The following is a 57671-nucleotide window of genomic DNA, read 5'->3' on the forward strand; positions in this document are numbered from 1 at the left end:
GCCGATGGATTGGTCGGCCTCAAGTTTTACATCCTGTTGGTTTGCTTAGCCTTCGATTTCGGTAACGACACCGGCACCAACGGTATGGCCGCCTTCGCGGATAGCGAAACGCAGACCTTGTTCGATGGCGATCGGGGTGATCAGTTCAACATCCATCACCACGTTGTCCCCAGGCATAACCATTTCAGTGCCTTCAGGCAGGTGAGCTACACCAGTAACGTCGGTGGTACGGAAGTAGAACTGCGGACGGTAGCCGTTGAAGAACGGAGTATGACGGCCGCCTTCTTCTTTGGTCAGTACATAAACCTGGCCTTTGAATTTCGTATGAGGATGGATGGTGCCCGGTTTTGCCAGCACCTGGCCTCTTTCGATTTCAGTACGGTCGATCCCACGCAGCAGGCAGCCGATGTTGTCGCCGGCTTCAGCCTGATCCAGGGTCTTCCGGAACATTTCCAGACCGGTAGCTACGGACTGTTTCTTTTCGTCGGACAGGCCAACGATTTCCACAGTGTCGCCGACTTTGATCACGCCACGTTCCACACGGCCGGTAGCAACGGTACCACGGCCAGTGATGGTGAACACGTCTTCGATAGGCATCAGGAACGGTTTAGCCAAGTCATGGACAGGAGTCGGGATGTATTCGTCAACAGCCTTCATCAGTTTCCGGATGTTGTCCTGCTGTTCCTTGTCCCCTTCCAGGGCTTTCAGAGCGGAGCCTACGACGATGGGTACATCGTCTCCAGGATAGCCGTACTGGCTCAGCAGTTCACGGACTTCCATTTCAACCAGTTCGATCAGTTCAGGATCGTCCACTTGGTCGGATTTGTTCAGGAACACGACGATGGCAGGTACGCCAACCTGGCGGGCCAGCAGGATGTGTTCACGGGTCTGAGGCATAGGGCCGTCAGCAGCAGAAACGACCAGGATGGCGCCGTCCATCTGAGCAGCACCGGTAATCATGTTCTTTACATAGTCAGCATGCCCCGGGCAGTCGACGTGTGCATAGTGTCTCTTTTCGGTTTCATATTCAACGTGGGCGGTATTAATGGTAATACCACGTTCTCTTTCTTCCGGAGCCTTATCGATGTCGGCATAAGCTTCGAAAGTGGCTTTGCAGCCCGGAGTTTCGGACAGGACCTTGGTGATTGCCGCGGTCAAGGTGGTCTTGCCGTGGTCAACGTGACCAATGGTACCAATGTTCACATGGGGTTTTGTTCTTTCAAATTTCTCTTTAGCCATTAGAATACCTCCCAACGCTTCCTGATATTTTTTTGGATTTTAAAATAGCCCCTTTACGGGGCTGTGTTGGTAATGGTAGCGGCGCACGGATTTGAACCGCGGACAGGCCGGGTATGAACCGACTGCTCTAGCCAACTGAGCTACGCCGCCATAAAATGGAGCTGATGACCAGAATCGGACTGGTGACCTTATCCTTACCAAGGATACGCTCTACCAACTGAGCTACATCAGCATGTGGTTGCGGGGGCTGGACTTGAACCAACGACCTTCGGGTTATGAGCCCGACGAGCTACCAACTGCTCCACCCCGCGATGTTTGGTGGAGAGAGAAGGATTCGAACCTTCGAAGCCAGAGGCGGCAGATTTACAGTCTGCTCCCTTTAACCACTCGGGAATCTCTCCACATTTGTCTGTTGCGAATATTTGGAGCTGGCAAAAGGAATTGAACCCTCAACCTACTGATTACAAGTCAGTTGCTCTACCATTTGAGCTATGCCAGCGCTTTTCGTTCGTAACAAGGATAAGTATAATGGAACTTAGGGAAATTGTCAACAGCTTTTTTAGAAAAACTGTAAGAAATTTTATAAACCCTCATCCTCACAGATAAAAGTATCCGATGGTGACCAGGGCCAGGAGGATCCGGTAGATCCCGAAAGCGGTCAGAGTGGAACGCTGGAGGAATTTCATGAACCAAACGATGGACAGATAACCCACCACAAAGGCGGTGACAAAACCGATGGCCAGGACCATCAGATCCCCGCTGCTGAGGGCGGAAAGATTCTTCAGCAGTTCGAACAGACAGGCCGCCACCATGATGGGCAGGGCCATGATGAAAGTAAAATCCGCTCCGGCCTTCCGGTTCACCCCCACCAGTAGGGCGCCCCCCATGGTGGACCCGCTCCGGGAAAATCCGGGCCACAGGGACAGGAACTGGAAGAAACCAATATAAAGCGCCTGGCGCAGGCTGATGTGGTCCACATCCTGGACCAATTCTTTTTCATGGCCTTTGATCCGGTGTTCTGCATAGATCATCAGGAAAGCCCCCAGTACCAAGCCTACCGCCACTGTAGCCGGAGAAAACAGATACTTCTTGATGAAGGAGTGGACCAGAAAGGCAAAAGCCATGGTGGGAACGCAGCCTGCGGCAATATGCCAGCCGGTAAGGCCGCTGCCCAGCTGCCAGCCCTCCTTGGTCAGGAACCGGGCGAAACGTTCCTTGTAGAGCACCAGGACCGCCAGGATAGCCCCCAGCTGGATCACCACGTCAAAGATTTTGGCCAGATTCCCCTCGAAACCGATCATATGGCCTACGATGATCATATGGCCGGTAGAAGATACGGGGATGAATTCTGTCAGGCCTTCCACGATGCCCAACAAGACGGCAATCAGATTTTCACTCACGATACACACTCCTTCTCCTGCTTGCTATACTGTTTCGTTATGAGAACTTGTACATTATATGGCATCTGTCCCGAAAAAAAAAAGAGAAGTCACGGATTTTTCCCACCAGTTTAAGAAAAATTGTGCTTCTCTTTTTAGATTTTTCAAGATGTTCAGGACTCCGGCTTTTCATCTCCGAAGGAAATCCCCACTTCCCGGCCGGTCCGGATGATATCCGAATCCACCGGTACCTGATGGGGCTGGGAGGCAGCCCGGGCAATAGGCACCCGGACGATGGCATTGGCCTGGAGGGCCACCATCACATTGTATTCCCCATCCAGGCAGGCTTCCACAGCCGCCGCGCCATACCGGGTGGAAAGCACCCGGTCGTAAGCAGTAGGGGAACCGCCCCGCTGGAGGTAGCCCAGTACGGTGCACCGGGATTCGATGCCGGTCCTGGCTTCGATTTCTCTGGCCAATTTCTCTCCCACACCCCCCAGCCGGATGGGTTCGAAGCTGTCCTTCACCATCCGGGCGATGGTCATCTCGCCGCCAATGGGCTTGGCTCCTTCTGCCACAGTGATGATGCTGAACTTCTTGCCGCTCTGCTGACGCTGGCGGATCTTTCGGATCACCGCATCCAAATCATAAGGGATCTCCGGAATCAGGATCACATCGGCTCCCCCGGCAATCCCGGAATGGAGCGCAATCCATCCGGCATACCGGCCCATGACTTCCAGTACCATCACCCGGTGATGGGATTCCGCCGTGGTATGGAGACGGTCCAGGGCTTCCGTGGCCATGGCCATGGCCGTATCGAAGCCGAAAGTCCTTTCCGTGCAGGGCAGATCATTGTCGATGGTCTTAGGGACCCCCACCACATCCACTCCGCAGAACCGGTGGAGATCATAAGCAATCTTCAGGCTCCCGTCTCCGCCGATGACGATGAGACAGCCGATACCGTGATCCTTCAGGTTCCGGACCACCACATCCCGCTTGTCCTCATAGATCACATTGCCCTTATCATCTTCTCCGGCAGCATAATGGAAGGGATTGTTCCGATTGGTGGTCCCCAGGATGGTCCCGCCCCGGGGCAGGATCCCGGAAACATCGGCCAGGCTCATCAGCTTCATATCGTTGCAGATCAGCCCGTGGAACCCATTGGAAATGCCATAGATCTGGAAACCGTGATGGATGGCGGTCTTGACCACAGCCCGGATCACGGCATTCAGTCCTGGGCAGTCCCCTCCGCCGGTGAGCACCGCCAGAGTGCCCCTGTTTTTCTCCTGCATTGGGCTCACCCTTTCCTGTCCTTATTCCACTTCCCAGACCGTATAATCCGCTGCAGAAATCCGGATGGATTCCGTGCCGTCGAATTTATCATAGCAAAGCAGTCCGTCATTCACGTATCCTGGCCAGGCCAGGACTACGGTATAGGCCTTCCCCAGGGCATCGATGACACTCTTGGGATCGATATGGAACACCGGGACGAACAAGGTCTGCACCCGGTCCAGCAGGATTACGTCTCCCCGATGTCCGGACAGTTCTTCCGTGAGCATAGCAGGTGCCTGGGCTTTCCGTTCGCTGGGCAGCAGTTTCAGGAATTCTTCGGTGATCAGCAGCCGGGTGTCTACGTAATCCCAGCCCTTGGCTTCCGCCGCCTCCCGCAGCAGTTTGCTCTTGCCGCTGCCGGGTTTTCCAGTGACGATCAGGACTTTTTCTTCCTTGCCCTGTACAGCTTCCACCTGTTTCAGAAATTCTTCCATTTGACTCATGTGTATCGCCCTCCCTTTATCTGTTTCGATTTTCCGCTGTTGATATCATGTTATTCGCCGCCGTGAAAGGAAATTCCTGCAAAGGCTTTCTTTTTCTTCTTTCCGGCAGTAAATAAATTGTCAGATTGTTTCAATTCTATCATTCTTTTCATCACTGCCCCGGAGATGCTCCTTGGCCGCCATGATCAGCAGCCCTTTGTTCAAGGTTACCAGGTCCAGTTCATGGTTCCGGCTGGCCAGGTATTTCTCCAATTTCCGTTTCACCCGCTGGAGGGCATTATCGATGGATTTGGTACTGCGCCGGAGTTCCTGGGCAATCTGCTGATAGCTCTTGCTTTCTAAGTATTTGCAGAGAGCCTGCCATTCCAGAGGGCTCAGCATGGACGTTACATTTTTTTCGATGTCCATGAAAGCTTCCTGGTCCACCAGGAGATTTTCCGGATCTACGCCATGGCCGCCTCCCAGCATGTCCAGCAGGGTCCGCTCCTTGCCTTCTTCGAATACCGGCTTATCCAGGGACACATAGCAGTTCAGAGGCCGGTGCTTCTGCCGGGTGGCACTTTTGATGGCAGAGATGATCTGCCGGTTCACGCAGATTTCCGCGAACACTTTGAAAGAGGCCTGTTTGCCGGGTCGGTAATCCCGGATGGCTTTGAAGAGGCCGATCATCCCTTCCTGGATGATGTCCTCCTTCTCTGCTCCCACCAGGAAATACCGGGCAGCCTTGATTTTGACGAATTCTTTGTATTTGTCCAAGAGATAGTCCTGGGCCTGCTGGTCGTCCCGGTCCTGGATCAGCCGGATCAGTTCTTCATCGGTCAGAGTATCATAGACTTTCCGGATTTCTTCCTGCAATGGATCCCGCCTCCTCTGGTGAATGCAGCTTCTTTGGGGGCTCGAGGTTGGGATGCTGCAGGTCACTGCAGCATCCTCTTCACTCTTTACGCTTTACTCTGCACTGCTTTTTTCCGTTCTTCCAAGATCCGCTGCCGGACGATGTCGTAGAGCAGGATACCTCCGGCCACCGAGGCATTCAAGCTGGAAACTTGTCCCAGCATGGGAATGCGGACAATGAAATCGCAGTTTTCCTTCACCAGGCGCCCCAGGCCCTTGCCTTCGGCACCCACCACCAGGACCATAGGGCCCGTCAAGTTGGCATCGAAATACTGGGATTCCCCGTCCATATCCGCTCCAGCGATCCAGAAGCCCCGCTTTTTCAGCTGCTTCATGGTCCGGGCAATGTTCCCGATCTGGATCACCGGCACATATTCAACGGCTCCGGCGGAAATCTTGGCCACTACAGCATTGAGAGGGCAGCTCCGGCGTTGGGGCAGCAGCACCCCATGGACTCCCGCAGCATTGGCGGTCCGGATCAGGGCCCCCACATTCTGGGGGTCCTGGAGTTCATCCAGGAGCAGCAGGAGGGGCACTTCCCCCTTTTTTTCCACCTGTGCCAGCACCGTATCCAGATCCTGGAAGGCCACAGGAGCCCCCTGGGCCGCCACTCCCTGGTGCCGGATCCCTCCGGACAGACGGTCCAGTACTTCCCGGGAGACTTTTTCCACCGGGATCTGCCGTTCCTCTGCCAGGGCCAAGAGCTCGCTGAGACTGCCTCCATGGGACCCTTCCTGGACCAACACTTTGTTGAAGGGACGCTGGCTGCGCAGCGCTTCCCGCACTGCATTCCGTCCCACGATGATATCTTCCATGGTTCCTCCTGATATGCGGGTGGGGTTGCCGCTGCCGCAGCAACCCCAGACCCTGTTGTCCCGTTCAGCATCCCTGCCCTTGGGGCTTCCGGAATACTGACTCCGGCCGATGTTATTCTCCCTTGCTGACTTTTTCAGCAAAATCAAAGCCGTACTGTTCAGCGGCTTCCAGCTCTTTAGGCAGCGGACGCCATTTCACATTGTATCCTGGCAGCAGTTCCATGCCGGAATCTTTGATCAGGGCTTCCATATCCTTTTCGGCGCCGCCGGCCCAGCCGTAAGTTCCGAAAGCAGCCGCCTTCTTCCCGGTAGGTTTCAGGCCTTTCAGATAGGTGAGGAACCCGCCGATGGTGGGCATCATCCCGGAATTCTGGGTAGGAGAACCGATGAGGATTCCTTTGGCAGTGAGCAGGTCGCTGACGATATCGGCCTTCAGGCTGCTTTCATACCGGTACAGCTTTACCCGCATCCCCTGTTTTTCAATGCCTTTGATCATGGCCCGGGCCATAGCTGCAGTGCCGCCCCACATGGTATCGAATACCACCAGGACCCGGTCTACGGTTTCTCCTCTGCCCCATGCTTCGTAGCGGCTCAGGATCCCTTCGATATTGGACCGCCAGATACAGCCGTGGCAGCTGCAGATCATCTTGAGAGGCAGGCTCCGGACCAGTTTTACCGTATTGGGCACCAGTTTCCGGTAGGGCATCAGGATATTGGCAAAATACTTCTGGGCTTCAAAGAACATGTTCTCCACTTCGGTTTCATCATCGAACAGCTTGCTGCAGCAGTAATGCTGGCCGAAAGCATCGCTGGAGAACAAGATTTGTTCTTCCGGGCAGTAGGTGACCATGGAATCCGGCCAATGGAGCATGGGGATGGGCTGGAAAGCCAGGGTCCGTTTCCCCAGGCTGACCGTATCGCCCTTTTTCACGATCTGGGTCTTGAAGATGTCCCCGTAATGTTCCTTCAGTTCATTGGCGCCCTGGACGGTGATCAGGAAGGTCGCATGGGGGCAGGCCTGGGCCAGAGCCGGCAGACTGCCGGAATGGTCCGGTTCCACATGGTTCACTACGATATAGTCGATTTTTTCCGGGTCCACAATGGTCCGGATGTTGCTCAGCTGTTCCCCGGCAAAAGGAGCCTTCACCCCGTCGATCAGGCAGATCTTTTCATCCATGATCAGGAAGGAGTTGTAAGTAACCCCCCTGGGAGTGGCAAAGCCGTGGAAGTCGTGGAGGGTCCAGTCCCGGATCCCCACTTCGTATATATCGTTGACGATGGTACGAGCTTTCATGTTGAATCTCCTTTCAAAAGACAGTTCCATTTTCGCCCTATCATTATACTATTTTCTACAATTAAAGACAATTTAAAAAAGGGAGTGTTGCACGTCTGTGCAACACCCCAGGTCTCATGAGCCGCATAGCGGCTCCGTCTCGAGTCTCGAGTCAAAGGAAGAATTTGCAGGCAAATTTTTGAACGTATAAAACCTGATCCGCTTTCGATAAGATATCCGTTTCTATATCCAGCACGACTCTGGTTCTGTACCTTAAAAAGAACCTGGCTGAAGGACAGGTTCTATCCAGTGGCCCGAGACTCACGACTCGAGACCCGAGACCTCAAAAGGGGCTGTTGCGCATGCAACAGCCCCTTTTGTCAATGCTCCCGCTGCTCAGGCAGCAGAACCCTTCTTCTTTTCCTCTTTCATATGCTCCATATACTTCCGTGTCTCAGCCACCACGACCCCGGACAGGCCCAAGAGGGCAATCAGATTGGGGATGGCCATCAGGCCATTGACGATATCTGCCAGGATCCAGATGGATTCCAGCTTCAGGAAGGCCCCGCAGCCCACAAGGACAATGAATCCCACCCGGTAAGGCATGATGCCTTTGACCCCGACCAAGTATTCCATGCACCGTTCCCCATAGTAGTTCCAGCCCAGGATGGTGGTAAAAGCAAAGAGTACCAGTCCCACCATGAGCATGTAGCCGCCAAAAGCAGGATAAGCTTGGAGGAACGCTGCATTGGTGAGGGCCGCTCCGTTCAGATCCGTCTTCCACAAGCCGCTGATCACCACCACCAGGCCGGTCATGGTGCAGATGATGATGGTGTCGATGAAGGTGCCGGTCATGGAAACCAACCCCTGTTCGGCCGGCCATTTGGTCTTGGCAGCAGCGGCCACGATGGGGGCGCTCCCCAGGCCGGATTCGTTGGAGAATACTCCCCGGGCCACCCCGTTCCGCATGGCGAACAGCACGCTGGCTCCCAGGAACCCACCGACGGCAGCGGTGGGATGGAAAGCATCATAGAAGATTTCTGCAATGGCTCCCGGCAGCTTGTCCGCAAAGATCACCAAAAAGCCCAAGGTAGAAACCATATAGATCACCGCCATGGCAGGGACAATCTTGGAAGCCGTCTTAGCAATGCTCTGGAGCCCTCCCAGAGTAATGGCCGCCACCAAGATGGTGAGCACCACAGCCGTGTATTCCACAGGGATCCCGGCATTCAGCTGGGTGATCTGGACAATGGAATTCACCTGGGCAAAGGTCCCGATGCCGAAATAAGCCACCAGCACACCGAAGAAAGCAAAGGCGATGGCCAAGGGCCGATAGGCTCTGCCCAGCCCGTTTTCAATATAGTACATGGGGCCGCCGGAAATCTGGCCCTTGTCATCCACGGTCCGGTATTTTACCGCCAGGCAGCCTTCCGCATATTTGGTGGCCATGCCGAAGAAGGCAGCGATCCACATCCACAGGATAGCGCCCGGTCCCCCAGCTTTAATGGCTGTAGCCACTCCCACGATGTTCCCGGTGCCCACAGTAGCCGCCAGGGCCGTGCACAGGGCCTTGAAGGAATCGATATCCCCTTCTCCCTGGTTCTCCGCAGAAAAGATCAGCTTCAGCGAACGGGGCAGACGGAAAATCTGCAGGAATCCCAGCCGGAAGCTCAGGAAAATCCCCGTCCCCACCAAAAGGACCAAAAGCGGCGGTCCCCAGACAAAACTGTCAATCTGATTCAGCAGTGCAATACTCATAAACAAACTTCCCCCTTTTTCATTGAGCCCGCAGGCGCTCTTCCCACTTCTCTGCACTTTCCAGAGAAGCCGTATGTGTTTCTTTATCCAAAGCCAGCACCCGCTGGTGATAGCGGAGCAGCGTGCTTCTGTGTCCCACACTGACCAGGGTAGTCCCTGGCAGCTTTTCTCCCAAGATCCGATACAAAGCCCCTTCCGTTTCTTCATCCAGGGCAGAAGTAGATTCGTCCAGGAACAGCCACTGGGGCTCATAGAGCAGGGCCCGGGCAAAAGCCAGCCGCTGCTGTTCTCCGATGGAGAACACATGGGACCAGTCCCCTTCTTCCTGGAGATGGACTGCCAGATATCCGATCCGGCACAATTTTAGGGTTTCCTTCAGGGTTTCGTCGGAAAACTCCCGGGTGCCGGGATATAGGACCGCATCCCGGAGGGTCCCCAGAGGCAGATAAGGGCGCTGCGGAATGAACATGAGCCGGTCCTGGGGCGGCAGTGCCACCTTTCCCCGGGCGAACGGCCAGATCCCTGCCAGGGCCCGGAGCAAGGTACTTTTCCCGCTGCCGCTGACCCCTTTGATCAGCACATTGGTGCCCGGTTCCAGGGTCAGTTCCAAAGGCTCCAGAATGGGACTGCCGTTGGGCAGGTCCACTTCCAGCGGGTCCAAGCGGACAGTCCCATCAGGACTTTCCACCCGTTCCACATGGCTCTGGCTGCCGGCAGCCTGGACCCTGGCCATGTCTTCTTCAAAGCCAGTGAGCCGGTCCACCACAGCCTGCCATTCCGCCAGGGAAGCGTACATATCCACAAAATAGGAAAGAGAATCCTGGACTCGGCCAAAAGCCGCAGCTACCTGCATCAGTCCCCCCAGGGTCAGTTCCCGACGCAGGAACCGGGGAATGGCCACCACAAAGGGAAAGATGATGGCGATCTGGGAATAGCCGGAATTCAGCCACACCAGCTGTTTCTGTTTCAGGACGATCTTCCAGAAGTTCTCCAGCAGCAGGGCAAAGCGTTTCTTGAATACCTTTCCCTCCAGCTGTTCTCCCTGGTAAAAGGCAACACTTTCCGCATTTTCCCGCATCCGCATCATACTGAACCGGAAATCCGCTTCCCGGCGCTGCTGGAAAAAATTCAGGGCCACCAGCTTATGGCCTACCCGGTGAGTCAGCCAAGTGCCCACCGAAGCATAAGCCACGGCCACCCAGACCATATATCCAGGGAGGTGCCAGGTGCGTCCCAGAAAGGCAAAGGAAAAAGGCCCGGAGAGCTGCCAAAGGATCACCACAAAAGATACCAAGGTGCATAGGGCCTTGACGATGCCTACAAAGAATCCCAGGGTCTTGGTGACGAACAGATTCACGTCTTCACTGATCCGCTGGTCCGGGTTGTCCATCTCTTTCCCGAACATTTCCAGCCGGTAATAGGTCCGGTGCTGGAGCCACCGGTCGATGTACCGATTGGTGAGCCAGCGCCGCCAGTTCAGCACCAGCACCTGCTGGAGGTAGTAGGCATAGACAGCAAGGATGATATAAATGAACGCCAGCACCGTGAACCGCTTCAGCTGGTAAAAGATTTCTTCTGTCTGGTAGTTCTGGAGTGCCGTGTAGAAGGCGTTGTTCCACTGGTTCAGCAGCACCAGCATAGCCACCACGGCCAAGGTCAGTACCAGGATGGCCAGCAGTAAGGCGTAGGCTTTTTTCTTTTCTTCACTTTTCCAGTAGCTGCGGGTCAGGCGCCAGACCTGACTGAGCAATTTTTTCGTACCATTTGTTTGTTTCACGCGACCTTCACCTTACATAATTTAGAATAAAAACTATTATATCCGTTCCAATGAAAAAAAGCAAAGATTTTTGGCAAAAAAGGCTGCTGCGTTCGCAGCGTCCTTGTCAACGGTCAGCTGTCAACGGTCAACAGCCGATGGAAGCCAGCTTTTGCTGGCTCCATTCTATGAAACAGAGGATTTTTTCAAAAAAAGAACCCGTTCCCATAGGGAAAACGGGTTCTTTCCTGCGGCCGCTGACCGTGTCTGCTGCTTTGCAGCAGCACCTTATTTCTTTTCTTCCGGAATCGGATCATCCACGGAGCCTACAGGCACCTTGGGATGGAAGACCTTTTCGATGGTGAGGAACAGGACCGGCACCAAAAACAGGCTCAGGAAGGTGGAAGCCATCATGCCGCCGATGATGGCAGTACCGATGGAGGTACGGCTGCCGGCACCGGCGCCGCTGGCCCAGGCCAGAGGCACGGCCCCGATGACCGTAGAGAAGGCGGTCATCAGGATAGGACGGAGACGGACCGTGACCGTATCCACCAGAGCGGGCATGACGGCCCAGCCGTCGTCCACTCTCATCTTGGCATATTCCACAATCAGGATGGCGTTCTTTGCAGACAGCCCGATCAGCACGATCAGACCGATCTGCATGTAGATATCACTGGTGAGACCCCGGAGATACTGGAAGCCTACAGCACCCATAACGGCAGAAGGCACCGCGAAGATGATGCCCAAAGGCAGGGTCCAGCTTTCATACAGGGCGGACAGACACAAGTACACGAACACCAGGGAAATCCCGAACATCATGAAGGAAGAGTTCCCGGCGGCTTTTTCGTCCCGGCTCTGGTCCGTCCATTGGTAGGTATACCCACTGGGCAGTTCGCTGTTCAGCACGCTTTCGATGGCGGCGATGGCCTGACCGGTGGATACGTTGGCCGCTGGAGAACCAGCGATCTTAGCCCCACGGACCCCGTTGAACCGAGTGATTACAGGTGCGGCCGGGATTTCCTTACTGGTTACCAGCGCACTCAGAGGAACCAGGGCCCCGGTATTGCTGGCCACATACAGGTTGGCGAAGCTCTTGGTATCCCCTCTGTATTTGGGGTCAGCCTGGATGACAACCTTCCAGGTCTTGCCCAGCAGGTTGAAGTCGTTGACTTCGCTGCCGCCCAGGTTGGCCTGGAGGGCGGTGAATACGCTGGATACCGGCACGTTCAGGCTTTCTGCCTTGGCCCGGTCCACATCGAACTGGAGGGCCGGAGTATCATCGGTAAAGGTGGTGTAGATGGTGGCCAGTTCCGGTCGCTGCCGCAGCTTGCCCAGGATGGTCTGCACGTCTTTAGCCATTACATCCGTTTCATGACCGGTAGTATCCATGATGTACAGGCTCAGGCTCCCGGTGTTGGACAAGCCGGGGAGTACGGCCTGGTTGAAGGCCATGGAGGTAGCTTCCGGAGTCTTGGCCCCCAGGGCGTTCAGTTTCTTGATGACGGTGTATACACTCAGTTCATCGGTGGTCCGGTTCTGGATGTCATCCAGCTTCACCGGCAGGATGGCAGAGTTAGGTTTCCGTCCGCCGGACAGCACGTCGATGCCCACGATCTGCAGTACATGCTTCACACCGGGGATCTGCTGGATCTCCTGCACCATTTCATTGGTGACCTTAGTCGTCCGGTTGGTGGAGGCAGATTCCGGCAGGGAAGCCGTCATCATGGCAAAGCTCTGGTCTTCATCAGGCAGGTAGGAGGAAGGGATCAGCTTGAAGAACATGCCGATCAGCAGAAAGACGATGGCCAGTCCCACCAGCCCCAATTTGAAGTGACGGAGCAGGCTCTTTACGTTCTTTACATATTTGCCGGTGGTCCGTTCCAGCCACCGGTTGAAGTAGCCGAACATCTTGCCCAGGAACCCTTTGCTGCCGTTGGGATCCTTGGGCTTGATCACCATGGCGCACACGGCCGGACTCAAAGACATGGCCACTACGGCGGAGATACTCAGGGCAACCACGATACTCAGGGCGAACTGTTTGTACAGCACCCCGGTGATCCCGCTCAGGAAGGCTACAGGCAGGAATACGGCCAGCAGCACGAAGGCCGTGGCCACAATGGCCCCGGATACTTCCCGCATGGCGGTATAGGTGGCTTCCTTGGGGTCCATCCCCAAGGCATCCACGTTGTGTTCCACGGCTTCCACCACCACGATGGCGTCGTCCACCACGATCCCGATGGCCAATACCAACGCGAACAGGGTCAGTGTATTGATGGTAAAGTCAAAGATGATGAAGGATCCAAAGGTCCCCAATAGGGATACCGGGATGGCCAAGGTAGGTACCAGGGTGGCCCGCCAGCTTTGCAGGAACACCCAGGTGATCAGCACTACCAGCACCAGGGTTTCCACCAGAGTAACCACCACTTCCTTCAGGGATTCACGCACATAGTCCGTGTTGTCCTGTACGATGGTCAGTTTCAAGTCCGGTGGGAAGGTCTTTTCCGCTTCCGCCAGCACCTTCTTCACTTCTGCCACGGATTCCAAAGCGTTGGCATCGGTGTTCAGGCTGATGGCGTAGTTCATGGCATTCTTCCCGTCCAGTTTGGAGGTAACGCTGTCATCACGGGGTCCAAATTCAACCCGGGCCACATCCTTCACCCGGAGCAGGTTCCCGCTGCTGTTCTTGATGATGATGTTGCCGAATTCTTCGGCGGTGGTGAGACGGCCCTTTACACGGGCGGAATACTGGAATTCCTGATCCGCCTCGTTGGGCCGGGCCCCGATGTTCCCGGCAGGCGCCTGGACGTTCTGGCTGGCAATGGCGTTCTTGACATCCGCCGCCGTTACCCCCAGGGAAGCCATCTTCATGGGATCCAGCCAGATACGCATGGCCAGTTCCGGCCCGTATTCGCTGACTTCAGAAACCCCTTTCACCCGCTTCAGGGCATCCACGAACTGGGTGGAACCGTAGGTCTTCATGAACAGGGTGTCATAGGTGCCGTTGGGGGAAGTCAGGGCGAAATACATGATGGTTTCGGCCGACTGTTTCTTGGTGGTGACCCCGTAGGTACTTACTTCACTGGGCAGGGAAGCGGAAGCCTGGGATACCCGGTTCTGCACCTTGACGGAGTCCATATCCGGATCCGTCCCCAGTTCGAACTTTACGTTCAATGTGTAGTTCCCCTGGTTGTCGCTGGTGGAGTTCATATCCACCATGTTGTCGACCCCGTTGACCTGCTTTTCAATGGCCTGGGCCACGGACTGTTCCACGACTTCCGCACTGGCGCCTACGTAGTTGGTGGAAACGCTGATCCGGGGGTTGGAAATCTGGGGATACTGGGCAATGGGCAGGTTGTAGGCCGAAATGATCCCCACCAGGGTGATGATGATGGCTATGACGCAGGCAAATACAGGGTGATCAATAAAATACTTTGCCACTTACTGTACCTCCTTAGTTACCGCTGGTAGTTGTTGTATCCGTAGTATCCAGATCGGCTTCCGTCATGGACGTGGCACTGACTTTGGCGCCTTCCTTCAGTTTCTGCACGCCTTCCACCACTACGGTTTCCGTGCCGTCCAGACCGCTCTTCACCAGCCACAGTTTCCCGATCCGGGCTCCCAGCTGGACTTCCTTCATGCTGACGGTGTTGTCATCGTTGATCACATAGACGAAATGTTTGTACATCACGTCGGTGACGGCCCGCTGAGGGATCAGGATGGCATTGGGCACCGTGGAACCGACCACGGAAATGTTGGCGAACATGCCGGGCAGCAGCACCCCATTGGGGTTCTGGAATTCGGCCTTCAAGGTCAGGGTACCCGTGGTATCGCTGACGCCCCGGTCCACCTGGGTCACGGACCCTTTTTCCGGATAGGTGGTGCCGTCGCTGAGCTTCATGGTCACGTTCTGGAGCTTGGTGCCATTGTTGGTGTTCCCCTGCATCATATCCAGATAGTCAGCCTGGGATACGGAGAACCGGACCCGCATGGGATCGCTGCCGGAAATAGAAGTCAGTACGGTAGAATTGGCCGTTACGAAAGAACCTTCCGCCAGAGGATTGGTATCGATCTTCCCGGAGAAAGGCGCTACGATCTGGGTATCGCTCACATCCACCTGGGAAGATGCCAGGATGGCCTGCTGTGCCGCCACGGAAGCCTGGGCCTGGGCCAGCTGGGTGTTGTACTGGTCCGCCGTCTGCTTGCTCACGGCTCCCTGTTCATACAAGGTCTGGTACCGGGAAGCATCCTTCTGTGCGTTGGCCAAAGTCGCTTGGGCGTTGGCCAAGTTGGCCTGGGCATTGAGCACGGAATTCTGGTAGTTCCGAGGATCGATCACATAGAGCAGCTGTCCTGCTTCCACATAATCCCCGCCGTTCACCAGTTTCTGGACAATGGTCCCCGTTACCTTACTCTTGATCTGCACATCGTTGGCCGCTTCCACGAACCCGGTGTAGTCATAGGTAATGGGAGTATCCCGCTTGATGACCTTCATGGACTTTACAGCCACATCTCCCGCCGCCGGTGTGTTCTTGCTGCCGCAGCCGGCAACGCCTACCAGCAGAAGGAGAGCCATCCCGATGGATATCGCTTTTTTCTTTCCTAACATGGACAATCCTCCTAAAATCCTGCCCTTCCGGGCATGTTCTGCAATCATGGAATACTTATAGAAAACCTTGTATATTATATCGTATGCAAATTCCAGATTCAAACTTGTTATTTAGATGTTTTTCCCTTGCTTTCTGCCGTTTTAGCTTCTTTTTTCACGTTTCCTTCATTTGACTGGCTAGTCAAAAATTCTTCCCCGGCACGGTTTTTCTGCAGATAGGGCAGGACTTTTTCCGCTTCCAGGTCGTACTCCTTTTGCTCTCCGTACAAGAGCCCTAGGGCTTCCCCATCGAAATAATATCCCGTGACATCCTCCGGTTTCAGCATCTGTCCATCGGCGGCAGTCTCTTTTCCCACCATCTTCCAGAATTTCCTCCAAGGATGGACCATATCCTTCAAGGGCACTTCCTCCCCGGTAGCCATATTGAAATTGTAGCAGCGGGTGATGGCTTCGCTCTTATCCCGGTCCGTCAGGAGTCCCAGGATCATGAGGCTGGCATATTTCTTGCCGCTGTACTTCACATCGTAATCCAAGTTCAGACGGGTCCCGATGGCAACATCCTTCAGCTGGCTGCGCACAAAGGATTCGATGACCCGGTTCACTTTCCAAGCCAGCCTGCCATCCAGTTTTTGGAAATGGGGATAGGTGACAGCTCCGGTATCCGTGGCCACTTTCAGGGAAACGATCTCGTAGCCGCTCTCCCCGGTGACTTTGCTGGCGTTGGCATAGGTAGGCCGGCTGTACAGTTCCGCCTGGAAGCCCACATTCCGAGGTTCCCAGCCGCCTGCTCGGTATTCCCAGACGGTCCGCACATAACCCAAAGGATCCGCATTGAGCACGCCCAGCACCTTCTGGACGGTGACCACTTCATCCACTCCGTCCCCGTTCACATCCAAGGGACTGAGTTGGCTCAGGTTCTGGATATAGGGACGCAGGCCGGAGGCCTTCAGGCTGCCGTCGCCGTTGTACACATTCAAGTTCCGATAGGCTTCCTTTTCATTAGACAGATCCAGGATCATTTCCTGTTTCAGCCCCGGGAAGGACAGCTTCACCTGGTAGTCCGGCAGATAAGTCCCTGCCATAGAGACTCCCCGGTTCTCTTCCTGGCCGAACACTTCCTGGAGTTTCCCGTCGATCACGTCCAGGATCCGGTAGGAGACCATACCCCCAGATCCGCCGCTGGGGGCCGCAATGATCACATCGGGATAGCCATCCCCCGTCACGTCCGCCAGCGTCAGATAGGCATTGTACCCGCCCAGATCCTTGGGCCGGTAGTAATATTTCACTTTGCCAGGATCTTTGGCACCTACTTCCCGGACAATCAGGTACATATCCCCCATAAAGCTGGATTTCTCCACCACCGGATTCCCCATCAGATCCACCACTTCTTCGCTGCCGTCCCCATCGATATCCCCGATGGCTTCGCTGATCAGCTGTCCGTGCTGGACGGTGAAATCCACTTCCCGGGTCTTCCGGAGGGGATCATTTTTGGGCAGCGGCTGGCTCCCTGTTTTCTTTTCTGCCGTACCCTCAGTCTTTTTCTCTTTGTCGGCAGTCGGTTTGCCAGTTGGCTTCTGCTCTGTTTTTTCCCCGGCAGACACTCCTTCCGCCGCTTTTTCCTCACTTTGGGAAAAGGTCCGCAAATCCACCACAGGTGCAGTGCCCGCCATTGCCAGGGAAGGCAGGCAAAGGCTTCCGGCCAGGACCAAGCTGAGGAGCATCTGTTTCCGTGTACATTGTTCCATATTCCACCCACTCTTATCCTTTCCAACAGACTTTATGGGTCCATTATACTATAGGTTTGTCTTTTTCGCCTCCCCTTCCCCGGAAAGATTCTCTAGGAACTCTTTGATTAATTATCTTAGATTACGAAATATTGAGAAAGTTCTTTACTTGTTTTAAGAAATTTATTATACTAAGCCTACGTTTTTGTTATAAAAAAGGGGGAGCTTTACCAATGATCGAATATCAGCCCATTACACCGGATGTGCTGGAGGCACTCCGTGAAATTTCCGGAAAACGGCTTGCTACGGGAGAAGACATCAACCCAGATTACGCCCACGATGCTATGCCCATCTACGGCATCGGCATGCCGGAAGCCACCATCGATGTGGAAAGTACGGAAGAGATTTCCGCCATCATGAAACTGTGCAATGAGCGTCACATCCCAGTCACCGTACGGGGTGCCGGCACTGGCCTGGCCGGAGGAGCCACGCCGGTCCAGCAGGGGCTGGTACTGTGCACTTCCCGGATGAACCAGATCCTGGGTTACGATGAAAAGAATATGAACGTGCGGGTACAGCCCGGGGTCCTGCTGGATACCCTGTCCAAAGATGCACTGGAACACGGGATGTTCTATCCTCCCGATCCGGGTGAAAAATTCGCTACCCTGGGCGGAAACGTCTCCACCAATGCCGGCGGCATGCGGGCAGTGAAATACGGAACCACCCGGGATTATGTCCAGGCCATGACCGTGGTGCTGCCCACCGGAGAAGTCGTCCATCTGGGGGCCCCCGTCTCCAAGACCACCTCCGGCTACAGCTTGCTGCATCTGATGATCGGTTCCGAAGGGACCCTGGGGATCATCACCGAACTGACCCTGAAGCTGATTGCCCCGCCCAAATGCCATGTGACTCTGATCGTTCCGTTTGCAGAACTGGCGGACGGGATCGGCGCCGTGCCGGCCATCAAACATTCCGGCCTGGATCCCCAGACCTTGGAATTCTTCGAAAAAGAGATCCTGGAATCTTCCGAAGCCTATATGGGCAAGAGCGTCTTCCCGAAAGTAGTGGAAGGCCAGGAAGTGGGGGCCTATCTGCTGGTAACGTTGGATTCCAACGATCGGGACCAGTTGGATAAACTGGTAGAAGAAGCTGCCGAGATGCTCCTGGAAGCCGGTGCCCTGGATGTGCTGGTAGCCGATACTCCCATGTTCCTGGAAAAGACCTGGGCGGCCCGTTCCTCCTTCCTGGAAGGCATCGAAGAACAGTTTGCTCTGCTGGATGAATGCGACGTGGTGGTCCCCGTTTCCCGGATCCCTGATTTCGTCCTGTACATCAAGGAAATCCAGGGAGACTTCCCCTTCGAAGTGAAGATGTTCGGCCATGCTGGCGACGGTAACCTGCACATCTACACCTGTGCCAATGACATGGACCTGGTGGAATTCAAAAAGTCCGTGGAACAGTTCATGCACCTCCTGTACGCCAAATGCACCGAACTGGGAGGACAGATTTCCGGGGAACACGGCATCGGCTTCGGCAAAGTCCAGTTCCTGGCAGAAAACCTGGGCGAAGCGCCCATCCGCTTGATGCAGGGCATCAAGGAAGTATTCGATCCCAATCTGATCCTGAATCCCAATAAGGTATGCTTCTAAAAAAGGGGGGCTGTGAAGAAATGAGATCTCATTTCTTCACAGCCCCTTTGGTCGCGGGTCACGGGCTTTGAGTCGCGGGCTTGTTGGTACAGACCGAAATCGGCTTTCGCCGCTTTCAGCTGATTTCGTCTTATTCATCATATAAAAAAGAAAGAACGGTTTAAACGTCCAGGCTCGCGGCCCGCGACTGGGGTGTGAATTTTTTCACACCCCATTTTTATTTTCCCCATACCTCTTGGGCGATGGATCTCACCAAGGCCAATTTGGCCCATTGTTCTGCTTCGGTCAGCTTATTGCCGATTTCGCAGGAGGCGAAACCGCACTGGGGGCTGAGGCAGAGATTTTCCAACGGTACATACTTTGCTGCTTCGTGGATCCGGGCGATGACCTGTGCCCGGTCTTCCAATTCCGGACGCTTGGTGGTGATGAGCCCCAGCACCACCTTTTTCCCGGGGGCCACTTCCTTCAAAGGTTCGAAGTTCCCGGACCGTTCATCATCGAATTCCAGGTAGAAGGCATCCACCTTTTCCTTTCCGAACAACAGGGGCGCAATGGGACCGTAGCCGCCCCGAGCTGCCCAGGTAGAATGGTAGTTGCCCCGGCATACATGAGTGTTGATCACCAGATCAGCAGGACGGTTTTCCAGGGCTAGGTTGTTCAGCCGCAGGTATTCCTCCGCTACCTGTTTCAGGGAAACGGCTCCCTTCTGCCGTTTGTTCCAGTATTCCGTGTCGCAGAACATGCCCCAGGTGCAGTCATCCAGCTGGATGTTCCGGCAGCCGGCCTCGTATAGATCCCTGAATACCTGCCGGTAGGCGGCGGCAATGTCCTGGAGCAGTTCTTCCCGTTCCGGGTACACTGCATCTGTGATTTTCCCGTTGTCCCCCCGGTACAGTTCTGCCAGCAGCTGAGCCGGGGCTGGGAGGGTCTGCCGGGCCAAGGTGTTTTCATCCTCGAACCCTTTCACATATTTGAAATGTTCTACAAAGGGATGGTCCTTCCCGCTGATTTTCCCGGTAACGATGGCAGTGCCCCGGGCGGTCTCTTCCCCATGGAACTGATACCCTTGTTCCAGTTCGATGTGGGTGATGCCCTGGAACCCCCAGAAAAAGTCCAAGTGCCAGTAGCTTCTCCGGAATTCCCCGTCGGTGATGGTATGGAGCCCGGCGGCCTTCTGCTTTTCAATGAGTTTGGCGATTTCTTCGTCCTCCACCTGCTTCAGATCCAGGGCAGCGATCTCCCCCCGGGCAAACCGGGCCCGGGCCTCTTTCAAACGGTCCGGCCGCAGGAAACTCCCTACAATATCAAAACGGAATGGTGCACGTAAAGTCATGATGAAAACCCCTCTCTGTATTCCGAGCATTTTGCTCTGTTTTGTTTCTTCATGGGTCTTATTGTACCGGACGGAGAGGCGTTTGTATAATGGTTAAAAAGTTGGAGTTGGTATAGATAAAAAGAATAGCAGGGTGCTGCATCTGCAGCACCCTGCTATTGTCAACGGTCAGCGGCTGTTCACTATTGACGGCGCAGGAGAATTTCTATTTCCCTGCGCCCTCATGCTCCCGGAAATAATGGGGTGAATCTCCCCATTTCCCGAATCCTACTGTATCTCCCACCGAGGCCACCCGGGCGGAGAGGCAGTTCCGGCACTGATCGGGGCTATCCTCCACACAGGGTTTGTTGTCGTAGAGCAGATAATCGGACCGGAATTGAGGCAGGGTCACAATGGGCATCAGGATGTTGGCCCCGGCTTTGAGCCCCAGTTCCCGTCCCAGGGGATTCAAGGCTTGAAGGGCAGTGGTGGCGGCAATGTTCACATCCTTCAGGAACAGCCGGGTCACGGCAATCATGTTCAGCCCCAGGATGAACCGATGCTGCTGAGCTTCCGGGGTATTGCCCCCAGCGGCCACCACCTGTTTTCCCAAAGGGGTGTTGTGATGGACCACATAAGGGCCCATGCCGATCATGTCAATGTCCATGTCCCGGTAGAACAGGATATCGTCGGCCAAATTTTCCAGTGTCTGGCCCGGCAGGCCGATCATCACTCCGGTGCCTACCTGGTATCCCAGTTTCCTGAGGATTTTCAGGCAGTGCTTCCGCACAGCCCATTCATGATGCCCATCCTGTGGATGAAGAGTGGCATAAAGTGCCGGACTGCTGGTTTCGATCCGCAGGAGATACCGATGGGCCCCGGCTTCCAGCCAGCGGCGGTACGTTCCTTCCGTCTGTTCTCCCAAGCACAGGGTAAGTCCCAGCTTTCCGTCGCTGAGCTTCTTGATGTCCCGGATCAGCCCCTCCACATAAGCAATGAATTCTTCATCCTGCCGTTCTCCCGACTGGAGGGTCAAAGATCCGTACTGGTTGTCCAGGGCCCACTTCGCCATGGCCAGGATGTCTTCCCGGGAAGTATCGAACCGTTCCACTTCCTCATTGTCCCGGCGGATACCGCAGTAGAGGCAGTCTTTGATGCACCGGTTGGAAAATTCCAGGAGGCCTCGGTAATAGGCCACCCGGCCCACGGAAGCGCTTTTCACCTCATAGGCGGCGTCATACAATGCCTTCCGATCTTCCGGATCGGTGAGCCCCAGCAGGGTGACCAGGTCTGCCCGGTCTAGGTTTTCTTTATGCAGCAGTGTTTGGAGATCCATACAAATCCTTTCTTTATTCTTCTTTCTCTTTGATCAGGCCCTGCTTCTTCTTGTTGGCGTAGACGAAATAATAGGGCAGGATCACCAGGCAGCCTCCCAGCCCCCAGATCAGCTGCATGGTCTTGGCGTTGGACAGCATCCACAGGCTGGTGATAAGGGCGATCACCGGAATGGTGATGCCCCCGGGGATCTTGTAGGTCCGGGGCCGGTCCGCCCACTTCTTCCGGAACACGATCACGGCCAGACAGGTAGGCAGGTACTGGGTGAACCGGGATACGGCGCTGATGGCCGCCAGGGTGGTGAAACTGCCGCTCCAAGCCAGGGCAATGCTCAATACGGCGATGACGATACTGGCCACATAGGGGGTCCCCCAGGGCGTCCGTTTGGCCAAGATTTCCGGCAGCATCCCGTCTTCCGAAAGGGAAGTACAGGCCCGAGGTGCAATGAAGGATTCCGCCATGTTGATGCCCCCCATGGAAAACAGGGTACCCACCAAGATGATGTAGGACCCCACCGGCCCCAGGATCCGCCCGAAGGCGGTCTGGATGGGAGCCTTGTCCGCAGCCAAGTCCGGTCCCAGGATGCCGATGGAAATGGCTACCACCAGCATATAGATCACCGTTACCAGGACCATGGTCAGGATGATCCCCCGGGGCAGGTTCCTTTTGGGATCTTTGAAGTCTTCCGCCCCCACGGCAATGGCTTCAAAGCCCGTGAAAGCAAAGAACATGGTGATGGCCGCATTGGCAAAGGCTCCCTTTTCCAGATGAGCCGGCACAAGAGGGATAAAATTGCTGCCGTTGAGGAAAAAGATCCCTAAGGCGATGAACAGCACCAAGGGCACCAGCTTGGATACGGTGAGGATATTGTTCAAGTATTTGGTGGTTTTCACCCCTGCGATGTTCAGGGCGCTGAGTCCTCCGATGAGAAGGGCAGAGATCACATCTTTGGCCCCATCCCCGGCAAGGGCCGGGAAGGCAGCTCCTAAGGCCGTGGCGAATCCTACGGCCATGGCCGCCCAGGCGATGATGGTCACCACCAGTTTCAATACCCCGATCTCATAGCCCCAGAAATCCCCGAAAGCTGCTTTGGCATACAGGTAGGGGCCTCCGTTCCGGGAAAAGAAACCGGCGGCTTCTGCAAAACACAGGGCCAGAGCCCCGGCCAAGCAGGCATCGAAGAGCAGGATGCCCAGAGAAGCAGTCCCCATCAGGGCATAAGCCCGGTTGGGCAGAAGGAAGATTCCCGTTCCGATGATGCTGTTGATGCCCAGGAGGATGATGCTGAACAAACCGAATTTTTCTTTTTTCTCCGTCATGTTATGCATTTTCTCCTTTGGCGGCTGCAATGAAATCAGCAAAAAGGGCTTTGGCTTGTTCATTGTTGATGGACATCATCTCTGGATGGAACTGATAAGCCATGAGATAATTTTCTCCTGTCCCTTCCAGGATCTCCACCGTGCCGTCCTTGGCCCGTCCGGTCACGGCAAGGCCTTTCCCTACCTGGTGCACCGTCTGATGATGGTGAGTATTGGTGACCCATTCCGTCCGGGCCAAGATACGCGCTGCCCGGCTTCCAGCCAGGATTTCCACCGTATGGGTGGGGGTGGCCGGGTCTTGGTTCTGGGAATGCTTCACAAAGGAATTTTTGTCCAGGGACAGGTCCTGGTACAGGGTTCCCCCATGCCCCACGTTGATGATCTGGCAGCCCCGGCAGATGCCCATCACAGGGATTCCCCTCTTTTCCGCTTCCCTAAGGAGCAGCAGGTCGAACTTGTCCCGGGCCGGCCACACCGGACCGATCTGCCGGCAGGGTTCCTCTCCGTACAAAAGGGGATACACATCGTGGCCGCCGCTGAGCACCAGCCCGTCCACCCGGCTCATGATTTCCCGGGCGGCTTCCTCATCTTCCGTAAAGGGCACCAGGATGGCCACCCCGCCGGCTTCGTTCACCGAACGGATGTAGTCATCATTCACATAGGAGCGGTGGTACCCGGCAAAAACGCCGTGGTTATCCACCATGTGGCTTCCGGAAACGCCAATCAAAGGTCTTGTCATGCTGCATCTCTTCTTTCTGTAGTTGTTTTGTTTTTACTGTTGTTTATGGAACAGCTGGTTGGCATAGCTGACGCTGGCCACTGCATTGGCCCCGTAGAAATCCGCACCGATGGTCCGGGCATATTCCTCGGTCATCACGGCTCCCCCCACCATCACCCGGCACTCCGGCAAGGTCCGGCGGATCTGGCGGATGGTCTCTTCCATGGCTCCCACGGTGGTGGTCATAAGGGCGCTGAGCCCCACCAGTTTGGCATTATGGTCCTGGGCGGCTTTCACCACTTCTTCCGGAGGCACATCCTTCCCCAGGTCGATGACCTGGTAGCCGTAGTTTTCCAGGAGCACCTTCACGATGTTCTTGCCGATGTCGTGGATATCCCCCTTCACCGTGCAGACCACAATGGGTTCTCCTTTTTCCGTGCTGGCTCCGGTGGCAATGGACTGTTTCAGGATCTCGAAGCCGGCTTTGGCCGCATCAGCGCTGACCAGCAGCTGGGGCAGGAACAGCTTCTTCTTTTCGAACAGGTCCCCTACGATGTTGAGACCCGGGATCATGGATTCATTGATGATGTCCAGGGCGGGTTTGCCTTCCGCCAGCTGTTTCCGGACCCCGTTTTCCACCTGGCTGGTGAGCCCTTTCACAATGGCTTCTTCCAGAGGATATTCCTTCTGGGCCCCCTGGGCCGCCGGTTTGCCGCTGCCCTGGGATTTGGCCACCGCCACCATCTGGGGCGCATCTGCAAAGTACTCCACGTACTTCTTGCAGCCTTCATCCTTGCCGCTGAGGGCCCCATAGGCAATGTAGGCACCCATCATGGCTCCGCTGTTGGGGTTGATGATCCCGGCGGACAGCCCCGCTTCCATGGCCAGGGCGAAGAAGGCGCTGTTCACCGCATCCCGGCTGGGGAGCCCGAAGGAAATGTTGGACACCCCCATGACGGTCTTGATGTGCCGGGCCTTCAGCTGCCAGATCACTTCCAGGTCGATCTGGGCGTTCTGGCCCCCGGTGCTGATGGTCATGGCCAGCGGATCCATCACCATGTCTTTGGCGGGGATCCCGTATTTTCCGGCTTCGGCGATGATCTTATCCGCCACTTCCAGCCGGCCTTCCGGATTTTCCGCAATGCCCCCTTCATCCAGGCACAGGCCCACCAGGGCCGCCCCGTACTTTTTGGCCAAGGGCAGCACTTCCTTCATGTTTTCTGCCTTCCCGTTGACGGAATTCAGCAGGGGCCGGCCGTTGTAGATCCGCAGCCCCCGTTCCATGGCCTCGATGTTGGAGGTATCGATCTGAAGGGGCACGGAGGTAATGGACTGGAGGGTAAGGATCACCTTTTCGATCAGGGCCGGTTCATCCACCCCTGGCACCCCCACGTTCACGTCCAGCACCTGAGCTCCCTTGTCCAGCTGTTCCAAGGCCAGCTGGCACACATAGTCCATGTTCTGGGCCTTCAGTGCCTCTTTCAGTCGAGGTTTCCCGGTGGGATTGATCCGTTCCCCGATGATCACCGGCATCCCTTCGAAATCCACCGCCGTGCCGTAGCCTGCAATAGCACAGGGAGCTCCGGACCGGGGTGCTGGGAGAGGGATATCCCGGCAGGCTGTGATGAGCCGGGCAATATGGTCCGGTGTGGTGCCGCAGCAGCCTCCCAGCACAGAAACCCCCGCTTCCGCAAAGGGCACCATCAGGGGCGCATAGCCGGCAGCATCGATGTGGAACACGGTCTTCCCGTCCTTCTGGACCGGCAGCCCTGCATTGGGGTTGGCCACCAGAGGGATGTCCACCGCCTTTAGGGCCCGGGGCACCAGCTTCACCAGGGTGTCAGGGCCCTGGCCGCAGTTGAAGCCCACTGCCGCAGCCCCCAGGGCTTCCGCCATCACAAGAGCGGTGGTCACATCCGCCCCATTCAGCAGCTTCCCGTCCTCATCGAAAGTAAAAGTGCACACAATGGGCAGATCCGAATTTTCCTTGGCCGCCAGGATGGCCGCCTTGGCTTCGTAACTGTCGCTCATGGTCTCGATGAGGATCAGGTCCGCCCCGGCAGCAGCCCCCGCCTTCACCTGGGCGGCATACAGGGAGACCGCTTCCGCAAAGGGCAGGTCCCCGAAGGGCTGGAGCAGTTTCCCGGTAGGGCCCAGGTCCAGGGCCACGAACCCTTCCCGTCCTTCTGCCCCAAAGGCGGCCCGTGCATTTTCCACCCCGGTCCGGACCAGGTCTTCCACTTCCGGCTGGCCGTGGGCAGCCCCGAATTTCAGGCCGTTGGCCCCGAAGGTGTTGGTTTTCAGGATGTCCACCCCGGCCCGTACATAAGCCTGATGGATGGCCCGGACCTTCTCCGGATGGAGCAGGTTCCAGGTTTCCGGCAGTTCTCCCGGCTTCAGGCCGGCTTCCTGGAGCATGGTGCCCATGGCTCCGTCAAAAAACAGCCGTTTGGTATGCAGTGCTTCTGTAAAATTCATAGTTCCTCCTGACGAAAAGGACAGTCCACATTGCCGCAGGCGGCACATTTGCTTTTCTTCCCGCAGCGGCTCTCTGCCGCTGCAGCAGGCATTTTTCCGCTCCGGTCGATGCCGATCACAGCGGTGACGCTTTTGGTGGGGGCCATGATGCCTCCGGCGGTAAGGGTAAGGCCGATGGTCTTGGGACAGTTCAGGAGACGGAAGATCTTCTGCTGTTCCGTCAGGTCCCAATCCCCATACCCGGGAGAAAACCGGCTCCGGTACTGCCAGGTATCCGGCAGATCCTGCTTCCACAGGACCTCCTGCTGATCCAGGTAGCTTTCAATCAAAGACGCAGCCACAGCCTGGGCCGCCGCCCCTTCGGCGATGCTCCGGATGCTGATCCGGCGCAGGGCCGTATCCACCCGGGCCCCTAGGGTAGCTCCGAACAGCAGCAGGGTATCACAGCCCTCCAGGTGCCGGGCCAAACCGGAACTGACGAATTCCGTCCCCTCTTCCAGGATCACCCGGCCCTTTTCCCGTTCCGAGCCCTGGACCACCCGGCAGCTCCACTGCTGGATCACATTCCGGGGCTGGACTTCGTTCCGCAACTGGAGAAAAGCCCGGTCCACCGTCACTTTCGCCTGTTCATCCCCCGGCCGGGCTCCGAAATACCGGAGGGCTTCTTTTTCATCGAACTGGATCCGCAGGTTTCCCATATTGGTCCTCCTTTCAGCAGCGGATGATTTCCGACAGGCTGCTGCGGATGCCTCCGATGATGTCCGGCTTGTTCATGGTGTAAATGTGGATGTTGGTGAAGCCGTTGGCGATCAGGTCCACGATCTGGCCGATGGCATAGGCCATCCCTGCCTGTTTCAGAGCCGCCGGATGGTCCGCGAACCGTTCCGCCATGGCCCGGAGAGGGGCCGGCACCGGAGTGCCGCTGAGAGTGAAAATCTTTTCGATCTGTTTCAGGTTAGTCACCGGCATGATCCCGGCCACCACCGGCACATGGATACCCTTGGCCAGCATCCGGTACATGAAGTTGTAGAACATGGCATTGTCAAAGAACATCTGGGTCACCAGGAAATCGCACCCAGCCTCCACTTTCATCTTGGTATGCTCCAGATCTTCATCCAGCCCGGCAGCTTCCGGATGGCCTTCCGGGTAGGTAGCACCTCCCACACAGAAATCCCCGTAGCTCTTGATCTTCTTTACCAGGTCGCTGGCATGGGCATAATCTCCCAGAGGATGTTCCTGCCCCTGGGGCAGATCTCCCCGGAGGGCCAGCACGTTCTGGACGTGGGCAGCCTTCAGCTGGTCCAGTACCTGTTCGATTTTCTCTTCATCAGCTCCCACACAGGTGAGATGGGCCAGGGCCGGCACCCCGCACCGTTCGATCTCGGAAACCAGAGCCACACTCTTACCCACGGCCGTTCCCCCGGCTCCGTAGGTGACGCTCATATAATCCACGCCTTGGATGGCGATGGTCCGGACGATTTCCTGGGCATGTTCCAGCTCACTGCCTTTCTTGGGCGGGAACAATTCACAGGATACGCAAACCTTTGGACTCTTCAACAGGTCTATGATTTTCAAAAAAAGTACCCCCTCACGTTGAAACAAAAGTATATCGTTTCATTTTAACGCAGGGAGTACCCAAAAAGCAAAGTTTTTTTCCGTTTTCAGCCCCTCAGGCGGTCAGTTTGATCCCGATGATCCCGATGACCAGCAGCCCGACGAAAACCCAGGTCACTGGACGGATAGGATCATGGAACAGGAATACCCCGATCAGTACGGAACCCACGGCTCCGATGCCGGTCCAGATGGGGTAGGCCAGGGACAGGGGCAGCTTCTTGGTGGCCAGGACCAGAGCCCCAAAGCTGATGACCAGCCCCGCAAGGGTAGCCAAGGTATAGCCCAGGCGGGTAAAGCCTTCACTGAGCTTCATGCAGGCTGACCAGATGCATTCAAAAGCCCCTGCCACAAAGAGATAACACCAAGCCATTTTCATACGTATTCCTCCTCCAATGAAACAAAAAAACGCCAGTCCCTGTATCTTCTATGGCCTAACGATACAGGTTCTGACGTTCCACTTCTACCCGGCGGCAGAAACAATATAGGATTGACGTGTATATCCTACAAAATGACCGCTTTTTTGCTAAAGGGTCCATGATCCTTTCGCAACTTCCCAGTGGCTTTTTTCATTCCGCCTTGAACAGCGGCAGATCGGCCAATACGGTGATGTCCTTCCGGCCGATGGAATCGCCTTCTGCCAGGATGGCCATTTTTCCGTTCACCGTGCCTCCGGCTTCCGCCACCAGTTCTTCCAAGGCTTTCATAGAGCCTCCGGTGCTGATCACATCGTCCACCAAGGTCACCTTATGGCCCCGGACCCGTTGGATATCTTCATCCTGGAGGCAGAGCATCTGTTTGCCCTGGGTGGTGATGGATTCATCTTCCACAATCAGAGGATGTTCCATATAAGCCTTGACGGATTTCCGTGCCACGATGTACCGTTCCATCCCCAGGATCCGGGCCATGGCATGGACCAGGGGGATCCCCTTGGTTTCCGCCGCCATCAGGATATCCGTCCCCTCCGGCACCCTTTTGGCCAGCTCTGCAGCCGTTTTTTCCACGATTTCCGTATCCCCCAGGATCACGAATCCAGCAATGGCCAAGGTATCTGAAATATTGATCACCGGCAGAGACCGTCTGACCCCTGCCACTTCCAGTTCATAAAACCGTTTTGCCACTTGGCACCCTCCCCATTCTCTTTGGTTTTCCATTTATCCACAGGCAGGACCCCCGTATTTTCCCGGTTTTCCCCTGTCTGGCAGGAATTATCCACAATATCCACAGTACAGATGTTCATAAGTGGATAACTCTGTGCATAACTTACAGATCATTGGTCATGCGGGGCGGCATGCTCCATTCCACCAGGACACCGGTGTTGACCCACAGCCGGGTCAGAGCCTGCTGACAGTCCTGCCAGCTTTTCCCAGGATCCACTGTCACTTCTCCGAAATGGTACGTGCACTGATCCGTAGGGACCTGCAGCTGCCGGGGCCCAGTGAGGAACTCCCGCACTTTCCGGGCCGCCTCTTCGGCATCCGGGATGAATACTGTCATTTCATGGGTTTCTTCGTTGTAGTCCAGATACCCGTAATGTCCTTGATAATTCAGGGTTACGCTTTGTATTGCCATTGCTCCTACCGCACCTCTCTTTATGATATGCCATTATATCACAAAATAGGGGGTGCCGTCATTCTTTGCGGACCATGGGTTTCAGCCGCTGTTCCAGGGGCATGCTTTTCTTGGGTGCATGGGCTTTGGCCTGGCTCATGAGGGCCGCCTGGACACTGATCCGTTTCCGGCCGTGGGGATAAGCACGGCGCCAGGTACCGTTGGCCAGCATCACATGGGCCCCCACATTGTCCTTCAGGCACAGATCCAAGAATTCCTTCACCCGTTCGATGTGGGCCTTCCGTTCCACCGGGAACAGCAGTTCCACCCGGTCGTTCAGGTTCCGGGGCATCATATCTGCACTGGACAGGTAGAGCTCTTCATTCCCGTTGTTGGCAAAATAATACACCCGGCTGTGCTCCAAGAACCGGCCGATGATGGACCGGACCGTGATATTCTCACTGACCCCTTTGATCCCCGGCCGCAGGCCGCAGATCCCCCGGACGATCAAGTCGATCTTCACCCCTGCCTGGGAGGCTTCGTAGAACTTCCGGATCACCGGCTGGTCGATCAAGGAATTCATCTTGGCAGCGATATATCCGGTACCCCCTGCCTTCACATGGGCGATTTCCCGGTCCACCAGCTCATAGATCTTTTCCCGGAGCCCGATGGGGGCCATCACCAGTTTGTTGAACACGGGAGGTTCCGAATAGCCGCTGAGCACGTTGAAGAAGGCAGAAGCATCCTGTCCGTACTGGTCATTGGCGGTCAGGAGCCCCAGATCCGTATAGAGCTTGGCGGTCTTATCGTTGTAATTCCCGGTGCCCAAGTGTACATACCGTTTGATCCCATCCGCTTCCTTCCGGACGATAAGGATGATCTTGGAGTGGGTCTTCAGGCCCATGAGACCGTAGATCACGTGGCAGCCGGCTTTTTCCAACCGCCGGGCCCAGACGATATTGTTCTCTTCGTCAAACCGGGCCTTCAGTTCTACCAGGGCTGTGACCTGCTTGCCGTTTTCCGCCGCCCGGGCCAGAGCCGCCACCAAGGGAGAATTCCCGCTGACCCGGTACAAGGTCTGTTTGATGGCCAGCACCTGGGGATCTTCCGCTGCTTCCGCCACCAGTTTCACAATGGGGTCGAAGCTTTCGTAGGGGTGGTGGAGAAGGATGTCATGTTCCCGGATCTTCCCGAACAGGACCTCATAATCCGGCAGTTCTTCCGGCTGCTGGCCGGTGTAAGGCGTGAACTTCCATTGTTCCATGCCGGGCTGGTCGATGAACTTATTCAGGAAGGTCAGATCCAAAGGTCCCTGGATCTCATATACATCCCGGGGTTCCAGGTCCAGGTTCTCCACCAGGAAATCCTTCAGATATTTGTCGTCCGTGGCATTGATTTCCAGGCGGACCGCCGCGCCCCGCTTCCGTTTCCGCAGGGACCGTTCGATTTCCTTCATCAGGTCCTGGGTGGCATCTTCCTCCACTTCCAGGTCGCTGTCCCGAGTAATCCGGAAGGGAACCATATCCACGATGGTAAGCCCTTTGAACAGATCCTGGCAGTGTTCCATGATCAGGTCTTCCAGGAACACATAGGCCCGTGCTCCATCCTTTCCCACCAGGGAAATGAACCGGGGCAGCACTGAGGGGACCTGGACGAAAGCGATTTTCTGTTCCCCTTTCTTATCCCGGAGTTCCACAGCGATGTTCAGAGATTTATTGGCCAGGAAGGGGAAAGGTCGAGCCGCATCCACCGCCATGGGAGTCAGTACCGGGAAGACCATTTCCTGATAGTAGTTTTCCAGTTCCCGCCGCTGATCCGGGGTGACATCCTTCACCCGGGAGAAGGAGATGGCGTATTTTTCCAGCTCGTTGACCAGGGCAAAGAAATACCGGTATTTCAGTTTCATCTGGTTGTGGGCAGAAAGGGAAATATCCCGGAGCTGATCTCCCACGCTCAATCCTGCCGCATCCACCCGTTCCACTCCGGCGGCTTCCTGTTCGATGAGCCCTGCCACCCGGACCATGAAAAACTCATCCAGGTTGGAAGCGGAAATGGCCACGAACCGCAGCCGTTCCAACAGGGGCAGGTTCCGCACCCCCGCTTCCCGCAGCACCCGCAGGTTGAACTTCAGCCAGCTCAATTCCCGGTTTACGTAATACTCAGGTTTATTCAGATCGATTTTCATCATTTCTCCTCTGCTTTCTCCAGTACTGGCTGCAGGCCGAATACTTCTTCAAAGAAACTGCCCCGCTTGCCGAAAGTCCATTCTTCCAGGGAAAGGTTTTCCCGGCTCTTTGCCAGGACCCGCAGCTCGTTGCCCCGGATCACCACTTTGCAGCCGCGGATCTTCTGCCGCCCGCTGATATCCAAGGAATCCGCCAGCCGAAGGATGGCCGCCAGCTTGGCCACCCGCGGAGGGATGCTGCTCCCGAAATCTTTGGGTTCATTCCCATTCAGTTCCGGCCGATCCAGGGTGTACAGATAGGAAATCTGAGCAATGGTATGGCACTGTTCCACACTGAAGCCCAAAAGATCTGCACTGTCGATCAGGTAATAATTGTACCTGTCGTAAGTCCGCATGGAAGCGTACTTCCCGATGTTGTGCAGATAGGCCGCCGCCCGCAGCAGGATCTTATCTTCTTGGTCCAATCCCTGAGAAGGTGCCAGGGCATCAAAGAGGGTGCAGCACATTTTTTCCACCCAAGCCGCATGGGGCGCATCATAGTGGAAACGGGTCCCGATGCTCCGGACCAGGCTCATCTGGATGTCCAACATCTCTTCTAAGAACTTCCGATCCAGCTGCCGGGCGATGTAGAGGATCTTCATCCCATCCACGAACCGATCCACTGGCATAAGGATCTTCTGGGCCCGGGACATCTCCATGAGCAGCTGGCAGAGAGTGATGGCCGGCAGGGCCACTTCCGTCTCTTCCGGGCTCAGGCCGAACAGCTTCTCCAGCTGGCTTTCTTTCAGCCGGTGGACTTTTCCATAGAAATCAGTCACTTCCTCCGCTGTAAAGGAGATGTTTTCCTTCCGGGTCCGTTTCTTTCCGAAAAGATCCAGGAGTACCTGGCTTTCCGTCCCTGTGAGCACCAGCATGCTGATGGTCTCATCCTCCAGTTCTTCCGCCACCACCCCGATCCGGTCCTGGAGGTATTCCTTCAGGGCTTGTTCGAAATGGATGCTGGACCGTTCGTTCCGGGTGAACTGTTCCTTCAGCCGGACCAGCCCTACATGGAGATTCTGCTGGAATTTCACTTCCCGGTTCTTCACATAAGTAAGTCCCAATCCCCCGGACGAGATATCCGCCAGAAGGACCCCTTCCCGGGGCATGGGCAGTTCCGGCCGGATTTCCATTGTCCGCAACAGGGAAGCCATCTTGGTGTAGATTTCCCGGGACATATTGACCACTTCGATCTGGAAGCCGGTCTTCACCAGCACCTGATCCAGGAAATACTGCTGGTTTTCCGCTTCCCGGACGGCAGTGGTAGCCTGGAGGATATAGGATTTCACTCCGTATTCCCGCATCACCTGGCGATACCCTTTGAGGATCTCCACGATCTGCAGCATGGTCCCGAAAGAGATCTTCCGGGTCTGGAAAGTCTCTTCTCCCAACCGGACCTTGCTGCGCAGTTCCGTAATGATCCGGATGTCATCCAGACCGGTATATTCCATGAGCTGCATGGTGATGTTTTCTGAACCCAGATGGATCACCGCTGCAGAACGCAATTTTTTCTTTGTCATAAGTACCTCCTTGCCTTGGGTATAACCCGGTTTGTCCTACCCCCTGCGGTCCAATCGTGTTATACTATTTTTAGTTTAACACTTCTATTATAAGAAAAAAACAGTGTAAACGGGGTATAGATTTTTTGTATTACACTGCCTGGATCGGGGGATCATATGAAACGCATTGCTATCATCGACGTGGGGTCTAACTCTGCCCGTCTTGTCATCATGGAAATCCATGCTTCCAACGCCTGCAATCTGGTCTATAACCAAAAGGACCCGCTGCGTCTGGCCCTCAAGACCGACAAAAAAGGCTACCTGACGGAAGAAGCCTTTGCCGCTACCACCAACTGCCTGAAGAATTTCGCTTCCATGTGCCGGATCTTCCAGGTGGACGAGACCATCGCCGTGGCCACCGCCGCCATCCGGAACGCCCCCAACGGGGCCAAATTGGCCAAAGCCGCCTCCCAGGCTTCCGGCATCAACTTGGAAATCATCTCCGGGAAAACCGAGGCCTACCTCAGCTATCTGGGGGTCATCAACACCATCGATGTGAAAGATGCGGTGATCTTCGACTTGGGAGGTGCTTCCACGGAAGTGATCCTGGTGAAAGACCGGAAATTGGTGGACAGCGTCAGCCTGCCCATCGGCTGCGTGAACCTGACCAAAAATTTCAAGCTGAACAATGCCGTGGACCCAGTAGCCCTCAACAAGATGCGCCGGGCCATCAACGACCAGATGCAGAAAGCCCCCTGGATCGCCGGCTGCGGCCTGCCCCTGGTGGGAGTAGGCGGGACGGCTCGTTCCGTAGGGAAAATCGAACAGAAACGGGCCAAATATTTTACCTCCAAGCTCCACAACTACCAGTTCGGACTCCAGGACTTCAAAGAATGGTACAAGACCCTGCCGGGCACTACTCTGGCCACCCGGCGCCGGATCCCCGGCCTTTCCAACGATCGAGCGGACGTGATCATCGCCGGTTCCTCCATCATCAAAGCCCTGGCGGATCGGAGCAAGGCACGGAAAATGATCATTTCTGGCTGCGGGCTCCGGGAAGGACTGTTCTCTCAGTACCTCCACGAACATACGGACCGGCCCCTGATCACCCCCAACATCCTGGAAACAGCCCGGGAAAACATGATCCACCTTTATTCTCCTGACGAAGAACACTGCCGGCTGGTGGCCCGGTACGCCATCCAGCTGTTCCGGGGCTGGCAGTCCCTCCACAAACTGGATCCGGTCCGCTGGGAACCCCTCCTGGAAACAGCCGCCCTGCTCCATGACATCGGCATTACCATCAACTATTACAACCACACCCGGCACAGCGGCTATCTGATCGAAAACGGGAAACTCTTCGGCCTGAACCACCTGGATGTAGTATACACCGCCATCCTGGCCGCCTGGCACCATGGGGTGAATCGGGGCTACCTGCGGAACCGGGCCTACCGGAAACTGATCCCAGAAATCGACCTGAAACGGCTGAGCAACGCCGCCCTGCTCCTGGCCCTGGCAGAATGTCTGGATTACACCCAAACCGGAGCCATCGAGACCATCGAACCTGCCATCCTGAACGGCGGTGCCGTCCTGACCCTCACCGCCGCCCGGACTCCGGCGGTGGAACTCCAGCAGCTCCAGTCCATGACCAAGTGGTTCCGGAAGAACCTGGGCTGCAGTTTGACCGTAGTGGTGAAGGAAGAAAAATAAAAAAAAGAGGGGCTGTGAAGAAATGGATTCCTCATTTCTTCACAGCCCATTTTTCTACGCCAGGATTCCCAGCTCCTGCAGCCCTTCCTGGACTGCATTCATCTCTTCATCCACCCGGGTTTCCACTTTCAGGGTGTGGGCTCCATGGGTCAGCGTAACAATCAGAGGGGCATCGCTGGCCCGGAGTTTGTCCACGTACTGCCGGACATCCCGGCGGCTGTAGATGTTCATATCGATATGGATGATGCCATAAACCTCATGAGACAGGGTCAGGCCCCGGATGATCCCGCCGTTGTCCACCACCGCATTGAGCTCGGCTTCCAGTTCATCTTCGTCCATGGTCCTGCTGCAGCAGTGGAGGCTCCGGTTGCAGCCCCGCTCTTCCGCCGGTCCCTGGAGCTGGTAGCCCCGTGCCGTGGAAAGGATCGGTTTGCCGCTGCTGCGCAGGATCGCTACATCTCCTACGATGATCTGCCGAGTCACATCCAGTGCTTTGGAAAGTTCGATCCCCGTAATGGGCCTGTCCGCATTTTCCAAGATCTCATACAGTTTTTCCCGTCTCATTTGATTGTTCATGGTCGTCCCTTTCTCTATTTTCCCTGCCAAAAATCCCTGGCTGTCCTGGAACAAGCTGATGGACTGGATCAGCGCTTCTTTTCAATAATGACTATTTCTTAAATTACTACTCTCTATTATAGAAAAACATTTGTCATTTTTCCAGACTTATTAATACAAATTACGAAATATTTTACAAATTATTATATATTTATGTAAATATCTGTGTCCGACTTTGGACTTTTCAGTTGTTCATATCATTTCTCATCCTGCATGGCAGGAGAGTCTGTACCTGAAATGACAAAAAAGCCCCCTTTCCTGCCAGCCTTCTGTTTTCAAGAATAGCATACCAGCAAAAGGGACTTTTCCAAAATATATTTTTATTAAGAGCAGTATTTAAAAACTAAATATACGAAATTACAGCCGGCCGGACATGATTTCCGCTCCCCGTTTCTGCAGGAGCTCCACCATGCCTTCCATGTATTGGGGCACACGTTCCCGGGCATGATAGGCCGCCATCACCCGGCGCCGGTGCCCTGGGATATCCAACTGGTAAAGATTCACCGCTTTGGAATACCGGAAAGTCCGGGTATAGGCTTCCCGCACCATACAGATCCCCACCCCTTCCGCCACCAGCTGGAGAATCAGCTCGATGCTGCGGATGACGATCAGCTGACGGGGGCGGATTCCCTGTTCCTGAAAGATCCTGTCCTGGAGTGCCCGGGTACTCTGGTCCGGGGTGGTAGCCAGGAATACCTGTCCACTGAGAGCTTCCGGCTGGAGGACGCCATAGGGCTGCCCCTGGGAAAACACAGCCCGGCTGTTCAAAGGGTGGCCCTGGGGCACCGCTACCAGGAATTCCTCCTGGAACAGCTCCCGGGCCTCCATGGTCCGGTCTAGATTCTCTTCGTTGACCACCACCAGATCCAGTTCATGTTTCTGGAGCAGCTCTTTGAGAACAGTCATATTCCCTTGGCGCAGGACCAGTTCCCCCTTAGGCCATCTTTCATGGAAATCTTTCAGGACACGGGGCAGGAACCAGGCGCCCCGGAGCATAGAGATCCCCATCCGGAGCCGCCCGGCCTCATCGCTGAGCAGCATGCTCATCTCACTGTCGAACCGGCTGGAAATGGCCAGGATCCCCCGGGCATAATGGACATACCGTTCTCCCGCTTTGGTCAGTATGAAGCGCTTGCCCTGCCGGCAGAACAAAGGCATGCCCAGGTGCTTTTCCAAATTGCTGATGTAGATGCTCAGGGCCGGCTGGGAAATATACAGCCGGTCGGCCGCCCGGGTCAGGTTGCCGCATTCAGCCAACGTACAGACATACCGCTGTTCTTTTAGATCCATCGTCCTCCCTCATCCGTTCCACGGCTTTCCTTTTATTCCGTTCATAGACATTATTGCTTTTCTTTATAATGCTGCAAGTCATATTATACAGTAAAACGGAAAATATAGCAAAAAATATTAAAAAGTTAACACTTATATATAGCCATGTATAGAATGAGTGAGACAATGTTCTTTTTTATCTATTTTCCGACGGTGCCTGCGCCTCCAGCCCGGCAATGTACCGTTCCAGCGCATCCACATAGGCTTTGCCCAGTCGGCTCAGGTGGGTCTGTTTGTGGGTCAAAAGGCCGATGTGCATCTCCCCTTCTTTCCGGAGGGGGACAGCAATGATGCTGGCCCCATTCAGTTTCTGGTCGATGACCCCGCTGCAGACCGTATACCCATCAAGGCCAATGAGCAGGTTGAACAGCGTGGCCCGGTCCGTGACCCGGATATTCTTGCTGCGGACCACCGTGCTGAAGATTTCCTCGGAAAAATAGAAGGCGTTGTGGTCCCCCTGGATATAGGAAAGATAGGGATAAGGCGCCAGCTCTTCCATAGAAACACTTTTCCGCCCGGCCAGGGGATGGGAAGAATTGAGGAACACATGGGGCCGGGCCACGAACAGCTCCCGGAATACCAGGTCATTGGCCTTGAAGATCTTCTGGAGGACGGCCTTGTTGAAATCGTTGTAGTAGAGGATCCCGATTTCACTGCGCATATGGGCCACATCGTCGATGATGGTGTAAGTCTGGGTCTCCTGGAGACTGAAATCGTAGGATTCCCCCCCGTATTCCTTGATCAGATCCACAAAGGCATTCACCGCAAAGGAATAGTGCTGGGTGGAAACGGTGAACTCCTGCTTGCCTCCCGCCTGTTTCTTATACCGGGATTCCAGGAGGTCTGCCTGTTCCAACACTTGCCGAGCATACCCCAGGAAAATTTCTCCTTCCTTGGACAGGTGGACCCCCTTGTTGGTCCTCTCAAAAATCTGGATGCCCATCTCCCGTTCCAGTTCCCGGACCATCTTGGTCAGGCTGGGCTGGGTGATGAACAGGGCTTTGGCCGCCCCGCTGAAAGTCCCTGCCTCTGCAATGGCCACAATATAGCGCAATTGTTGTAAAGTCATGGTTTTTCCTGCTTTCTTCAAAATTCTTCCACGGTATTCTTCTCAATTATAGCATAGCCCCCTACAGATACGGAGCGATGTCCTTTTTCCGGAGCAGCCAGAGAGGGACGACTCCCCCCAGGGTACCGGCTCCCAAAAGGAGCAGGGGAGCCAAGAAACCCTGCCAGAGCGGGGCCCGGCTCATCTGGACCGCAGCCTGCTGCCCAATGCCCGCTGCCGCCAGCAGGCTGCCGCCCCACCCCAGGAGCCAGCCCAGGGTGCTGCCCAAAAGGAGCAGCAGGAACTGTTCCAGGAGCAGCAGGGCCTGCGTCCTGCGGCGGCTGGCCCCCAGAGCCCGGAGGAGGGCCCATTCTTCCATCCGGGAAGTGCCGTCCCAGTACAGGGCCAGCAGGGTCACCAGGACAGCGGCTCCCAAAAGGCCCAATGAAATCATCATCCAGAACTGCCGGCTCTGGCCCACCATCCCATAAAGGGCAATCAGGCTCTGGGCTGGGAACAAGAGCTGGGAAGGCCCTCCCTTTTTCCGCTGCCAGGCGGCCAGGAGCTGCATGGCTTCCCCGTATCCTTTGGGCCGGACCAGGACGGCGGTCACGTCTCCTTTCTCATCTCCGTGTCCCACCGTACCATGGCCTCCATGGGCCTCCCAGATATCTTCCAAGGGCACCAGGATGGCTTTGTCATAGGGTCCCTGGACCGGAGCCAAGATTCCCACCACCCGATAGGGATGATTATGGGCTTTCCCTTTGGCAATGAATCCGTGGCTGGATTGGAACACATCCCCCACCTTCAAGCCTGTAAGCTTGGCCGTCTCCGCCCCCAGCACCGCCTCCCCCGGGCCGGCAAAGCTCCGCCCTTGGACAGGCACCAGCCAGGGATGGGGTTCTCCCGGCACCTCATAGGAAAAGATTTCTTTTTCCGTGCCGCAGAGCCGGAATCCCCGGTAGCTGTCCCCGAAGGCCAGAGGCAGTACCTGGGATGCCTTGCCGCTCTGGCGCAGGGTCTCTACTTCACCGTAGGGGATATTCCCGATGGGACGGTCCCGGAGGAACACGGTATTCAACACCAGCTGATAGGGAGACCCTTTGGCCCCAGCTAGGATGGGAAAGGGAGCTGCGGCCCGGTTCAGGCCCTGATAAAGCCCTCCTGCCAGCTGGATCACAAAGACTGGAAGAGCGCAGGCCACAGCGGTAAGCAGGAGCAGCAGACCATAGCGGAGCGGCCGCCTCCACAAAGACAGGAACGCCAGTCGCAGCATCATGCTTCCTCCTTCCGCAGTTCCAATTTCCGAGCAAACCGTTCCTGGACCGCCGGATCGTGGCTGGCGCAGAGCAGCATGCAGCCGCTCCGTGCCTGGTAAGCCAGGAGCAGGTCCAGGATCCTCCGGCTGTTTCGGACATCCAGGCTGGCGGTCGGTTCATCTGCCAAGAGCAGGCGGGGTTCACGGACGATGGCCCGGATAAAAGCCACTCGCTGCCGTTCTCCTCCGCTGAGCTGCCGGGGGAACCGGTCCCCGCAGTCCGGCAGGTCTACTTCTGCCAAGAGATCCCGGATCCTCCGGGCAGACGCTTCTTTCCCTGCCAGCCGGGCACTGAGCCGGATATTTTCTGCCACAGTCAGAAAGGGCAGCAGTTTGGGTTCCTGGAACACATAGCCCAGATTCGCCCCCCGCCACTGGGCCCGTTCCGGCTCCGTCAAGCCGGTGAGTTCCACCCCGTCGATGGCGATACGTCCCCGGGTGGGAGAAAGGAGCCCGGCCAGACAGTGGAACAGGGTGGTCTTGCCGCTGCCGGAAGGACCTTCCACCCCCCAAGCTTCCCCGTCCTGCAGCCGGAAAGACGGCAGGGTCAGTCCCCGTACGGTCCTTCCCTCTCCTTCCGGATATTCACAGATGAGATCTTCCACTACCAGCATTTTTTGTCCTCCTGCCCTTTCCTGCACAAAAAGGGAGGAGCCGGCTGCAGCTGCAGTCCGGGGACCTCCCTTGTTGTGTTATTCTTCTACCGAGTCCGCTACGATCCGCAGCTGGCTCACAAAACCTGTTTCTTCATCGGTTTCACTGCCTGTCTCCAGGGTCCCTGTCACCGTAATGGGGGTATCATAGGGCAGGGCCGTCACCGGCGAGGACAGTTTCACCACCACGATATTGTCCGGCCAGTCCGCATCTGTAGAACAGAAGGGGCAGACCGACATAGGCACTTCCGTCAGCACAAAGAACCGGATGGTCGGCGTGAGAGGCGGTGCCATATACCCTGTCATGGTCACCGTACTTCCCGCTAGGCTCTGGACCTTGTCAGAAAAGGTCAGCCCCTCGGAAGAGTATCCGCTGTACAGCTCACCGAAGGCAAGATCCTCCGCTGCTACAGGCAGTGCCAGGGACAGTGTCAGCACAAGGGCCAGGAGGCCCCGCTTCAGCCAGGCCATGTTATTTCTTGTCCTGGGTCAGGTGGTATTTGGTCTGATTCCCGTCGATGCCCAGGGCCCGGAGCATCCCGAAGAACACTTCCGTATTATCCATGGTGCCCTTGAAGTATTCGGAACCAGGTCCCCCTGCGTTCAGCAGGATGTCATCAGCGCTGTGGCATTCCTGAGGATCGTCTTTGGGGGTATTGGCCGGCATCAGTTCCGCCGGGTCGCCCTGGTGGATACGGGCCGGGTTGGCCTTGGAGCTGGCTTTCGTCACTTGATGGAATTCCACCTTGTCCCCGATGGCAGACTGTTCCTGTTTGGTTTCCGTCACGGACAGGGCCGGCGGGGTAGGTTTCTTCATGAAGTGGTAGTTTTCGTAGTATTCCGGATGGTTGGCGTACTGGACAGCCAGGGTCACATCGGGATCCGGATTGTCAGGGAACCCATCATGGTCTTCATCCTTAAAGGTGGGGAATACGGAGTTCTGGTATACCCGGACGGCTTCCGTGCCCTTCTTCCCATCCTTTTCATGGTAGGTGCCGCTGATGGAGATGCCGTGGGCATGGTCAGCCAGTACGATGATCAGGGTATCGTCCCCCCGTTTCTTGTTCCATTCTTCGGCATACTGGATGGCCTTGTCGAATTCAATGGTATCATAAGCAGCCCGCTGCCAATCCATCACGTGGAGCTGCTTGTCGATGGATCCTCCTTCGATCATGGCGAAGAAGCCGTTGGGGTTCTTGGACAGGATATCTAAAGATTTCTTGGTCATGTCCATCAGGTTGGGCTGATCAGTGAAGCCTTTCAGCACCTGAGGATCTTTCAACATTTCCCGGTCGATGTACACATTCATGGTGCCGGTGTGGAACAGCCCCAGCAGCGGTTTGTCGCTGGGAGCCGCCTTCATTTCCGTAGAAGTCCCTACAAAGGTGTAGCCCAGATCCTTGAAATCCTGGATCACGTTGTCATTGTCCTTCCGTTTGGAACCCGGGGTGCCTTTAGGCAGATACCGGGCGGAGCCGCCACCCATGATTACATCGGGACGATGGTACTGGGACAGATAACTGCTGGCCAGCCAGTCCTGGTTGGCACGGCGGCGGGTATGGCCGATCATGGCAGCCGGGGTAGCGTCAGTGGATTCTGCCTGGGTCACCACCCCGATGGACATACCCCGGGTCCGTTTCAGGATTTCGGAGATGTTTTCCACTTGAGGATCATCGAAAGGATCCTTGGTGGAATCTTCATAAACGCCCATGGCGTTCACCACGGATTTATGGCCGGTGGCGTAGGCGGAAGCGGAGTTGGCGCTGTCGGTGACCAGGGAATCATAGCCGCTGGTAGTGATCACTGCGTTGTGTTCCAGTTTTTCCATGGCCAACAGGTCATTGTATTTCCCGTTGGTCATGCCCTTGGACAGGATCCGGGCGATTTCCCGGGCCTGGAGGCTCATGCCGTCTCCCACGAACAAGATCACGTTCTTGGCCCGCTTGGGAGCCTTTTCACTGACTACCGTATAGCCTGCAGCCGAAACGCCCTTGCCGGCTCCATCCTGGGCCGTCACTTTCACGGCATAGGTGCCTGTCTTGGGGAAGGTGACCTGATCGGCCCGGTAGCTGGTGACCCCGTTGCCCAGGTCTTTCTTCACCAGTTTCCGGCCAAAGAATTTTTCCGCCGGCTGGCCGTTCACCGTAATGTCCACGTCCTTCAACTGCTGGTCCCCTTTGACTTCCACATCGAAGTCAAATTTGGCACCGGCCCAGAACTTAGCTCTGTCCACTGGCAGGATGCGGACTTCTGCCGCTTCCACAGAGGGCAGGATCCCCAGGAAGGAACTTCCCAGAACTGCCGATAAGATTGCACGTTTCAGCCACTTTTTTTCCATGGATATGCCTCCTAAAAAATTCCCCTGCTGGTAGATGCAGGGAAAAATAAATGAACTTATTGTCTGCACAGGTATAACTATACGGAATCCATGTCATATTCCAGTCAACAGATTGTCAAATTTATGTCAAATTTTAAGGGTGCTGCTGAAGCAGCACCCTGGTCGCGGGTCGCAATTCGCGGCCCGCGACCCAAAAAAGGACTGCTGCCCACGCAGCAGTCCTTTTTCTTCAGTCCATGGTAAATCCATTGTCCCCCTTCAGGAGGTTCTTTTTCATATACAGCACCCAGTTGCCGATGTTGGTGCCGTGGTCGGCGGTCCGCTCCATATATTTCAGGAGCAGCACATAGTCCACGTAAGAGGCCACGTCGTCCGGATCTTTCTTGATTTCGTCGGTGAGTCTGGGCAGCAGCCGTTCGAAATCCGCGTCCACGATATCATCCTTGTCCCCGATGTACCGGGCCTTTTCGTCGTCCCCTTCCAGATAGCACCGGAAGCTTTCTTCCAAAAGAGCCTGCATGTCTTCGTACATTTCCTTGAAGCCTTCAGGCGGCTTCACCACCGGGTTCCGTTCCAGGATCCGGGCAATGTACAGAGCCATGTCGGAGCAATGGTCCGCGATCCGCTCCAGTTCGCTGAGCACCCGGAAGGTCCCCATCAGGCTCCGCCAGTCGGAAGCCACCGGAGACTGGAGTACCTGTACCGTCAAATCCTTCCGCATGATGGACCGGATCTCTTCGTCGAATTTGTCGTCCCCATCCCGGACCATCCGGGCTTTGTCCAGATTCTGGGTGAACAGGGCCGTCTTGGTCTCTTCCAGGGTCTTTTCCAGGTTGCCGATGAGCACCCGCACATCGTCCTGGATCTCCACCAGGGTCTTTACATAGGCATCTCTCATAATGGCTCCTCTCTCAGCCGAACCGGCCGGTGATGTAAGATTCCGTCCGAGGTTCGGAAGGATTGGTGAACAGGGTTTCCGTATCGTTCATTTCCACCAGTTCTCCCAGATAGAAGAAAGCGGTCTTGTCGGAAATACGGCTGGCCTGCTGCATGTTGTGGGTGACGATGACGATGGTGTAGTCCTTTTTCAGTTCCAAGGCCAGGTCCTCGATTTTCTGGGTGGAAATGGGGTCCAGGGCGGAAGTGGGTTCGTCCATGAGGATCACCGAAGGCTGGGCAGCCAGGGTCCGGGCGATGCACAGCCGCTGCTGCTGCCCGCCGGAAAGGCCCAGGGCACTCTTGTCCAGACGGTCCTTCAGTTCATCCCAAATGGCCGCCTGGCGCAGGCTCTTTTCCACGATCTCTGCCAGTTGGGCCTTGTTGGTGATGCCCTGTACCCGGGGACCGTAGGCCACGTTGTCAAAAATGCTCTTGGGGAAAGGAGAAGGCTGCTGGAACACCATGCCCACCCGATACCGGAGGGCCAAAGGGTCCACTTCCTTGAAGATATCCTTTCCTTCGAACAAGATCTTCCCTTCCACCCGGCAGCCGGACACCCAGTCGTTCATCCGGTTCAGGGTCTTCAGCAGGGTGCTCTTGCCGCATCCGGAAGGCCCGATCAGGGCGGTGATCTCATTGCGTTTCACTTGCATATTGATGTCCTTCAGGGCCTGGTGTTTCCCATAGTACAGGTCCAAGTGCTGGACATCGAAGACCAGCGTTTCCGGAGAAACGGATCCGTTTCCTTGCTCACTCATCTGCAGTTCCCTCCATCTTCTTTTCCAGTCTCCAGCTGATATACCGGGCCAGGACGTTGAACAGGACCACCACCAGCATCAGGATGGCGGAAGTGACCCCGGCGATTTTGGCCGCATCCGGGCTCAGAGCTTCCGTCCGCATGACCCACACATGGAGGGCCAGGGTTTCCCCAGGGCGGAAGGGGTTCAGGGGACAGGTGGTGGAGCTGAAGTCCCAGTTGCCCCAGTCAATGTCCGTAGACATCCCGGCAGTGAACATCAAGGCGGCGGCTTCCCCGAAACCACGTCCTGCTGCCAAAATCAAACCGGTCATGATCCGGGGCAGACAGGCCGGCAGCAGGACGTTCCAGATGGTCTGCCATTTGGAAGCCCCCAGTCCCAAGCTGCCCAGAGTATATTCAGGTGGCAGGTCCTTCAGGGCATTTTCCGTCACGGACACCATCAGAGGCAGTGTCAGGATGGAAACAGACAGGGCACCGGCCATCAGGTTCCACTGGGAACCGGTCATGACGATGAACACCAGATAGCCGAACAAGCCGACTACGATGGAAGGCAGGGAAGACAAGGTCTCTACTGCCATCCGCACCCAGTTGGTCATTTTCCCGTCCTGGGCGTATTCTGCCAGATAGATCCCGGCGGGGATGCCCCACAGGGCACTGATCACCAGGGCCAGGAACACCAGGTACAGGGTGTTGAAGAACATATCCCGGAGACTCATCAGGATGTCCCCGGTCACAGCCCCCAGCCCCAGTCCTACCACATCCAGGATAAAGGCAAAGAGCAGGACTGCAGACCCGGCTGCTCCGGCCGTAAAGAGCAGGCTCATGAACCGGTCCATGGTTTTTTTCTTGGCAATATCTCCCATGGTCAGTCCTCCTCTTTCAGTTTCAGGGGATCTTTACCAAAAGTATGGATGATAAAGATCAGGATGAACGAAATCACAAACAGCAGCAGGCCCAAGGTCCACAGGGCTGCGCTGTATTCCCCGCCTTCCATGGCCCCCCCATATCGTTGGCGATCACCGTGGTCATGGTGGAAGCCGGCATGAAGAGAGAAGTGGGGAACCGTTTCATCTGGCCGATGACCATGGCCACTGCCAGGGCTTCCCCCAGGGCACGGGCCAAGCCCAGCACCACGCCGGTGAAGATGCCCCTCTGGGCCGCCGGCAGGATCACGTTGCGGATGGTTTCCCAACGGTTAGCTCCCAAACCATAGGAAGCATCCCGCCAGCTTTTGGGCACGGCCAGCATGGCATCAGCCGCCATGGTAGTGATTACCGGGAAGATCATCACAGCCAGCACCAGGGATGCCGCCAGTACCGAGAAGCCAAAGGGCATAGGGAAGATCTTCCGCAGGAAAGGCACCAATACGGTGAGCCCTACCCAGCCGTAAATGACGGAAGGGATCCCGGTGAACATTTCCACCACCGGGCGGATCAGCCGCTGCACGGCGGGAGAAGCCATTTCCGACATGTAGATGGCCGCCGCCAGACTCACTGGCAGGGCAAATACCAGGGACAGGAAGCAGGTGACCAGGGAGCCGCTGATGAACATGGCCGCTCCTACCTGGCCGCCGCCTTCCATGGTGTCACTGGGTTTCCACTGGGCAGAAAACAGGAATTCCGTAATGCTGTGCCCAAAATCCCAAAAGGTGCCGCTTCCCTTCACGAGAAGGAAAGCGGCCATCAGGAACGGCAGCAGGGCCGCTGCAATGCCGCAGGCTGTGATGACAGACTGTGACAAAGTCTCTTTGCGGTGTACCTGCACCAGTTTTTGTGTTACCTTTTCATTAATCATGAGCGGTATCTTTAACCTGCATCTTGCTGCTGACACCATAGCCCAGTTCTTCGATCCGTTTGCCGTAATCGGCGGACAGGATGTAATCCAGGAAGGCCTTTACAGCAGCTTTCGGATTTTTGTTGGTGTAGATGTGTTCATAACCCCAAACATTGTACTTGCCGGAATAGGTATTTTCCAGAGTCGGGGCCACACCATCGATGGAAACAGTGGCTACCGTGTCATTCTTGGTCAGGTAAGGCAGAGCCACATAACCGATGGCGCCTTTGTTCTGGGCTACGCTCTGGACCAAGAGGCCGGAGTTATCGGTTTCCAGAGATTTATTGGAAGCTTCTTCCGCACCGCCGATGGCGTATTTGGCGAACAGAGCACGGGTACCGGAGGTCTTAGGCCGAGTCACCAGGGTGATGGGTTCATCCGGACCGCCTACTTCTTTCCAGTTGGTAACCTTAGCGGTGAAGATATCAGTGAGCTGCTGTTTGGTCAGGCTCTTGACTTTTTCCGCCACGTCCTTGTTGACGATGGTAGCTACGGTCATCACGCAGATCTTATGGTCTTCCAGTTTGTCAGCCTTGTCTTTCGGCAGTTTGGAAGCCGCCGGCACGTCGGAGTTCCCCATATCCACGGAACCGTCGGAAACCTGCTTCAGGCCCATGCCGGAACCGCCGGCGTTCAGGCTGATGCTCACTTCCTTATGCTGCTTCTTGAAGCTTTCTGCCGCATCCTTCACCAGAGGCAGCAGAGCGGAAGAACCGGACCCAGTGATATTCCCGCTGACAGCAGCCGGTTTCTTGGTATCGGCTGGCTTCTGGCCGCCGCCGCAGCCCAGAGCACCCATGACCATCATCCCTGCCAGGACCGTCACGGCTAATTTTTTCCATTTGTTTTTCAACATCATCCTCATCGCTCCCTTACATAGAATCCTTGATGATTGTATTGCTTTTGGCTATGGCTATAAGATACCAGAGCCATGTAAAAAGTAAGAGCAGAGTTTTGTAAAGAATTGTAAAAAAAAAAGACCGTTGCAAATGCAACAGTCTTTTTGGGGGTCGCTACCGGGCTGTTGCTCATGCAACAGCCCCTTTACCTTCCTAACCTCATCTTGAAATCTTCATACCCGAACCGTTTCAGCACCTTCACCGTCCCATCCTCTTCCAGCAGGTCGATGTCCGGGAGGGGCATACCGTTGAAGGTGTTGTTCTTGCAGGTGGTGTAGATAGCCATATCTCCGAAGAGCAGCAGGTCCCCGATTTCCAGGTCCCCATCGAAGCTGTAGTCTCCAGCTACATCTCCGGCCAGACAGGTGCCGCTGCCCAGCCGCCAGGTCATCGCCCGCTCTCCCGGTTCCCCAGCACCGTAGAGAGGGGGCCGGTAGGGCATTTCCAGCACGTCCGGCATGTGGCAGGCAGCGCTGGTATCCAGGATAGCGATCTTCACATCACCGTTTTCCACGATATCCAGCACCCGGGTGGCCAGATACCCGGCGTTCAGGGCACAGGCTTCTCCCGGTTCCAGATACACGGTGACATCCCAGGCCTTCTGGGCCCGGCGGATGCATTCTTCCAACAGGGGGATGTGGTAGCCCGGCCGGGTGATGTGATGGCCGCCCCCCATGTTCACCCACTTCATCCGGGGCAGTATATCTCCGAATTTTGCTTCTACCGCGTCCAGGGTCTTTGCCAGATCTTGGGCATCCTGTTCGCACAGAGTGTGGAAATGGATCCCGTCCAGCATATCCACCAATTCCGGAGTCATCTGGACATCCCACTGGGCCCGGGTGGTGCCCATCCGGCTGCCGGGAGCACAGGGATCATAGATGGCATGGCCTTCCTGGGTGGAACATTCCGGGTTGATCCGGAGCCCCACGCTTTTCCCGGCTCGTTTGGCCATGGGGCCGTAGGTCTTCAGCTGCCGGGGAGAATTGAACACGATGTGGTCCGCCACCTGGCACACTTCTTCCATCTGATCTGCCCGATAAGCCCCGCAGAATACGTGGACTTCCTTCCCGGGCATGGCTTCCCGGCCCAGTTTGGCCTCATAGAGGCCGCTGGCTTCGGTGCCTGCCAAATAAGGATCCAGCACCGGATACAGGTCGTAGTTGGAAAAGGCCTTCTGGGCCAGGAGGATCCGGCAGCCGGTCCGGTCTTGGACCCCTTTGAGGATCTCCCCGTTCCGGCGGAGGGCTGTCTTGTCCAGGATGTAGCAGGGGGTGGTCAATTGGCCGAAGGCGGCTTCCGGGGTCTTCCCCCGGAGCCCTGCAAAGGCGGGCCGCTGTTCCCGAGCCTTGTTCCAGTCCATTATTTCACCAGCACCGGATCATGGGATTCGCTCCGGGGCAGGCCGTGCTTGTCCAGAGCATCCAGGAAGGGATCCGGGTCGAATTCTTCCACCGTGTGGACCCCAGGAGTGGTCCATTTCCCGGTAAGCAGCATCAGGGCACCGCACATGGCCGGCACACCGGTGGTGTAGCTAATGGCCTGGCTGCCCACTTCCCGGTAGCAGGCCTGATGGTCGCACACATTGTAGATGTAGTAGGTCTTTTCCTTCCCGTCTTTCTTCCCGGTGAAGATACAGCCGATGTTGGTCTTGCCCTTGGTCCGAGGACCCAGGCTGGCAGGATCCGGCAGCAGGGCCTTGAGGAATTTGATGGGAACGATTTCGTGGCCTTCAAAGTTGATGGGAGTGGTGGACAGCATACCCACATCTTCCAGGCAGCGCATATGGTCCAGATAGCTCTGGCCGAAGGTCATGAAGAACCGGATCCGTTTCACCCCGGGGATGTTCTTGGCCAGGCTTTCGATCTCTTCATGGTGGAGCAGGTACATATCCTTTTCTCCCACCTGGTCGAAGTTGTATTCCCGTTTGATGCTCATGGCCGGGATCTCCACCCAGTGGCCGTTTTCCCAGTAGCTGCCGGGGGCGGACACTTCCCGCAGGTTCACTTCCGGGTTGAAGTTGGTGGCAAAGGCGTACCCGTGGTCCCCACCGTTGCAGTCCAGGATGTCGATGGTGTCGATGGTGTCGAATTCATGTTTCTGGGCATAGGCGCAGTAAGCCTGGGTCACCCCCGGGTCGAACCCGCAGCCCAGGAGAGCGGTAAGGCCGGCCTTTTCGAATTTCTCTTTGTAGGCCCACTGCCAGCTGTAGTCGAAGTAGGCGGAGAACCCTTCTTCCTTGCAGCGTTTTTCGTAGATGGCCCGCCATTGGGGATCATCGGTATCTTCCGGTTCGTAGTTGGCGGTATCCATGTAGTTCACCCCGCAGGCCAGGCAGGCATCCATAATGGTCAAATCCTGGTAAGGCAGGGCGATGTTCATCACCAGATCCGGTTTGTAGCTTTTGATCAGGGCGATCACCTGGTCCACCTGGTCCGCATCCACCTGGGCAGTGGTGACTTTGGTGGCGGTCTTCCCCTTCAGTTTTTCTGCCAGGGCGTCGCATTTGGATTGGGTCCGGCTGGCAATGCACAGCTCGGTAAACACATCACTGACCTGACAGCATTTCTGGATGGCCACGGAAGCAACTCCGCCGCAGCCGATAACAAGGACTCTGCTCATGATATTTTCCTCCTTGGAATATTGTGTCTAAGAGGTCTGCTGCACAAGCAGCAGACCTGAGTCGGAAGTCTGGAGTCGGAAGTCTGAAGCCCCAGGATAGGACCCGTCTTTATGGCCGGGTCCTCAGTAATTTGTAAAACCGGATCCGATTTACACATTCATAAATTTGCCTGCAAATTTATCCTTCGGCTCCAGACTCCAGACTTCAGACTTGAGCCGCTGTGCGGCTCTACAGCTGGTATGCTGCTTTTGCAGCATACCTTTACAACAACGCCAGCAGCAGCTCCCGGACCACTTTACAGGCTACCGCCGTAGAGGCGCCGCTGGCATCCAGCATGGGAGCCAGTTCGTTCACATCAGCGGCCACCACATTGGTTTTGGCCACCAGCCGCAGGGCGTTCAAAAGCTGCATGAAGGTGATGCCCCCGGCTTCCGGAGTGCCAGTGCCCGGAAACACGGATGGATCCAGGCAGTCCAGGTCGATGGTGAAATACACCGGAGCCTGGCTCTTTTCCAGCTCTCGGACCAGCTGTTCCAATCCCCCGAAGCTGAAGGGGTGCAGGTCCGTATGCTGCCGGGCGAACTGCCATTCTTCCCGTTCCCCGCTACGGATGCAGAACTGGTGGATCTTCCCGTCCCCGATCAAATCGTGACAGCGGCGGATCACACAGGCGTGGCTCAGTTTCGCCCCCAGGTAGTCGTCCCGAAGGTCCGTATGGGCATCGAAGTGGACGATCTGGAGATCCGGGTACTTTTTCAGCACCGCCCGGAACGCTCCTAAGGTCACCAGGTGTTCGCCCCCGATCATAAAGGGCATTTTCCCATCCTGGAGGATAGCAGCGGTCCGGTCTTCGATGTCTTTCAGGGCCATTTCCGAACTGCCGAAACACAGTTCCAGATCCCCGCTGTCGAATACGGCGCAATCGGTCAGGTCCTTGTCCTGGTAGGGACTGTAGGTCTCCAGTCCGAAGCTTTCGTGGCGGATGGCGGAAGATCCGAACCGGGTGCCGGGCCGGAAGCTGGTGGTAGAATCAAAGGGCGCCCCGAACAGGACAATCTTGGCCTCTTCATAGGGAGCGTCGCAGGCCAGGAACGTCTCCACATTATTTTTCAGCATCCTTGACCCCTTCTTCCGTTTCCACTTCCTTCAGCATTTCCTCCAGGAAGGCCGGCAGCCAGAAAGCGCCCACATGGAGCCGGGTGGTGTAGTACCGGGTATGCATGTTCAAGGCTTCCCAAGCAGGAGCGTCCAGGTCGTTGATGGGATGGTACTTCTTGCTGGCAAAGCCGAAGGTCCAGTACCCGGCTGCATACGTGGGGATGTGAGCCTGGTACACCTTGCTGATGGGGAAAGTGCTGACGATCCGCTGGTGGCTCCGCTGCATGGCAATGGCATCTTCCTTGTAGAAAGGACTCCCCTGCTGGTTCACCATGATTCCGTCTTCCCGGAGGGCGTTGTAGCAACTGCCGTAGAATTCCCGGGTAAAGAACCCTTCCGAAGGACCGAAGGGATCCACAGAATCCACAATGATCAGATCATAGGAATTTTCCCGGTGGCGGATGAATTTCAGAGCGTTTTCGAAATAGATATGCACCCGCCGGTCATCCATCCGGCAGGCATTCCCAGGCAGATAGTTCCGGCAGGCTTCCACCACCATAGGGTCCATTTCCACCAGGTCGATCTTCTCCACCCGGTCGTACCGGGTCAGTTCCCGGACCACGCCGCCGTCCCCGGCGCCGATCACCAGGATGTCCTTGATGCCCTTGTGGACGGCCATAGGTACATGGGTCATCATTTCGTCGTAGATGAACTCATCCCGTTCTGTCAGCATCACGTTCCCATCCAGGGTCAGGACCCGCCCGAATTCCGGCGTTTCGAAAATATCGATCCGCTGGAAGTCGCTCTGCTTGGAAAACAGATGACGGTCCACCCGGAGGCTGTGCTTCACATCCGGGGTATGAAATTCACTGAACCACATTTCCATTGGTTATATCCCCCTCTTATGCTAATACATTCAGGTGCTTCAGTTCCGGATCCTCCGAACCGGTCATGCTGCAGCCCTTTTCTTTGGCGTACTGGATATGTTCCAGCACGGTTTTGGTGATTTTTTCCCCGGGAGCCAAGAGCGGGATCCCCGGGGGATAACACATGACGAATTCACTGCACACCCGGCCTTCGCACTGTTCCAGAGGCAGGCTCACCTTCTCCGCATAGAAGGCTTCCTGGGGACTGGTGACAACCACCGGTTCCACGTATTCCTGGGTGAGCATGCCAGTGGGATCCTTCTGGTACCGGCGGCGGATTTCTGCCAAGGCGCTGACCAGCCGTTCCAGATCCTGGATCCGGTCCCCCATAGACAGGTAAGCCAGGATATTTCCGATATCCCCGAATTCGATCTGGATGTCGTAGTCATCCCGGAGGATATCATACACTTCGATGCCTGCCAGGCCGATGTCCAAGGTATGGATGCTCAGTTTGGTGTTGTCGAAATCGAACACGGAATCTCCGTTCATCAGTTCCCGGCCAAAGGCGTAATAGCCTCCAATGTTGTTGATTTCCTGCCGGGCATATTCTGCCATGTCCACCACTTTGTGGAAGATTTCCCGTCCGTGGAGAGCCAGCCGCCGACGGCTGATGTCCAGGCTGGACATCAATAGATAACTGCCGGAAGTAGTCTGGGTCAGGTTGATGATCTGGCGCACATAGCCTGCATGGACCTTGGGCCCGGTGAGCAGGAAACTGGACTGGGTCAGGCTGCCCCCGCTCTTGTGCATGGAAATAGAAGCCATATCAGCCCCCGCAGTCATGGCGGAAACAGGCAGTCCGCTGCCGAAGTAGAAATGGGTGCCATGGGCTTCGTCGGCCAGGCACAGCATCCCTGTATCGTGGGCCATCTTCACAATGGCCCGGAGGTCGCTGCACACTCCATAATAGGTGGGATTGTTCACCATGACGGCTACCGCATCAGGATTTTCCCGGATGGCCCTGGCCACTTGATCCCGTTTCATCCCCAGGCTGATTCCCAGCCGTTTGTCCACATCCGGATTCACATAGACCGGGATGGCCCCGCAGAGCACCAGGGCGTTGATGACGCTTTTATGGACGTTCCGAGGCAGGATGATCTTATCCCCCCGTTTGCAGGAAGACAAAATCATGGATTGGACAGCGCTGGTGGTCCCCCCCACCATCAGAAAAGCCCGGCTGGCGCCGAAGGCATCGGCGGCCAGCTGTTCCGCCTCCCGGATTACCGAAACCGGATGGCACAGGTTGTCCAGGGGCTTCATGCTGTTCACATCCACTCCCACACATTTTTCTCCCAGGAACTCCGTCAGTTCTGGATTGCCCCGGCCCCGTTTGTGGCCGGGCACATCAAAGGGCACCACCCGCATCTTCCGGAACCGTTCCAGGGCTTCATAGATGGGTGCCCGCTCCTGTTTCAACCGATATTGCTTTTCCAAGCTCTTTCCCTCCCCAGTATTTTTTACTCCTGTACAAAAAAACGCAAGCTGCCCCCTTGCAGCTTGCGTTATAAGGTCTCACCCGGTATTTCGGTTTGCTTCTTTCTGGGAATCCCCGTTACGAACGACTCTTATTGACCGTTTCACAAGTCTGCGCACAGACGCATTGCGGTTATGAAGTAACCAACTTATAAAAGTTGAACCTGCAGGTTCAATCAATAAGGCTGCAAACCAGTTGCCGCCAGTTCGGCAGTGGACCCGGCTGTCCGTATGGCCTTGACCGGACAGCTGCCCCTAAAGGGCAGGACTCCTGTCCAGTGGTCCTGTGATGGATCTGAAAACCCGTGACCGAATCTTCAAATCGTAAAAATTTTAACATACCCCCTCCCCGTTGTCAATTTCATCTTGTCTTCCCCTCCTCCCCGTGCTACCATGGGGACGGACTTTTTCGAAGGGAGCTGGTTTGGGATGACGCGGGCGGAATGGGTACGGAGCCAGATACGGAGCCCCTGGCACTGGGGGAGTATGCTAGCATTGTGGGGACTGGGATATTACACGTTGGGCTGGGCAGGCCGGGGGCATATGACCGCCGCCATGGCAGGCTGGGGTCTGTTCCTTTTGGTGGAAACCGCCCCCATGCTGTGGACCATGCTGGCCTTTGCGGGAGCCATGCTGTTCCTGTCCCGGATCTTTCCACCGGCGGCCATTATCTTTATCATCATCGGCATCGTGTTCTTCATCCTCCGGATCCGCTACGTGATCCAGAACGCCCAGCTGCTGGCCAGCGGCTTCCTGGTGTACCTGGTGTACTATTATCTCTTCGCCGATCACATGCGGCTGGGCGGGAAACTGGTGGAAGTCTGCTACAGACTGCTGACCCTGGGCCATCTCATCGTCCCCCCCTGGCCCCTCCGGCAGCTGCTGGTCTATCCCACCCTGCTCCTGGCCGCCGGGCTGCCGGTGCTCCTGGTCCATCTGTTTCTCTGGATGGCCTACCGGAAAGGGTATGAAAGCCGCACCGCTCTTACGGTGCTGTTCGGCCTGCCCCTGGTGGTGATTTCCTTCCTGCTGCCGTTCCTGAAGATTTTGGGAGCCTTCGACGGAGCCGCCTTCTCCAACACCGGCCACACTGGACACATGGGCGGGGAGGGATTCCACGGCACGGGAGAGGGCTATGTCCCGGCAGACGGCCACCCGGTCCCGGTCCATCCTGTGAACGGCTATATCCGTTCCACCCCTGGAGGAGGCACCACCTATGTCCATCCCCATGTGGCCACCAATCCGGACGGGATCCTGGAAAACAACCTGTCCTACCACGGTCCCCATCCCGCACCGGTGTCTGCGGGGGTTCCCCACACCCCCGCAGGCACCGGCCACACGGTCCACGGACCCAATGTGGATACGGTACCGGGAGTGGGGAAGGAGAAAAAGGAAAAGGAGCTGTGAAAAAATGATTTCTCATTTTTTCACAGCTCCTTTATTTATTTTTTTAAATGGAGATACTGGCTGAAGAAAGAGGTGATCTTGTCAAAGGGGATCAGTTCGGTTTTATCGTACAGATCCACATGGCCGGCCCCTTTCACATAATACAGTTCCTTGGGTCCCTTGGCCCGGCGGTAGGCGTCTTCGCTGAATTCTCTGGAGTGGGCCTGATCACCGGTGATGAACAGCAGGGGACGGGGAGAAATGGTCTCGATATCCTGGAAAGGATAGAAGTTCATGAACTTCACATTGCTGGTGTAGGTGGGATGGGTGGTGGTGTTCATATCCTGCCCTTTGCCTGCTGCCGCACCCCGGGTGGTCCGGTAGAAATCGTAGAATTCCTGCTGGATGGGATCGGTTTGCTCATTCAGGGTATGGGTGGTTCCCCCCAGCAGCTTCCGGGGTTCCCCTTCAAATTCCGCATACCGCTGCCGGGCCGCATCGGCAATATAGGCTTCCCGCTGTTCCAGGGTCTGGGAATGATGGAGTCCGTCCCGGTTGGCCGCCCCCATGTTGTACATGGAAACGGTGGCGATGGCCTTGATCCGGGGATCGATCTTGGCGGCGCTGATGATGAAACTGCCGCTGCCGCATACCCCCAAAGCCCCGATGTTGTCCCGGTCCACGAAATCCCGGGTCCCCAGATAATCCACGGCGGCCATGTAGGCTTCGGAATAAATGTCCGGCAGCACACTGTTCCGGGGCGTCCCTTCACTGGATCCCCAGTAAGGCGTATCCACCGCCAGGGTTACGAAGCCCTGGTCCGCAATTTTCTGGGCATAGAGAGTACCGCTCTGTTCCTTCACGGCCCCCATGGGATGGCCCACGATCACCGCCGGCAGTTTCTGGCCCTTCTGGTAAGTCTTGGGGATGTACAGGTTCCCGGCCACCTTCATGTTGAACTGGTTCTTGAAGGTCACCGGCTTCATGGTCACCTTGCTGCTCTTGTAGAAATTGTCCGCCCCGTGGTCCGCATACCGGGGAGCCGGCATTACTTTGGGCAGAGGAGCGAACCAGGGATCTTTGGACTGATCCGCCACCCGTTCAGAAGCTCCTGCCACGGTGCTTCCGAAAAGAGTCAGTCCCAGCAGCAGGGCACTGGCCAGGGTACTGATCTTTTTAGGATTTATAGTTTTCATGCTTTTTCCCCTTCCTTTCCCAGGTTCTTGCCCAACTGCCGGCAGTTTCCCAGGATTTTCCCAGTTTCCAGATACTGGTAGGTGGGGAATTCGAACAGTACAGGTTTGAACACCCTGTAATCGATTTTTCCTTTGGCATCCAGGATGCTGTCTTCCGCCCAGACTTTTTCAATGGTCACAATAAAATTGTCGAAGACCGGATGAGGGTAATTGTCCACCACCCTGCATTCAATGACCAACTTGGCCTCTTCCGGCACCGGTGCTCCGGTTACCCCCGGATGCCAGGCCATCAGCCGAGATTTATCCGTGTCATTGCCGGAATGGAGCCCGGCATAATCTGCTTTTTCCAGGAAATCTGCCGTTACGGACGAAATGGTAAAAATACCGTTTTTTTCAATGCATTGGGCTCCATAATGTTCCTTCATCATACTCACCAGCAACCGGTCATGGGCAATGATTCCCACATGGGCCACCATGGTCCAGTCCGCCCGGCCTTCTGTCAGAGAACCAACCAGTACCGCAGGCGTGGGATACAGCGCCAGGATTTTTCCAAGATCTTGTTTCATACAATTTCTCCTTTATCGTCAGGGGATTTCTCCATTTTGGTTTTTACAGGCTTTCCCGGAAGATGGCGGCAATTTCTTCCTGGTCCAGGACTTTGTAGCCCCCTTCCAGGATCAGGGTGCTCCGGACCAGATCCGGGATCATGGCTTCGGTGGCCCCCAGCTGGGAAGTCTTCATCACAAGACCCAGGCCGTGCATCCAGTCTTCCATGGCCTGGAGTCCAGCTTCCGCCACTTCCCGGTCCGTTTTGCCTTGAGGGTCCACATTCCACACATTGACCGCAAACCGTTTGAATTTGCACAGCCCATAGGGCAGGATGTACCGATAATAAGGCAGGGATACGGCAGCCAGGGTCATGCCATGGGTGGCATTGGTCAGAGCTCCTACGGACTGGCCCAGCATATGGACCATCCAGTCGGTGGTCTTGCCTTTGGCGATCAGGGTGTTCAATGCCCAGGTGGCATCCCACATCAGGTTGCTCCGGGCTTCATAGTTCTGAGGATCCTGGCTGGCGATCCGGCTGGCATGGATCACCGAACGCATCAGGCCTTCCGCCAAGTAATCACTGGTATTGTCATCGTTCCCGGAAAAATACTGTTCGCAGATGTGGTTGAAAATGTCGTAGATACCGGCCACCATCTGGTACCGGGGCAGGGTCAGAGTGTAGGTGGGATCCAGCACGGAGAACCGGGGCATCACTTCTTCACTGGCAAACACATGGCCGATCTTCAGTTTCTGTTCCGGGTTGGTGATCACAGACCCGGCATTCATTTCGGATCCGGTCCCCACCATGGTGAGCACGCAGCCCACGGGAACAATGGGGCAGGAAGGTTCTTCGAACTTCACAAAGTATTTTTCCCAGGGATCTTCCTCACAATGGATGGATACGGCCAGAGCCTTGGCATAGTCGCAGCAGGAACCGCCTCCCACGGCCAGGATGAAGTCCGCCTTGTGCTGCCGGGCCAGGGCGATGCCTTCCCGGAGCTTGTCCACCGTCGGGTTGGGCATGACCCCGGAAATCTCCACCACCTGCTTGCCTGTTTCCGCCAGCACCCGGACCACCTGGTCATAGATGCTGTTCCGTTTGATGGAACCCCCGCCGTATACCAGCATCACCCGGCTGCCGTATTTGTCCAGCTCCGTCCGGATGTTTTCCAGGGCCCCTTTGCCGAAGAACAGTTTGGTGGGATTGCAGTATGTAAAATTTCCTAACATGGTTTTCTCCTTTTCTCTTCCAGATCATGTGGTTTGTTTCTGATGGTTCTGAGTATAACAGAAAATAGAATTCATGTGAAATAGTTAGTTTTTATCATTTATAATACACTTTTTGCATGATATAATAAATACAAAGGAGGGATCCTGATGGACAGTGAAACCCTGAAAAACTTCTTAGTGGTGGCCCGGGAAGGGAACATTACCCGGGCTGCCCAGTTCATCCATATTACCCAGCCCACTTTATCCCGGCAGATGCAGAATCTGGAACAGGAACTAGGCCGTCCCCTGCTGATCCGGGGAAAGCGGCATCTGAGCCTGACCCCGGAAGGCCAGCTGTTCCGGAAACGGGCGGAAGAGATCCTGGAGCTGTTCCAGAAGACCCGTTCGGAAATCCACACCTCTTCTGAGATTGCCGGGGACATTTACATGGGTGCCGGAGAAACCGACGTAATCCGGCAGATATCCCAGGTGGCCAGCCAGTTTGCCCAGCTCCATCCCCAGCTCCGGTTCCATATCCGCAGCGGAGACGGAGAAGCAGTACGGGAAATGCTGGAAAAGGGCCTGGTGGATTTTGGTCTGATCTACGGGCCTTCGGATCCGGGAAAATACAAGGTGGTTCCCCTGACCCCAGTGGACCGTTGGGGATTCCTTCTGCCCCGTACCCATCCCCTGGCCCTGTACCCGGAACTGACCCCGGAACAGGTCCATGACCAGCCTCTGATCCTGTCCCGGCAGGCCATGCTTACCGGGATCCCCCAGGAATGGCTGGGCCGGGACCTGGACCATCTGCATATTGCAGGCACCTACACCCTCTTGACCAACGGGGCCAAAATGGTGGC

At 56.0% G+C, this 57671-nt stretch carries 47 protein-coding genes, 5 tRNA genes and 1 pseudogene (1 of these 53 running past the window's edge); 4 read left to right on the forward strand and 49 right to left on the reverse strand.

From position 1 onward, the window contains the following. Positions 1–45: 45 nt before the first annotated feature. The 17 genes from tuf to BQ2657_RS01710 form a co-directional block, all read right to left on the reverse strand. Positions 46–1239, reverse strand: coding sequence for an elongation factor Tu (gene tuf, locus BQ2657_RS01630; RefSeq protein ID WP_075579077.1), 1194 nt, complete (start codon positions 1237–1239; stop codon positions 46–48). 73 nt (positions 1240–1312) lie between these two features. Then, positions 1313–1389 (reverse strand) — tRNA-Met (locus BQ2657_RS01635). A gap of 6 nt (positions 1390–1395) precedes the next feature. Beyond that, a tRNA-Thr gene (locus BQ2657_RS01640) sits at positions 1396–1471 on the reverse strand. A 3-nt stretch (positions 1472–1474) separates the two neighbouring features. Continuing rightward, positions 1475–1550: transfer RNA gene (locus tag BQ2657_RS01645), tRNA-Met, on the reverse strand. 5 nt (positions 1551–1555) lie between these two features. Next, positions 1556–1640 (reverse strand) — tRNA-Tyr (locus BQ2657_RS01650). A gap of 22 nt (positions 1641–1662) precedes the next feature. Then, positions 1663–1738 (reverse strand) — tRNA-Thr (locus BQ2657_RS01655). Positions 1739–1835: 97 nt separating this feature from the next. Next, positions 1836–2639 (reverse strand): undecaprenyl-diphosphate phosphatase, encoded by an 804-nt coding sequence (locus BQ2657_RS01660; protein ID WP_075579078.1) that lies wholly within the window; start codon positions 2637–2639, stop codon positions 1836–1838. Between the two features lie 152 nt (positions 2640–2791). Beyond that, positions 2792–3910 carry a 6-phosphofructokinase gene (locus tag BQ2657_RS01665; protein WP_075579079.1) on the reverse strand — a complete coding sequence of 373 codons (1119 nt, stop codon included), beginning with the start codon at positions 3908–3910 and terminating at the stop codon, positions 2792–2794. Positions 3911–3931: 21 nt separating this feature from the next. Further along, positions 3932–4393: a BREX-3 system P-loop-containing protein BrxF gene (gene brxF / locus BQ2657_RS01670; RefSeq protein ID WP_075579080.1), complete on the reverse strand. Its 462-nt coding sequence runs from the start codon at positions 4391–4393 to the stop codon at positions 3932–3934. 120 nt (positions 4394–4513) lie between these two features. Then, the gene (gene sigH / locus BQ2657_RS01675; protein ID WP_075579081.1) at positions 4514–5248 is read right to left on the reverse strand and encodes an RNA polymerase sporulation sigma factor SigH; all 735 of its coding nucleotides are present in this window, start codon (positions 5246–5248) and stop codon (positions 4514–4516) included. An 86-nt stretch (positions 5249–5334) separates the two neighbouring features. After that, entirely contained in the window at positions 5335–6102 is a 768-nt protein-coding gene (rlmB, locus tag BQ2657_RS01680) for a 23S rRNA (guanosine(2251)-2'-O)-methyltransferase RlmB (RefSeq protein ID WP_075579082.1), read from the reverse strand. Positions 6103–6214: 112 nt separating this feature from the next. Continuing rightward, complete coding sequence (locus tag BQ2657_RS01685; protein ID WP_075579083.1) at positions 6215–7396, reverse strand: FprA family A-type flavoprotein; 1182 nt, start codon at positions 7394–7396, stop codon at positions 6215–6217. Between the two features lie 375 nt (positions 7397–7771). Further along, positions 7772–9133, reverse strand: coding sequence for an alanine/glycine:cation symporter family protein (locus BQ2657_RS01690; RefSeq protein ID WP_075579084.1), 1362 nt, complete (start codon positions 9131–9133; stop codon positions 7772–7774). A gap of 19 nt (positions 9134–9152) precedes the next feature. Then, positions 9153–10910 (reverse strand): ABC transporter ATP-binding protein/permease, encoded by a 1758-nt coding sequence (locus tag BQ2657_RS01695; protein ID WP_075579085.1) that lies wholly within the window; start codon positions 10908–10910, stop codon positions 9153–9155. Positions 10911–11177: 267 nt separating this feature from the next. Next, on the reverse strand, positions 11178–14327 hold the full coding sequence (locus BQ2657_RS01700) for an efflux RND transporter permease subunit (protein WP_075579086.1): 3150 nt from the start codon (positions 14325–14327) through the stop codon (positions 11178–11180). Positions 14328–14340: 13 nt separating this feature from the next. Then, positions 14341–15495, reverse strand: coding sequence for an efflux RND transporter periplasmic adaptor subunit (locus BQ2657_RS01705; protein ID WP_075579087.1), 1155 nt, complete (start codon positions 15493–15495; stop codon positions 14341–14343). A 107-nt stretch (positions 15496–15602) separates the two neighbouring features. Continuing rightward, a complete protein-coding gene (locus tag BQ2657_RS01710; RefSeq protein ID WP_075579088.1) occupies positions 15603–17240 on the reverse strand; it encodes an FG-GAP repeat protein in 1638 nt (545 codons plus the stop codon). A gap of 212 nt (positions 17241–17452) precedes the next feature. On the opposite strand from BQ2657_RS01710, the gene BQ2657_RS01715 reads away from it, so the two are divergent. Beyond that, complete coding sequence (locus tag BQ2657_RS01715; protein ID WP_075579089.1) at positions 17453–18868, forward strand: FAD-binding oxidoreductase; 1416 nt, start codon at positions 17453–17455, stop codon at positions 18866–18868. 217 nt (positions 18869–19085) lie between these two features. On the opposite strand, the gene BQ2657_RS01720 is transcribed toward BQ2657_RS01715, so the two are convergent. The 12 genes from BQ2657_RS01720 to BQ2657_RS01775 all read right to left on the reverse strand — a co-directional run bounded on the left by BQ2657_RS01720 (position 19086) and on the right by BQ2657_RS01775 (position 32936). Beyond that, a complete protein-coding gene (locus BQ2657_RS01720; RefSeq protein ID WP_075579090.1) occupies positions 19086–20201 on the reverse strand; it encodes a 5-methyltetrahydropteroyltriglutamate--homocysteine S-methyltransferase in 1116 nt (371 codons plus the stop codon). A 205-nt stretch (positions 20202–20406) separates the two neighbouring features. Continuing rightward, positions 20407–21516 carry a [FeFe] hydrogenase H-cluster radical SAM maturase HydE gene (gene hydE, locus BQ2657_RS01725; protein WP_075579091.1) on the reverse strand — a complete coding sequence of 370 codons (1110 nt, stop codon included), beginning with the start codon at positions 21514–21516 and terminating at the stop codon, positions 20407–20409. A 13-nt stretch (positions 21517–21529) separates the two neighbouring features. After that, positions 21530–22834, reverse strand: coding sequence for an APC family permease (locus BQ2657_RS01730; RefSeq protein WP_075579092.1), 1305 nt, complete (start codon positions 22832–22834; stop codon positions 21530–21532). 1 nt (position 22835) lies between these two features. After that, positions 22836–23573: a gamma-glutamyl-gamma-aminobutyrate hydrolase family protein gene (locus tag BQ2657_RS01735; protein WP_075579093.1), complete on the reverse strand. Its 738-nt coding sequence runs from the start codon at positions 23571–23573 to the stop codon at positions 22836–22838. Between the two features lie 33 nt (positions 23574–23606). After that, complete coding sequence (locus BQ2657_RS01740; protein ID WP_075579094.1) at positions 23607–26030, reverse strand: homocysteine S-methyltransferase family protein; 2424 nt, start codon at positions 26028–26030, stop codon at positions 23607–23609. Continuing rightward, positions 26027–26728, reverse strand: coding sequence for a vitamin B12 dependent-methionine synthase activation domain-containing protein (locus BQ2657_RS01745; RefSeq protein WP_075579095.1), 702 nt, complete (start codon positions 26726–26728; stop codon positions 26027–26029). The genes BQ2657_RS01740 and BQ2657_RS01745 overlap by 4 nt, the downstream gene beginning before the upstream one ends. A 13-nt stretch (positions 26729–26741) precedes the next feature. Then, positions 26742–27605 (reverse strand): methylenetetrahydrofolate reductase, encoded by an 864-nt coding sequence (locus BQ2657_RS01750; protein WP_075579096.1) that lies wholly within the window; start codon positions 27603–27605, stop codon positions 26742–26744. A 94-nt stretch (positions 27606–27699) separates the two neighbouring features. Continuing rightward, positions 27700–28014 carry an SMR family transporter gene (locus BQ2657_RS01755; protein WP_075580944.1) on the reverse strand — a complete coding sequence of 105 codons (315 nt, stop codon included), beginning with the start codon at positions 28012–28014 and terminating at the stop codon, positions 27700–27702. Between the two features lie 196 nt (positions 28015–28210). After that, positions 28211–28762 carry a phosphoribosyltransferase family protein gene (locus BQ2657_RS01760; protein WP_075579097.1) on the reverse strand — a complete coding sequence of 184 codons (552 nt, stop codon included), beginning with the start codon at positions 28760–28762 and terminating at the stop codon, positions 28211–28213. Positions 28763–28904: 142 nt separating this feature from the next. Continuing rightward, positions 28905–29213 (reverse strand): hypothetical protein, encoded by a 309-nt coding sequence (locus BQ2657_RS01765; RefSeq protein WP_075579098.1) that lies wholly within the window; start codon positions 29211–29213, stop codon positions 28905–28907. Between the two features lie 58 nt (positions 29214–29271). Next, entirely contained in the window at positions 29272–31377 is a 2106-nt protein-coding gene (locus BQ2657_RS01770; protein ID WP_075579099.1) for an RNA degradosome polyphosphate kinase, read from the reverse strand. Next, the gene (locus BQ2657_RS01775; protein ID WP_075579100.1) at positions 31377–32936 is read right to left on the reverse strand and encodes a Ppx/GppA phosphatase family protein; all 1560 of its coding nucleotides are present in this window, start codon (positions 32934–32936) and stop codon (positions 31377–31379) included. The genes BQ2657_RS01770 and BQ2657_RS01775 overlap by 1 nt, the downstream gene beginning before the upstream one ends. Positions 32937–33092: 156 nt before the next feature. On the opposite strand from BQ2657_RS01775, the gene BQ2657_RS01780 reads away from it, so the two are divergent. Continuing rightward, positions 33093–34622 (forward strand): Ppx/GppA phosphatase family protein, encoded by a 1530-nt coding sequence (locus BQ2657_RS01780; protein WP_075579101.1) that lies wholly within the window; start codon positions 33093–33095, stop codon positions 34620–34622. A 54-nt stretch (positions 34623–34676) separates the two neighbouring features. Here the strand turns inward: BQ2657_RS01780 and BQ2657_RS01785 are convergent, their stop codons facing one another. The 17 genes and pseudogenes from BQ2657_RS01785 to BQ2657_RS01865 form a co-directional block, all read right to left on the reverse strand. Then, positions 34677–35198 carry a transcription repressor NadR gene (locus BQ2657_RS01785; RefSeq protein ID WP_075579102.1) on the reverse strand — a complete coding sequence of 174 codons (522 nt, stop codon included), beginning with the start codon at positions 35196–35198 and terminating at the stop codon, positions 34677–34679. Positions 35199–35594: 396 nt separating this feature from the next. Beyond that, positions 35595–36527 carry a LysR family transcriptional regulator gene (locus BQ2657_RS01790; RefSeq protein ID WP_075579103.1) on the reverse strand — a complete coding sequence of 311 codons (933 nt, stop codon included), beginning with the start codon at positions 36525–36527 and terminating at the stop codon, positions 35595–35597. A gap of 175 nt (positions 36528–36702) precedes the next feature. Continuing rightward, positions 36703–37635 carry a LysR family transcriptional regulator gene (locus BQ2657_RS01795; RefSeq protein ID WP_075579104.1) on the reverse strand — a complete coding sequence of 311 codons (933 nt, stop codon included), beginning with the start codon at positions 37633–37635 and terminating at the stop codon, positions 36703–36705. Between the two features lie 61 nt (positions 37636–37696). Then, the gene (locus tag BQ2657_RS01800) at positions 37697–38893 is read right to left on the reverse strand and encodes an ABC transporter permease (RefSeq protein WP_075579105.1); all 1197 of its coding nucleotides are present in this window, start codon (positions 38891–38893) and stop codon (positions 37697–37699) included. Beyond that, positions 38890–39546, reverse strand: coding sequence for an ABC transporter ATP-binding protein (locus BQ2657_RS01805; protein ID WP_075579106.1), 657 nt, complete (start codon positions 39544–39546; stop codon positions 38890–38892). Before BQ2657_RS01805 ends, BQ2657_RS01800 begins: the two co-directional genes overlap by 4 nt. Positions 39547–39624: 78 nt before the next feature. Then, positions 39625–40056 (reverse strand): hypothetical protein, encoded by a 432-nt coding sequence (locus tag BQ2657_RS01810; RefSeq protein WP_083236135.1) that lies wholly within the window; start codon positions 40054–40056, stop codon positions 39625–39627. A 1-nt stretch (position 40057) separates the two neighbouring features. Beyond that, entirely contained in the window at positions 40058–41923 is a 1866-nt protein-coding gene (locus BQ2657_RS01815) for an alkaline phosphatase (RefSeq protein ID WP_075579107.1), read from the reverse strand. A gap of 229 nt (positions 41924–42152) precedes the next feature. After that, positions 42153–42821 carry a phosphate signaling complex protein PhoU gene (gene phoU, locus BQ2657_RS01820; protein WP_075579108.1) on the reverse strand — a complete coding sequence of 223 codons (669 nt, stop codon included), beginning with the start codon at positions 42819–42821 and terminating at the stop codon, positions 42153–42155. A gap of 13 nt (positions 42822–42834) precedes the next feature. Further along, on the reverse strand, positions 42835–43620 hold the full coding sequence (gene pstB / locus BQ2657_RS01825; protein ID WP_075579109.1) for a phosphate ABC transporter ATP-binding protein PstB: 786 nt from the start codon (positions 43618–43620) through the stop codon (positions 42835–42837). After that, the gene (pstA, locus tag BQ2657_RS01830) at positions 43613–44485 is read right to left on the reverse strand and encodes a phosphate ABC transporter permease PstA (RefSeq protein ID WP_075579110.1); all 873 of its coding nucleotides are present in this window, start codon (positions 44483–44485) and stop codon (positions 43613–43615) included. The genes pstB and pstA overlap by 8 nt, the downstream gene beginning before the upstream one ends. Positions 44486–44487: 2 nt before the next feature. Beyond that, positions 44488–45416 (reverse strand): annotated as a pseudogene (pstC, locus tag BQ2657_RS01835) (phosphate ABC transporter permease subunit PstC). Beyond that, the gene (locus tag BQ2657_RS01840; protein ID WP_075579111.1) at positions 45409–46314 is read right to left on the reverse strand and encodes a phosphate ABC transporter substrate-binding protein; all 906 of its coding nucleotides are present in this window, start codon (positions 46312–46314) and stop codon (positions 45409–45411) included. The pseudogene pstC and the gene BQ2657_RS01840 overlap by 8 nt, the downstream one beginning before the upstream one ends. Before the next feature lie 185 nt (positions 46315–46499). Further along, positions 46500–47714, reverse strand: a complete 1215-nt coding sequence (locus tag BQ2657_RS01845; RefSeq protein ID WP_075579112.1) for a carboxynorspermidine decarboxylase — start codon at positions 47712–47714, stop codon at positions 46500–46502. Then, positions 47714–48973 (reverse strand): saccharopine dehydrogenase family protein, encoded by a 1260-nt coding sequence (locus BQ2657_RS01850; RefSeq protein ID WP_075579113.1) that lies wholly within the window; start codon positions 48971–48973, stop codon positions 47714–47716. The genes BQ2657_RS01845 and BQ2657_RS01850 overlap by 1 nt, the downstream gene beginning before the upstream one ends. 262 nt (positions 48974–49235) lie before the next feature. Beyond that, a complete protein-coding gene (gene speB, locus BQ2657_RS01855) occupies positions 49236–50090 on the reverse strand; it encodes an agmatinase (protein WP_075579114.1) in 855 nt (284 codons plus the stop codon). Beyond that, positions 50077–50958, reverse strand: a complete 882-nt coding sequence (gene speE, locus BQ2657_RS01860; RefSeq protein WP_075579115.1) for a polyamine aminopropyltransferase — start codon at positions 50956–50958, stop codon at positions 50077–50079. The genes speB and speE overlap by 14 nt, the downstream gene beginning before the upstream one ends. 16 nt (positions 50959–50974) lie before the next feature. Beyond that, on the reverse strand, positions 50975–52432 hold the full coding sequence (locus BQ2657_RS01865; protein ID WP_075579116.1) for an aminotransferase class I/II-fold pyridoxal phosphate-dependent enzyme: 1458 nt from the start codon (positions 52430–52432) through the stop codon (positions 50975–50977). A 525-nt stretch (positions 52433–52957) separates the two neighbouring features. Here BQ2657_RS01865 and BQ2657_RS01870 point away from each other — a divergent pair. Then, complete coding sequence (locus BQ2657_RS01870) at positions 52958–53878, forward strand: hypothetical protein (protein WP_143224818.1); 921 nt, start codon at positions 52958–52960, stop codon at positions 53876–53878. A gap of 35 nt (positions 53879–53913) precedes the next feature. Here BQ2657_RS01870 and BQ2657_RS01875 read toward each other — a convergent pair whose 3' ends face one another. The 3 genes from BQ2657_RS01875 to BQ2657_RS01885 all read right to left on the reverse strand — a co-directional run bounded on the left by BQ2657_RS01875 (position 53914) and on the right by BQ2657_RS01885 (position 56832). Beyond that, the gene (locus BQ2657_RS01875) at positions 53914–54906 is read right to left on the reverse strand and encodes an alpha/beta hydrolase (RefSeq protein WP_198524564.1); all 993 of its coding nucleotides are present in this window, start codon (positions 54904–54906) and stop codon (positions 53914–53916) included. Between the two features lie 143 nt (positions 54907–55049). Further along, positions 55050–55619, reverse strand: coding sequence for a flavin reductase family protein (locus tag BQ2657_RS01880; RefSeq protein ID WP_075579119.1), 570 nt, complete (start codon positions 55617–55619; stop codon positions 55050–55052). Between the two features lie 43 nt (positions 55620–55662). Continuing rightward, a complete protein-coding gene (locus BQ2657_RS01885) occupies positions 55663–56832 on the reverse strand; it encodes an iron-containing alcohol dehydrogenase (RefSeq protein ID WP_075579120.1) in 1170 nt (389 codons plus the stop codon). Between the two features lie 147 nt (positions 56833–56979). On the opposite strand from BQ2657_RS01885, the gene BQ2657_RS01890 reads away from it, so the two are divergent. After that, positions 56980–57671 carry the 5' portion of a LysR family transcriptional regulator gene (locus tag BQ2657_RS01890; RefSeq protein ID WP_075579121.1) on the forward strand. It continues 190 nt past the right edge of the window, so the window shows 692 of its 882 coding nt (coding positions 1–692); the start codon lies at positions 56980–56982; its stop codon lies beyond the right edge, outside the window.

The organism is Acidaminococcus massiliensis (genome assembly GCF_900095825.1).
Classification (GTDB): Bacteria; Bacillota; Negativicutes; order Acidaminococcales; family Acidaminococcaceae; genus Acidaminococcus; species Acidaminococcus massiliensis.

Coding starts and splice junctions, on each gene's coding strand:
- BQ2657_RS01770 (WP_075579099.1), bottom strand. CDS start 31,377: ATGAAAATCGATCTGAATAAACCTGAGTATTACGTAAACCGGGAATTG.
- BQ2657_RS01780 (WP_075579101.1), top strand. CDS start 33,093: ATGAAACGCATTGCTATCATCGACGTGGGGTCTAACTCTGCCCGTCTT.
- BQ2657_RS01840 (WP_075579111.1), bottom strand. CDS start 46,314: ATGATGTTGAAAAACAAATGGAAAAAATTAGCCGTGACGGTCCTGGCA.
- BQ2657_RS01740 (WP_075579094.1), bottom strand. CDS start 26,030: ATGAATTTTACAGAAGCACTGCATACCAAACGGCTGTTTTTTGACGGA.
- BQ2657_RS01815 (WP_075579107.1), bottom strand. CDS start 41,923: ATGGAAAAAAAGTGGCTGAAACGTGCAATCTTATCGGCAGTTCTGGGA.
- BQ2657_RS01705 (WP_075579087.1), bottom strand. CDS start 15,495: ATGTTAGGAAAGAAAAAAGCGATATCCATCGGGATGGCTCTCCTTCTG.
- speE (WP_075579115.1), bottom strand. CDS start 50,958: ATGGAAATGTGGTTCAGTGAATTTCATACCCCGGATGTGAAGCACAGC.
- BQ2657_RS01665 (WP_075579079.1), bottom strand. CDS start 3,910: ATGCAGGAGAAAAACAGGGGCACTCTGGCGGTGCTCACCGGCGGAGGG.
- BQ2657_RS01690 (WP_075579084.1), bottom strand. CDS start 9,133: ATGAGTATTGCACTGCTGAATCAGATTGACAGTTTTGTCTGGGGACCG.
- tuf (WP_075579077.1), bottom strand. CDS start 1,239: ATGGCTAAAGAGAAATTTGAAAGAACAAAACCCCATGTGAACATTGGT.
- BQ2657_RS01790 (WP_075579103.1), bottom strand. CDS start 36,527: ATGGATCTAAAAGAACAGCGGTATGTCTGTACGTTGGCTGAATGCGGC.
- BQ2657_RS01730 (WP_075579092.1), bottom strand. CDS start 22,834: ATGACGGAGAAAAAAGAAAAATTCGGTTTGTTCAGCATCATCCTCCTG.
- BQ2657_RS01735 (WP_075579093.1), bottom strand. CDS start 23,573: ATGACAAGACCTTTGATTGGCGTTTCCGGAAGCCACATGGTGGATAAC.
- phoU (WP_075579108.1), bottom strand. CDS start 42,821: ATGAGAGATGCCTATGTAAAGACCCTGGTGGAGATCCAGGACGATGTG.
- BQ2657_RS01795 (WP_075579104.1), bottom strand. CDS start 37,635: ATGACTTTACAACAATTGCGCTATATTGTGGCCATTGCAGAGGCAGGG.
- BQ2657_RS01870 (WP_143224818.1), top strand. CDS start 52,958: ATGCTAGCATTGTGGGGACTGGGATATTACACGTTGGGCTGGGCAGGC.
- BQ2657_RS01765 (WP_075579098.1), bottom strand. CDS start 29,213: ATGGCAATACAAAGCGTAACCCTGAATTATCAAGGACATTACGGGTAT.
- BQ2657_RS01710 (WP_075579088.1), bottom strand. CDS start 17,240: ATGGAACAATGTACACGGAAACAGATGCTCCTCAGCTTGGTCCTGGCC.
- pstB (WP_075579109.1), bottom strand. CDS start 43,620: ATGAGTGAGCAAGGAAACGGATCCGTTTCTCCGGAAACGCTGGTCTTC.
- BQ2657_RS01755 (WP_075580944.1), bottom strand. CDS start 28,014: ATGGCTTGGTGTTATCTCTTTGTGGCAGGGGCTTTTGAATGCATCTGG.
- speB (WP_075579114.1), bottom strand. CDS start 50,090: ATGCTGAAAAATAATGTGGAGACGTTCCTGGCCTGCGACGCTCCCTAT.
- BQ2657_RS01810 (WP_083236135.1), bottom strand. CDS start 40,056: ATGGCCTGGCTGAAGCGGGGCCTCCTGGCCCTTGTGCTGACACTGTCC.
- hydE (WP_075579091.1), bottom strand. CDS start 21,516: ATGGATCTCCAAACACTGCTGCATAAAGAAAACCTAGACCGGGCAGAC.
- BQ2657_RS01805 (WP_075579106.1), bottom strand. CDS start 39,546: ATGCTGGTAGTGGAAGATCTCATCTGTGAATATCCGGAAGGAGAGGGA.
- BQ2657_RS01715 (WP_075579089.1), top strand. CDS start 17,453: ATGATCGAATATCAGCCCATTACACCGGATGTGCTGGAGGCACTCCGT.
- pstA (WP_075579110.1), bottom strand. CDS start 44,485: ATGGGAGATATTGCCAAGAAAAAAACCATGGACCGGTTCATGAGCCTG.
- BQ2657_RS01745 (WP_075579095.1), bottom strand. CDS start 26,728: ATGGGAAACCTGCGGATCCAGTTCGATGAAAAAGAAGCCCTCCGGTAT.
- brxF (WP_075579080.1), bottom strand. CDS start 4,393: ATGAGTCAAATGGAAGAATTTCTGAAACAGGTGGAAGCTGTACAGGGC.
- BQ2657_RS01785 (WP_075579102.1), bottom strand. CDS start 35,198: ATGAACAATCAAATGAGACGGGAAAAACTGTATGAGATCTTGGAAAAT.
- BQ2657_RS01850 (WP_075579113.1), bottom strand. CDS start 48,973: ATGAGCAGAGTCCTTGTTATCGGCTGCGGCGGAGTTGCTTCCGTGGCC.
- BQ2657_RS01880 (WP_075579119.1), bottom strand. CDS start 55,619: ATGAAACAAGATCTTGGAAAAATCCTGGCGCTGTATCCCACGCCTGCG.
- BQ2657_RS01720 (WP_075579090.1), bottom strand. CDS start 20,201: ATGACTTTACGTGCACCATTCCGTTTTGATATTGTAGGGAGTTTCCTG.
- rlmB (WP_075579082.1), bottom strand. CDS start 6,102: ATGGAAGATATCATCGTGGGACGGAATGCAGTGCGGGAAGCGCTGCGC.
- BQ2657_RS01875 (WP_198524564.1), bottom strand. CDS start 54,906: ATGCCGGCTCCCCGGTATGCGGACCACGGGGCGGACAATTTCTACAAG.
- BQ2657_RS01885 (WP_075579120.1), bottom strand. CDS start 56,832: ATGTTAGGAAATTTTACATACTGCAATCCCACCAAACTGTTCTTCGGC.
- BQ2657_RS01800 (WP_075579105.1), bottom strand. CDS start 38,893: ATGATGCTGCGACTGGCGTTCCTGTCTTTGTGGAGGCGGCCGCTCCGC.
- BQ2657_RS01845 (WP_075579112.1), bottom strand. CDS start 47,714: ATGGACTGGAACAAGGCTCGGGAACAGCGGCCCGCCTTTGCAGGGCTC.
- BQ2657_RS01775 (WP_075579100.1), bottom strand. CDS start 32,936: ATGACAAAGAAAAAATTGCGTTCTGCAGCGGTGATCCATCTGGGTTCA.
- BQ2657_RS01685 (WP_075579083.1), bottom strand. CDS start 7,396: ATGAAAGCTCGTACCATCGTCAACGATATATACGAAGTGGGGATCCGG.